Origin of the sequence: Aliamphritea ceti (assembly GCF_024347215.1) — a bacterium.
Taxonomy (GTDB): domain Bacteria; phylum Pseudomonadota; class Gammaproteobacteria; order Pseudomonadales; family Balneatricaceae; genus Amphritea; species Amphritea ceti.
On sequence record NZ_AP025282.1, the window covers coordinates 4,149,047 to 4,206,717 of the forward strand.

Genomic DNA, 57,671 nt, shown 5'->3' on the forward strand with positions numbered 1-57,671 from the left:
TCAGACCTTCTGGATAACGCTGATAAGCGCGACCAGCTTCAGAAAATCATGCGTGAAGCCCGTAATGTAACCCCTGAGCGGGCGATTCAGATTTTCATTGTCGAAGCCGAATGGCTGGACTTGCATGATCATAAAGATGCCGCAATTAACCTGCTGGACGAAGCACTGCAACGTTACAATGACGATATTGCCCTGTTATATGCCCGGGCAATGATGATGTCTCCGCAGGATTTCAAACTAATGGAGCAGGACCTTCGCAAAGTACTGGAGCTTGACCCAAATAACAGCATGGCTATGAATGCTCTGGGTTATACGCTTACCTTATATACCGACCGTTATGTCGAAGCACTGGAACTGATCAGACAAGCCCTTGAAATCACACCTGACGATGCCGCCGTGCTGGACAGTATGGGATGGATTCTTTACAAGCTGGACAGAAATGATGAAGCTCTGCCCTTCCTGGAACGTGCATACGAAATGTTCCCTGATGCCGAAGTCGCCGGACATCTGATTCAGGTTTATTTCGCTCAGGGCCAGGTAACAGAAGCCATGAAATTACTGGAAAAAAGCCAGACGGATCATCCCGATAATCTGTTCATTCTCGAAGCAGCTGAAGCCATCGGTAAAACCGCTGCTAACTGAACATTGCTCTAACTGTTATAAGCCTGAGTAAATACTCAGGCTTTTTTATTGATGTCCAAGCTAAGTTAACGAGATATACGCCCATGCTGTTGCGCTCACTTTTTACTGCCTTACTTGCACTTACCCTGACGGCCTGTTCATCGCTGACACCTGAGCCCGAACCCGCACCTGACACAAACATCAGCTGGCAAGATCATTTAGAAACTCTGCAAGCGATTAACGCCTGGCAAGTAACCGGTAAAGCCGGTATCCGTGACAGCAAAACCCGGCACAGTGCCAGTCTGGCATGGCAGCAGCAACAGGAATTTTTCAATATTGAACTCACAGGCCCTTTAGGCCAGGGCGGCGCCCGAATCACAGGCAGTCCAAGGGGCATTGAGATTCTCGCTGCCGGTGAAGATCCGATATTCTCAACATCGCCGGAACAATTGATGCAAGAACGCCTAGGCTGGCGCTTCCCTCTGAATAACTTACCTTTCTGGATTAAAGGCCAGCCGGCTCCTGACAGCCCTTATACTCCGGTAATAGATACCAACAGGCTTAAATCTCTGCAACAAAATAACTGGCAGATTAACTACTTACGCTACACCTCCCAGGACGGTATCAGCCTGCCCAGCAAAATCGTACTTAATCAGGGGAATTTACGGATTACCCTTATAGCTAAAGAGTGGCAGATCCGGCCTCGATAAGCCCCGGTTTTGCATTGACTTTACAGCACGCTTCCTAGAAAATGTGCGCCGTTATTCAGGCCTGGTTCCTGTAAGGGTAATGTTGGGATATCGCCAAGCGGTAAGGCAACGGGTTTTGATCTCGTCATGCGGAGGTTCGAATCCTCCTATCCCAGCCATCCTTTGAGATTAATCTCAGGATGGTGAGAGCATTTCTCTGGCTAAATACAACCAACACTTCTACCTGCCTTAAAAGTCGGGTTGGGGTGTTTTTTGTGTTACGCCTGCTTACAGTGACACAGCGCCCCGTTGATTAGCAGCATAAGCTTCTGATTTGAAACAGGCAATAATGAGAGATTTCTGCAGCTGCAACACTCAACTGAGCAGCCTGCCGGGCCAAAACAACCATGAATGAATCTCTGTTAACCACTACAGCATCCGAGAAGGTAACCACCGTGCCTAAAATGATGGTCTTCACTGGCAACGCCAACCGCGAACTTGCCGAGAAAGTCGTTGAACGCCTAGATATCCCTATGGGCGAAGCTATAGTCACCAAGTTTAGTGACGGTGAAGTAAACGTCGAAATCAATGAAAACGCGCGCGGCAAAGACGTTTTCATTCTGCAGTCGACTTGCGCACCAACCAACGACAATCTGATGGAACTGATTGTCATGGCTGACGCTTTACGCCGTGGTTCAGCGACACGTATCACTGCAGTTATCCCGTATTACGGTTATGCCCGCCAGGATCGTCGCCCACGTTCTGCCCGTGTAGCAATCAGCGCAAAAGTTGTTGCTGATATGCTGGCTGGCGTTGGTATCGACCGCGTACTGACAGTAGATTTGCACGCTGACCAGATCCAGGGATTCTTCGATATCCCTGTTGATAACGTTTACGGTTCTCCGGTTCTGCTGGATGAAATCGCCCGTCAGGATTACGAAAACCCACTGGTTGTATCTCCGGATGTCGGTGGTGTGGTTCGTGCACGTGCTGTAGCAAAACAACTGAACTGCGATCTGGCGATCATCGACAAGCGTCGTGAAAAAGCCAACGAAGCTCAGGTCATGAACATCATCGGTGACGTAAAAGGTCGTACCTGCATACTGGTAGACGACATGTGCGACACCGCCGGCACGCTTTGTAAAGCAGCCAGCGCATTGAAACAAAACGGCGCAGCTAAGGTTGTTGCTTATGCAACTCACCCAGTGCTTTCCGGCCCGGCTATCGACAACATCAACAACTCCGAACTGGATGAGTTGGTCGTAACAGATACTATTCCACTGTCACCTGCTGGTGAGAAGTGTGATCGCATTCGTCAGTTAACACTGGCGCCAATGCTGGCAGAAGCGGTACGCCGTGTCTGCAATGAAGAATCTATCAGTGCTATGTTCCGTTAAGAGCACCTTAAATGCTCCGTGAGGAGCATCTAAACGGTTTTCTTAAGAACTACACAGATAAACACCCCTTCCATCAGGAAGGAACTTAGCCAACTGGCTTAACTGACTGCAAGACCTGGTCGCAAGGATTTTGCAGTTGTACTTTTTAAAGGTATTAAAATGACTGATTTCGTAATCAAAGCTGAAGCCCGTACAGACGAAGGGAAAGGTGCGAGCCGCCGCCTGCGTCACGCTGGCATGATCCCTGCCGTTGTATACGGTGGTGCTAAAAACAAGAAGCCTGCTTCTATCACTCTGGAAAACCGCGCTCTGATTAAGCAGATCGAAGATCCTTCTTTCTTCTCCTCTATCCTGACTCTGGATATCGATGGTAAAGAAGAAAAAGTAATCGTTCGTGACTTCCAGCGTCATCCAGCACGTAACTCTGTAATGCACGTTGATTTCCAGCGCATCACTAAGTCCAACAAGATCCAGATTCAGGTTCCTCTGAGCTTCACTGGTTTCGCTAAGTCTCCTGCAGGCAAGGCTTCCGGTAAATTTGCTGTTCAGCAGAACACTGTTCAGGTTCTGTGTCTTGCAGACAAACTGCCAGAGTCTCTGGAAGTTGATATGTCCGCTGTTGAAATGGGCCAGATCCTGCACCTGTCTGACATCACTATGCCTGCTGGCGTTGAGATTGTTCAGCTGCGTCGCGGTTCCGACCACGATCAGAGTATTGCTCAGACTTACTCACCACGTGGCGCAAAAGCAGCTAGCTAATTTAGCCTGCTAAAGGTATCGGCATGAAAGATCGGATACAGTTAATTGTTGGCCTGGGTAACCCCGGACAACAGTATGAACAAACCCGTCATAATGCCGGTACCGATTTTGTCGCTCAGCTCGCTGAGCGACAAATGACCCCTCTTAAGACCGAGAGTAAGTTTTACGGTCTGTATGGGAAAACGACATTGAACCAACAACCGGTTCACCTGTTAATCCCAAACACCTTTATGAACCTCAGCGGACAGGCAGTTAGCGCACTGGCTAATTTCTATAAGATTCCCGTTGAAGGCATTCTGGTTGCCCATGATGAACTCGACCTCCCTCCCGGTGTAGCCAAGCTTAAACAAGGTGGTGGACACGGTGGTCATAACGGTCTGCGAGATATCATCAGCAAACTGGGTAACAACAAAAATTTCTATCGTTTACGCTTAGGTATCGGCCATCCCGGCAGCGCCAGCCAGGTCAGCGGGTTCGTGCTCAAAAAAGCACCTTCCAGCGAACGTGACCTGACTCAGGCCGCCAGTGATGAAGCCCTGCGAGTTCTTGAACAGGCTTGTGGTGGCGACTGGTTGAAAGCGATGAACACCTTGCACTCATTCAAAGCATAAATCTTTAACTACAGGATACTGTCATGGGTTTCAAATGCGGCATTGTTGGCCTGCCTAACGTCGGCAAATCGACACTATTTAATGCTCTAACGAAAGCCGGTATTGGTGCTGAGAACTTCCCGTTCTGTACCATCGAGCCGAATGCTGGCGTAGTGCCAATGCCAGACCCACGCTTAGATGCCCTGGCAGCTATTGTTAAGCCAGAACGCGTAATGGCGACCACCATGGAATTCGTCGATATCGCTGGCCTTGTAGCTGGCGCATCCAAAGGTGAAGGCCTGGGTAACAAATTCCTGCACAACATCCGCGAAACCGATGCTATCGCACACGTCGTTCGCTGCTTTGAAGATGAAAACGTTATCCACGTTGCAAACAAAATTGATCCACTGGCTGATATTGAAATCATCAATACTGAGCTGGCATTAGCTGACCTGGAATCTGTAGAGAAACAACTACAGCGTGTTCAGAAGCTGGCAAAAGGCGGCGACAAAGAAGCCGTTAAAGCGAAAGCTCTGCTGGAAAAACTCTTGCCGCACCTTGATGAAGGCCATCCGGTTCGTGCTATGGAGCTGAGCGAAGATGAGCAGGTAACATTAAAGACCTTCCATCTGCTGACGACTAAACCAACCATGTACATTGCAAATGTTGACGAAGAAGGCTTCGAAAACAATCCACACCTGGATGCTGTACGCGAACTGGCTAAATCTGAAAACGCTGAAATCGTTGCTATCTGTAACAAGATGGAAGCAGAAATCTCCGAGCTGGATGACGAGGAACGGCTGGAATTCCTGCAGGAAATGGGCATGGAAGAACCAGGCCTGGACCGTGTTATCCGCGCGGGTTACGAATTACTTGGCCTGCAAACTTACTTCACCGCCGGTGTTAAAGAAGTACGTGCCTGGACTGTAAAAATTGGCGCAACAGCACCGGAAGGCGCGGGCGTTATCCACACAGATTTCCAAAGAGGCTTCATCAAGGCTGAAGTTGTTAGCTACGACCACTACATCGAACATAACGGTGAACAAGGCGCGAAAGATGCTGGCAAATTACGCATAGAAGGAAAAAGCTACATCATGCAAGATGGTGACGTGGTTCACTACCGCTTCAACGTCTGAAGACTTTCTGAGAAAAAGCCCTGCGCATTATCTGCCCAGGGCTTTTTTTACGTCTGAATATCCTGATAGGCACTTGCTTTAATGCTTGCGAGCCATTAAATTTCAGCCATGCCTGATGGCATCCATGTTCGCGGAAAGGGCTGCGCCCAAGCTTCACACATCCATGATTAATCCGAGATCAGCTTTGATCCAGCCTGTTATGCGGACGCAGGAATGATGCTATTTCGGAGCAATTATGTCTAAAGAACGCACGCCAGTTAAATCAAGCCAGCAGTTAACGCCCCCCGCTGCTCCCCGCAATATTTTTCACGGCAAACTCAATCTTGAGCAACAAAAGAAACGTGCTAAAGAACTGCTCAAAAAAATTCGTGATGAAGACCCCGAAGCCATTCATCGTTTCAATCAGCACCCCCGCTCAGATCAGCTATTAGATTCAATTCAACTCGGTCACTGCCAACTGATTATCGCCAGAGAAAACGGCTTTAATAGCTGGCCAGCGATGAAAACGCACATTGAGAGCCTGCAACTTAACTCCCACACACCGGATAGTAACGACACCTTACATATCCGTTGCGGACACGACATTCAGCATGGCCTTAAACTGGCAGGCTTCTGCGGTGAGTACCTGGCTTTTTTTGATCCGTTTTGTCAGGGCCCCGTCCGAGACCTACCGCTTGAACAACTCATCAGATTACGCAGCCAGTTCGCAGCAGAAACTTACTCACTGGACATTGCCGACACCACTGCACAAGCTGAGAACGCTTATGCCCCCTTACAGGCTTATCAGTCTTCACCTGATACACAAAAATGGCAAAGAATAGCTCTCTGGTTTGAACACGACAGCTATGACCAGCTTATTCTCGCATTTTTGCTGAGCTTTTTTTCACGCCACGCCCCCAACGCACCTCTGGAGCTGATCTGCGTCGATCAGATACCCGGAGTTCAGGACTTTATTGGCCTCGGACAATTATCTCCTGAGCTATTCCACTATCTTTGGGATAACCAACGCAAACCTGTCTCTCAGGCTCAGCTAACCCTGGGGGAAACTGTCTGGCAAGCGCTCTGCGCCGAAACCTCAGCTCCATTACAGCAATTATCTGCCTCAGGCACTCCGGCAATACCTTTAATGGCAAAAGCCCTGCAACGCCACCTTGCTGAGCTTCCAGACACACGAACCGGTCTGAGCTTAACCGAAACCCTTGCTCTGCAGTTACTCGACGACACAGGCCCGATAACTGTCGGTAAACTCTTCGGTGTTTACATGCGGGAACGGGAACCTCTGCCCTGGTTAGGTGATTTAATGTTCTGGGCTATTATCAGAACACTGATTGACGCCCGACAACCACTGATCAAGATTATTTCTGAAAACGCTGAATGGCCACGACAGGAAATCTGTATAACTGATATCGGCCAGCAAGTACTCAGCGGCAAACTTAATTACCTCAGCCTGATGAAATCCCCCCGATGGGTGGGAGGAATATGCATCCCGGCAGCGACTCAAAGTAACCTCTGATCAGCTTCCTAAACGGTGACAAATCAACACAAACTTTTCTCATAGAAATTTGTGATTTTTGGCCTCTAATCAGTTGACAGACATATGAAAAAAGAGAATAATTCGCGACCTCGATAAGTGCTAAGGCAATATAGCTCAGCTGGTTAGAGCATCGCATTCATAATGCGAGGGTCGCAGGTTCGAGTCCCGCTATTGCCACCATGCCCCTATCGTATCTGCTGGGATATCGCCAAGCGGTAAGGCAACGGGTTTTGATCTCGTCATGCGGAGGTTCGAATCCTCCTATCCCAGCCATTAATTCTGAAAAGAATTAATATGGCAATATAGCTCAGCTGGTTAGAGCATCGCATTCATAATGCGAGGGTCGCAGGTTCGAGTCCCGCTATTGCCACCATGTTTATGTAGTTGGGATATCGCCAAGCGGTAAGGCAACGGGTTTTGATCTCGTCATGCGGAGGTTCGAATCCTCCTATCCCAGCCATAAACGTGTTTAAGATCGGTGTTGGGATATCGCCAAGCGGTAAGGCAACGGGTTTTGATCTCGTCATGCGGAGGTTCGAATCCTCCTATCCCAGCCATCTTTTCTTACCTACCTTTTATTACCATACTTATTACTATCTACTGATACATGCTATTGGCAACCTAAGTGCGCCTGTTAATACAATGATGTTTCTTTCATAATTAAACGTAAAAAATACGCCAGAAAAATAACTGATATTTCTGCAATCACGACTTACCTGCCTGCAATCTATCAGCTCACCCGCAACACAGATCACTATACACCGCAGCCTCTTCATACTGCCCTTCATCATTTTCCCGATACTACTTTATAAAATTCCTTTTAAGAGCTCCTTTTAAGAGCTCTTCATATTTCTCTGCCGGACTTACTCTCCAAACCCGACTTTATATTCGAAACAAACATAGACATATTCAAACAGGCAATCTTTTTAGACGCTGCAAAAAAATGGAAATTTATTCATAAACCAACAGCTCATTGATGACTTTGTTAATCGGCCATTCAAACGCTATATATCATTATTGTAACTGCCCGTTCGGGACCTGCTGTATATATCTTCGAACAACACCTGTCTGAAATTGTGAAAACATCATGGATTTCAGTTATTAAACAGAAAAGCCACTGACAGGCAAAAACAAACGGGCTACACTTGCTTCTTAAGAAGATAAAAAATAACAAGAAGTCCACTTAAAAACGTATAACTGTGCCCAAAATATGAAGATTGAAAGCAGCCTACCGGAAGCTACAATACGCCTTGCCATGAACGGCGACCGGCAACGATCACGGCAAAACGTTTATATTCTGTTTGTTGGTCTGAATGAACAGGAAATATCTCCTCTTCTGGCAATACTTAAACAAGTCAGACTAGTACCCCGCAGTAAAAATATTCATAACCCACGCCAATTTGCCAGAGCACTGAGCGAACGCTCCTGGGATCTGATCATCAGTCAGCAAACGGCAAAAGACATCAGTGCGAAACATGTCCAACAGATGGTACAGCGGCTGGACAAAGATATTCCTATTATCCAGCTAGTTGCTAACAACACCCGTCAGGCCAATATTCTGGGCATTCGTGACGGCATGGCAGCAGTTGCTTCTCTGGGTGAAACGGAACTCCTTTTATTACAAATTCATCAGCAGTTACAGCATCTTGATAGCCGCAAGCAGGTCCGGCAGTTAGAAGCCCTGCTCGCTGAAGCAGAAAAAAACAATCAGCGCCTGGCAGATAATTCCCGTTCAGCGATCATCTACCTCAATCTGGTAATGGCGCCTATTTTCAGTAACGAGTCATGTCATGAACTGCTGGCAATTGACGATGCAAATATTCTGCAGCGCCATGGTCTTCTGAGTTTTATCGCACCCGATCATCACAATGAATTTAATAACTTATTGTCTGGCTTACAGCACCGTGCCGGTGAAGGTGATGCCATTGAGCTAATAGCACGACGTAGCGATGGCACTCAGTTTAAAACTCTGGTTGAAGTTAAACACAGCCGCTTCAGAAATCAGGACTGCATTCAGTTAGTTTTCAAACCTGACGAGTACGGTGAAACAGAATCACTGGAAAACATCGATACCGCTACCCGGCTGCGCGATAAGCACTATCTGCTTGATAAACTCGAAATGACGGCACAACGGGCGTTACTGGGTGGTGCTGACGCAAACTTACTCTATATACGTCTGGATAACTTCCAGGATCTGCAGGATGCCTTGCAGCAAGGCTCAGATATCATGATGGCTGAGCTGGCAACACTGTTTCGTGACAAAGTCAGCCAGACACATACCTGCTCTCGACTGGAACGAGATGTATTTGCCATTCTTTACCAGGATGCAAACCTGGATAAAACCATGCGTATCGCTGAACTGATTCGCCAGGCCATTATAAAAGAAGGCAGAGACGTTGCCGGTACCGGACTGAACATTCAGTGCAGCATTGGTATTACCGGCATTAATGACAATGCTCCTCACTATCTAGAACTGATTGACCGAGCGGAAGAAGCGGCCAATGCAGCTCTTGCAGCAAACAAAAACGGCATCAGTTTTTATCAGGCACCGGCCAAAGTTGCAGAAGACAATTCAGATGATGCGGTTGAGCTTATCCGCGACGCTATGGTCGAAGACAGCTTCAGTCTGCACTTTCAGCCCATCGTCTGTTTACGTGCACATAAAGGCATTGGTAACTATGAAGTACTGTTGCGACTGCAAGATGAAGATCATGCTGACGGCATTTCTCCCAGCGACTTCATTGCCAGCCTCGACAGTTCTACAACCAGTGTACGGCTCGATAAATGGGTCATCGAGCATAGCCTGAGAAAAATCAAGGAAGGTCTGAAAAATGACCTTACATCCCGACTGTTTATTAATCTGACAACCAGCAGCTTACAGTCACCACAGATGCTCAGCTGGTTCAGACAAACTCTTGATCAGGAAAACATCCCGGCGAAACTTATCTGCCTGCAAATCAGTGAAACTGATCTACAGGAAAATCAGGCGGCTGCAACTAAGTTCATTACCGGTGTACGTAAACTAGGCTGCAAAATTTGCGTCAAGCATTTCGGTAAATCTGATGACTCTGAAAAGCTCTGCGCTAAAACTAAGCCCGATCTGGTCAAGCTGGATCAGAATTATCTGACAGATATTAATCTCGAAGGTAAAACCAACCCTGCCTTTACCGACCGGATTAAGCGGCTGAACAGCGATAAAATTGCCTGTATTGCGCCAATGGTTGAAGATACCCGTATGCTAAGCCGACTCTGGCAAGCCGGTGTCCCTTTTATTCAGGGCTATTATCTGCAACCCCCGAAACCGGAAATGTCTTACGACTTCTTTGATTGATCACATAACTCTACAAACTGATTCTACGGATACAAAAAAGGCTGATTACATATGTAATCAGCCTTTTTAAAAATTCTGCTCAGTCAGTCTTATTTAGCAGACATTCGTTCCTGAAGCGTGTCCCGGTCACGGAAACCGATCAGATACAAAATGCCATCTAAGCCTAATGTAGAAATCGCCTGCTTGGCACTCTGCCGCACCAGAGGCTTGGCCCGAAATGCAATTCCCAGACCGGCAATAGACAGCATAGGCAAGTCATTTGCACCATCACCAACAGCAATGGTCTGTTCCAGGCTCACACCTTCTTTCCCGGCGATTTCCCGCAGCAGCTGCGCCTTACGCTGACCGTCGACAACAGTGCCTACAACATTACCGGTAACTTTACCGTCGACAATTTCCAATTCATTAGCATGCACATAATCAAAGCCCATTTTCTGTTGTAAGAAACGGCCAAAATAATTAAAACCACCAGACAAAATAGCCGTTTTGAAACCCAGCGCTTTCAGGTTGGCAACTAACTCTTCAACACCTTCAGTCAGTGGTAAGCGAGCTGCAACTTGCTCCAGTACAGATTCATCCAGCCCTTTCAGCAGAGCCATACGACGTGCGAAGCTTTCAGTAAAATCAATCTCGCCACGCATTGCGGATTCAGTAATGGCAATAACCTGCTCACCAACACCGGCTTCTTTTGCCAGCTCATCAATAACTTCCGCTTCAATCAGCGTTGAATCCATATCAAACACAACCAGGCGACGATTACGGCGGTAGATGTCGTCTTTCTGAATCGCAATATCGATATCCATCTCTTTTGCCAAGCCAAGGAATGCTGTTCGCAGCTCTTCAGTGTCACCTGGCATCCCCCGTACAGAAAACTCTACACAGGCGCGAGTTTTCGCAGCCGGATCAGCATCCAGAGCAACCCGACCGGAAAGCCGGCTGATATTATCTATATTTAAGCCATGATCGGCCGCCACACGGGACAGCTCTGCAATATGCTCAGCACTGATCTTACGGGCCAGCAAAGTAATGATATGCCGGGTTTTACCCTGTTCCTCAACCCACTGAGAATATGCTGCATCATCCACTGGATCAAAGCTAACCTGTACACCCAGCTCATGGGCTTTGAATAAAACATCCCGCAACAACGGTGATGATTCAGCTCCAGCCGGAACACCAATCAGAATCCCCAGCGACAGAGAATCATGAATAACAGCCTGACCAATATCTAAAATATCTACTGCATATTCAGCAAGCATGGCAGTAATAGATGAAGTGACACCGGGCTTATCTACCCCGGTAATTTTCAGTAACAGAATTTCACTGACAGACTTGGTGTTCACGGTATTCTCACTTCTCATCAAACGGCCGGGCACGGCCAGAGGTAATTCAGTTATTCCAAAAATCTATCCGGAATCACTGTAAGAAGCGGCGATTATAGCAGATGTCGCTTTCAAGATAATAGCTGTCGCATTAAAGCGAAGACTCAACCTTTATCTGCTAAGGACTCAGCTGTAAATTCAACCCTGCAACGCACACCAGCTGCCAGTGCCTGGCCTTCATTATCCAACTCAACTGTCACTGCAAAAGTATTACTGGCAGCATCAATTACCGGATCAAGAATCTTAACTTCTCCCGGAAAACCATCACCCTGGCCATCGGCGAACAGAATAACTGGCATGCCTTTACTGACCTGCCCATAGTACTGAGCCTCAATAACCACCTCAGCATGTAACGGGTTCAGACTGACCACCTTCAGAAACGGCATATCATCAACAAATTCACCTGGCTCTTTAAGACGTTCAACAACCACTCCGGCAAAAGGGCTACGCGTTTCCCGCTGTTTCAGACGTACCTGTGCTTCCTTCGCCAAAAACTGCGCTAACCGCTGCTCAGTTAACATTTCATCCTGTTCATGATCAGAAATAAGGTTCTTGCGGTACAGTTCTTCATTACGCTTAACCTTACGGCGGGCAAAATCCAGCTTAGCCCGGGCAGTATCCAGCGCGGCTTTTTCCACTGAAGAATTCAGCGTCATCAGCACCTGGCCTTTTTTTATTACATCTCCACGTTGCACCTTCAGCTGACGTACAACACCAGGAACTTCACTGCTTAGCTCAGCTTCCAGACTAGGTTCAAGCAAGCAGCTCAGTTGCCCCTGATCCAACGTACTTACTTCTGCCTGTACATTCACAGTCAGCCCCAGCAAGGTTGCTAATACAGTACTTTGTAAGAAGAAGCTTCTAGCCATCTTGATTAAACCCGTTGATTGGTAAATGAAAGTAACTCTCGCTGCTGCTCATCATTCTTTAGCAATGATTTACGCAGTTGTTCATGCTCTTTTTCGAGCCGTCGCTGACAATAACGAATAACTGATAACGCCAACTTGCTTTTCAATCCATTTGGTAATGGCAAACGCTGTACATAACACAATACTTTATACCAGCCACTGCTAAGCACATTGTCTTCCAGTGACAGCATAAACTCATAGCTTCCCTTGTCTCCCTGCCGGGCACAGCGGCCACGCAGCTGACGGTCTACCCGGGAAGAATCATGTAACCCAGTGATAATAACATGTAACCCGCCCTGCTCTTCGACAGCTGCGTCGAGTTTAATATCTGTTCCCCGTCCAGCCATACTGGTGGCAATAGTAATTTGTCCCTGACGGCCTGCAGCAGCAACAATTTCTGCTTCTTCTGCATCCTGACGGGCATTCAATACCTGATGCTCAATCCCCATAGCTTGCAAGATCTCACTAAGATATTCAGAAGCTGCCAGCGACTGAGTACCTATCAGTACCGGACGCCCCTGCGACTGCAATGTCATCGCCCGCTCAGCGACTGCATGCCACTTAGTTGCGTCATCCGGATACACCAACTGTCGCAGTAACTTACGTTGCGAATATTTATGCGTCGGTATATTCACAACCGGCAACTCGTATACCCGCCACAGTTCAGCAGTGACTTCTTCAGCCGTGCCAGTCATACCGGAAACATGATGGTAATGCCGAAAAAAATTCTGAAAACTGATACTGGCAAGTGTTTCCCGCGGCGCACTCAAATCGCAGCCTTCTTTTATTTCGATAAGCTGATGTAAACCCCTTTCCCAGGTACGGTCAGGCATCATCCGGCCAGTATGCTCATCAATAATCACAACCCTGCCATCATCAATCAGGTAGTGCTTATCTCGCTCAAACAAATGCCAGGCTGTCAGCGCCTGACGCAGCAACTCCAGCCGACGCACCCGCCCCTTCCAGAGAGGACCCATTTCCCGGGTAATATACAATGCGCGCTGCTCACCTGCGGTAGTCATTTCTATCTGACGTTGTTGTCTCAGAATCAGGTAGTCTTCGCCTTCCTCCAACTCAGGTAATAACGCCATTGCCTGAGCATACACATGCTGCTGCGCTTCCTGGGGCACTTCTTCACCTGAAATAATCAACGGCGTCCGAGCTTCGTCAAGAAGTACACCGTCCGCCTCATCAACAACTGCAAAATGCAGTCCACGTAGCATTAACTGTTGTAACGAAGCCTGCTCAGCCGCTCTATAGCCCGGCTGAAGCCTTAACGCATGCAGATGCAGCGGATGCCCTCTTCCTGCCAGTAAAATACTGTCTTTAAGGTAATCAAAAGCCAGTTCATTATTGGTGCAATACACCAGATCACAGGCATACTGACGCTGGCGGTCAGCCACAGATAACCCCTGAACAATAACGCCAACACTCAGACCTAACCGGGTATATACCGGAGTCATCAGTTCAGCATCACGGGACGTCAGATAATCATTCACGGTTACCAGATGTACCGGAATACCGGCTAAAGCTGCAGCGGCAACCGGCAAAGTAGCTGTTAAGGTTTTACCTTCACCAGTCTGCATCTGACCAATATTACCGTGTAGTATCGCCAGGCCGCCAAGTAGCTGCACATCAAAGTGCCACATACCTAATTCACGACCTGCCACTTCACGGATCAGTGCAAAACTTTTTATCAGTAAAACAGTTGCCAGCCCGTTATGCCGTAACGCGTGCCGCAATTCATCAATATGCATATCAAGCTGTGCATCTGACATAGCAGACAATACTGTTGCACGGCGCTTAATCCGCCACAACAACGGCTTATACAACCAGCGGGATGCCCGCAAAGGTCTGCTGATAAAAGCCGTCAGATTGCGCCACCAGCGCACCATCAGTTGTTGGCGTTGCAGATCTCGCTGTGGCCTCTCCAATGTATTAGCAGGTAAGCGCTGCGGCCGTTTATACATCAAACTGCCTCAGGAATACCCGGCGGATATCCCGATACCAACGCCAGAAGATAGGTTCAGGATCATGCTCAAATAATACATAGACACGTTCATCAAAACGCTGTTTAAGCGCACCTGGCACATCAAGCTCTATACGGAAGTAACTTTGATAACTTTGTAACTCGGTCGTACGTTGCGGATCTAATACAATTTGTCCACCGCCTTCGGTACTCAGCACGGCACTGGGTAACTGCTGAGTCGAAGCTGGTACCTGACGCAGTACCTTTCCCGTATAAAGCGTATCCTGATGAGAAACAAAGCGCAGCTCGACACCTCTGGTCTGATGACGTACCCGGTCAATATCGTCTTCAGAAATCATCACTGTTAATGGCAGATTCTTATAATCCACCACGAAGCCAATCATCTCACCACGCTGTACAAACCGACCTTCAACTCCCTGTGAGTTCGGGACAATAAACTCACCGGCAATATTACTGTGCAAAGTCAGTGATACCAGTCTCTCCCTGGCACGCTCAAACTCCTGCTCAATAAAACGTAATTCCTGTAACAGGATGTCTGAGCCACTGCGGTCACGCACACTGGCCTGATACCGAATGCGCGCTTCATTTACCTGGGCTGCCAATACTTTTGCTTCAGCTGCTAAATCAGGTGCACGCATCTCCAACAACAATTCCCCGGCAGATACAGCCTGACCGGAAGGCACCTGAAGCTGATCAATAAAACCAGCCACTGACGCTCTTACAAACGCTTCCTGAGGAACGTAAAGAATCCCCTGAACATGGGTCTTATAAGGAACAGGCACCGCTAGCAGCAAGACGAGCAGCCCACCCAGAACAACTCCTGTAATACTCACAATCCGGGCACGCTTGCGGCGTAACTGAGGATCAGACATAGGCTTGGTTACCAATTTAGTTATAGGTAAGAATAAACTCGTCCATACCGACCAGATCGCCAGTAGTACACCAATAAAAAAGTACTGAGAAGCAACAAATACCGAAATAGCCACCATCACAAATAATCGATAGATATAAGCTGCTACGGCATAACCTGCTAACCAGGCTGATTCAGACTTACTCTGCGCAGCTGACTTCAGGCCCTTAACTGCAAAAACATAGCGTTTCATCAGATAGCCGACCTGGGTATTGCCCCGGCTGGCCAGATTAGGAATTTCCAGGTAATCCGCCAGTACATAATATGCATCGAAACGCAGCAGTGGATTACCGTTGAACAATAAGGTTGAGAAGCCACCAATAAGCATCACATTGAACGCCAGCGCCCGCACTACACCCGGCTCTGCACTTACCCAGATAATCATGGCAATTGCCGACATCAGCAATTCACCAAGAATGCCTACGCCCCCAACCAACATTCGTTGATATTTATTACGAAAAGAAGAGGCTGCTGAAGCATCTACGTAAGGTACAGGGAACAACACTAATAGCATCACACCCATTTCATGGACTTCACCGCCCCAGCGTTTTACCGCATAAGCATGACCAAGCTCATGTACCAGTTTTACCACCGGATACACCAGCGCCATCAGTAACAGATTTTCCAGCGCCAGCAGTCGGTCACTGAGGTTATCTGTCAGTGCTTCCCAGTTCAGTACTGCCAGTGCGCAACCTAAAGCAACAATAAATAACCAGAGAAAAGCACCAACTCCAGAATACATGAAGCGCACGAAAGGCATAGTTGCAGCCAGAAAGGCTTCAGGATCAAGTAGAGGAATACGAATACTTAAAGGTGATTTCAGCTGCTGCATAAACTTACTGCGCACCTGTTCCTGCCGGCGTCGTTGAAGCTGTTCTATATCCGGTAAGGCATCAGTCTGGATAACATTGGCTTTATTCAACTGAGCCACCAGCTGAATCACTTCATCCTGCGTTGGCAGATCATCCCCCAGGCGCTCACAAGACGCATCCCAGATCTGTTGCAAAGTACGCCGCCCATCCATCAAACCGATCAACTGATATGCTTGTGGGGTAAAACGTTGAAACTGACCGGTGGCGTGATCTTGCAGCACATACCAGATCTTATTTCGATATACATGCCGGTGAATACTCGCATGCTTACGCAAGCGCACCCGCAAAGAGGCAACCTTATACCATGAACTGCTGAACAGAGAGGCCGACATCCGTAGCTACCTCAGCCCCACCAGGCCCAAAGCCTGAGACGCAGCCATTCAAGGGTTTCCCGTGACCAGATATCAATCAGCTTACGCTCATCAATGCTGACTTTAGCAATCCCTTCCATACCCGGCTGTAACTTATCTGCCCCAGATAACAACTCCCCTTCCACTATAAAGTAGGTAGCGCCGTCTCTTGCTTCTGTCAGCGGTGTAATCTTACTCAGGGTAAATTCAAAAGGCGTTTCCGGTAAGGCGGAAAGGTGCAAGGTTCCACTCTGTTCCAACGCAACATCAGCAATCCGGCTTTCTTTAACTAACATATGAATGCGATAACTGTTCAGAGGCGATACTGCCAGTAGCTCCTCGCCTTTGGTAACGGCACTGCCTAATCGCTGACTAAGGTCACCACTCACCACTAAACCATCGAAAGGTGCGGTTAACTCTGCCCGTGTTAACTGGCTGGCAACCAGTTCAAGCTGGGCATCAACCTGACTCTGCTGAGCAGTAATAATGTTAATTTTGGCACGGTCTCTTACTGCCAGCGCTTCCTGATACTGACGATTCAGTTTGGCTTTTTCACTTAACCATTTCAGCCGTTCCAGACGTAGATCCCGGTCATCCAGATGAATCAGGACCTGTCCTGCCTGAACTTCATCACCTGCCCTTGCTGTTGCTGACTCAATATAACCGTCATAAGGTGCAACAACTGCCCGCTGAATAGCACTATTGATGCGTGCTTCGGCAGATAAACGATAAGGGCCTGTCGCGGTATATAAAAAATAGCTTAGTGCCAGAAAGCCAATAAAGAACAGCTTTCGACCAAGAAATCCAGGGCCCAGTAAGCGGCCTAACTGACGACTCGCCGAGTCTGTGCACTTACGCCACAAAGGCCTGTCGTTTAAGCGTTTGTCTTCCAGTGCTGGCATCACCAGGCTGGCAATGCTCTGACAAAGTTCCGCCTGTTCATCACTGAAAGGCACATCCGGATTACCTTCCAATATCAGCGCACCGTAAGCTTCACCCTTAAGATAAAGCGGAATTGATAGCACACAAGCATCACCTTGCTGCTCGGACAGTTTGCTATGCGCTAATACCACCTCGGTTGCTGTCACATCCTGTTGGGGAAAACGAATCATCTGGCCCTGATCAAGCGACTCATCCATCACTTGCTCAATACAACGCACCAGATTCATCCGTTTACCGAACTGAGTGCTGTGTGACAAATGCTTCAGACGGGAACGGTTATGCTTGTATTCCCCCAGGCTTACCCGGTCACAATTAAACAATACTGCCAACTCAGTCACTAAACGTACTGCAGCACTGGGATAATCAGGCTCCGCCATTACCCGGGCCAAAATATCTACCCGCTCAGCAATACCGTGCTGATCCTGACTTATCTGCTGCAGGCGATGCTGATAATCCACCACCTCAATCCCGGCAACACTCCACTGTAATACAGCAAGAGCATGGTGCAGATCCTGCTCACGGTTTACGCCCACAGCCATGGCTATCAGCGCAATCATTTCGCTGTTGGTATCTCTCAGCGGATATACCAGTGCAAATACTTCACTCTGTTCCTGACTACCCAGACTCGCCACCTGAGGCTGGTCACTGTCGACCTGCTCCATCGCAATATCTATCAGCTGATAGAAGTATTGCGAATTGTTTTCCAGCGTCGCAGCCTGTACCAGCGTCCCCTGCACAGGTACAAGAATCAGTGCTGACTGCAAGCCATCGATCAGATGGTCCTGACCTGCAAGCCAGTCACCGTAATACTCTTCCTGCGCAGAATTTATCTGCCCCTGACTGGCGCTGTCTAACGCCATTAAACCTAATTCAGTCGGGTTGAGCTGCTCGTTCATAAATACAGTATTACTCTGCTAAAACCGGATGGACCTTAAGAAACAAAAGGCAAAGCGCTCTCACGCTTTGCCTTTGTAGATTACCCTGTGCCACAGGGCGAGACCAGTAATGATCACACAGGCTGAGACGTCTTACTCCTGTTCCCAGTTATCACGTTTACGCTTCTTTTGCTCAGATGACTTGCCGGCTTTCATCACAGCCCAGCCACCAAAGCCTGCCAGAGCCGTTTCAAGGTTGATGCCCGAAGACTCTTTACCAGTAGGAGAATCATTTGCTTCAGCTGAAGTAGCTTCTTGAGGTTGCTCTACTTTTTCATCCTCAGAAACAGCTTCTGCTTCCACCCCGGCTTCTTCAACCGGCTCACAGAAACCATCTTCATTTTCAACACAGACTTCTTCCTGTTCTTCACCATCTGTTAAAGCTTCACCTTCAACAGGAATGCCAGCGGCAGTCGGGGCAGTTGGCAATACGATATCCACGCCCGGACCAGCTGCAGAACCACCCTGAGCCAGCGCCAATAAACGTCCCAGAGCTTCTTCAGCCTCACCACTAAACTCAGTTGCGATAACTGTTCGGCTTCGAGCCACTTCACCCAAATCAGACTGATCAAACACCTGTTGAGCAAAACTGGTAAACAGACCAAACTGAGCCATTCGTATCAGGTCAAGATTACCCTGTGCCAGCGAAATAACAAAAGTGGCCTGCTCCCCAGATGGATTTTCCTCAAAAGTAAAGCGACCGTATTCACCGACGAATACATCTTCAGTAAAGCTGGCATAGAAAGTATCGCCACCAAAGTGCCCTTGCAGACGATCCAGACCGGTACCGCCCAATAAGGTATCGTCACCGCCGGTAAACAGATCTATTGCCTCAAATACAAGGTTTCCGGCTGTACGGGTAACCTGACTGCCATCACCACCAATAATGTCATCGCCAGCAGCACCGTCGATCCGGTCAGCACCAAAGCCGCCAAACTGGATATCCCGGTCGGAACCGCCGGTAATATCATCATCACCACCAATAGACGTATCACCGGTTCGAGCAACCTGATACCGGCCAGTCGTATCACTTTCAATACGACCATCATCACCGATAATTACTGTCTAGCCGGAATCGTTAGTGACGATATCATCACCCACACCTGCAATCAGTTGATCTTCGCCGCTGCCCAGGCTGATAGTATCGTTACCACCGGTCGTGTTAACGGTATCAGTGCTAAACACTTCACTTCGAATGCCGTTAAGCAGATTTACCTGACCGTTATCACCGATAACCGTGTCATCGCCGGCACCGGTTGTCAGCGTGTCGCCGGCATAACCACCCAGAACAATATCGTTACCTGCACCGGAGCTGATGGTATCAACATCACCTAATTGTGGATCGGTTGTGAACGCTGATGTCAGTGCCCCAGCTGATGAATAGTTAAGGGTACCGTTATCGCCGATAATATTATCGTTACCAGCTCCGGTAGTGACTGTATCTTTACCAACGCCCGCAATCACCTGATTATTACCGCCAGACAGGGTAATAGTGTCATTACCACCGGTAGCATTGGTTGTATCCGTGCTATCGATACTTGTCACTATACCTGCTGCCAGCTCGATGCGGCCGTTATCACCAACCACCCAATCATTGCCAGTGCCAGCAGTAATTTCATCATTACCGAAACCTGCGAGAATCAGGTTATCGCCATTACCCGCATCAATAATGTCTCTGTCACCCAGGTTATGTTCCCGGGTTTCTGCGGATACCAGAATACCTTTGTCGGTATAAGTCAGTATGCCGTTATCACCAATGATGTCGTCATTGTTATCACCACCGGTAAGCGTATCCATACCCAGGCCACCCAGAATGCTGTCATAACCTTCGCCACCATCTATGGTGTCGTTGCCGGTTGCGTGAGCAGTACCTGTTACTGTTGTGAATACCTGTGCACTGTTACGTAAATCAACCGTACCGAAATCACCCAGGATAATATCGTTACCCGCCTGGCCCAGTACCTGATCATCTCCTGCACCGGCCAGAATAATATCGCTACCTTCGTTGCCTTCTATTTCGTCACGCTTACCGGTATTGGTATTCAGGCTGGCAACCAGAACCGCATAATTCGCTGCCAATGTTACCTTACCAAGGTCACCAATCAGAATGTCATTATCAGCACCGGTCAGAGCAGCATTACCCGCGCCGTTTCCGCCATATAGTTTGTCTGCGTCAGCACCACCAATAAGAATATCGTTGCCGCCGTTACCGTACACAGTATCAGCACCGCCAACTGCAGCATCCAGTGTAATGATGCTGTCCAGAGTAGATATATCGGTGTCACCATCGGTGTAATCCAGCTTGCCGCTATCGCCCAGCAGGATGTCATTGTCAGCGCCACCATCAATGCGGTCTGCACCAAAGCCACCGATGATGATGTCATTACCAGCGTTACCACGCAGAATGTCATTCCCACCTTTATCCCGGTTGGTATTGGTAATACTGACAACCGCACCAGTGGTCAGTATGCGGTTAGTACCGCTTACCTGAACCACTTCGCCTTTATCACCGAAGATAATATCCTTACCTTCACCGCCATCAACCGTATCTTTACCGGCGATCAGAGTGTCAGCTGTTTCTGGATTATCTGTCGATGTATTCGCAGTGTTCACGACTTCGAGCACTTGTGTAGACAGGTTCAGACGTGTGCTGATATCCAGGTTAAAGCCTGCATCACCATAAATATGGTCATGACCGCCAAGACCTTTGATGATGTCATCACCGGAGCCACCAGCAATATGATCACCAAAGTTACTGCCCGTCAGCGTATCGTTACCCTGGCCGCCATAAATGACAACCGACCCACCGGCACCGCTGGCATCAATAATATCGTTGCCCGGTGTAGTAAATTCACGTCCCTTAGCTGTTTTTTGCAGAGACGTCGCATTGTAAGAAGAGCCATCCTGTACAGAATCACCCAGCAGAATCAGCGCACCGTCAGCATCGCTACCGGTCACTTTAATCGTATCGTTACCGCCGCCGCCGTGAATCACAGTAATGGCACCTTTTGCGGTACCCGTTACTGTAAAGGTGTCATTACCTGTACCCAATAAAGTATCAATCACTTCTATATCGCGATATTCGATACCTTTACCCGCAGGCATGCCTAATCCAGTGATAGTGGTGGCCGTCAAAACACCGGTATCATTCTGAATGCTGCCATCATTGAAGACATTCAGAGTATCAGTCTGCTGAGTTTCATCCAGACTGATATTTACGATTGATAACTCACCATCAGTTTCTGTTGGCAACATGACAGCTTTGGACAGATCACGTGCCTTACCATCCGGTACACCGCCTTCGATAATCAGCTTACCGCGAATATCAGTCAGGGTATGCGGCTGCAATGGTGGATTCTGTACCGGCTGGCTGTTGGCATCAGGTACATAGGCAGGATTAACCGCCAGTTGAATTGTAATTGGCTTATTCCAGTCGCCATCGGTAATACCGAAAGTAACTGTATTATCCGTACTGTTAAAACGTGGGTCGGTACTGCTGAACAGCGTCTGACCATCGTTTAATAGATTAACGGTAACCGCCGAGGTTGGCTGTTTACTAAGCACCAGGGTGTAGTCATCGCCCTTTGTATCACTTACTAAGGTCGCACCACCGCTCTGGGTAACAACAACCGAGCCACTGTCGTTATCGACTACATCGATAGTGACATCCGCATTCGCAACGCTGTTGTAAGCAGAACTCACCAGGTCACTGTTAGCACTTAATGTCACACCGGCACGGTAAAGGTTTTCCACATCAGCGTCATCAGTCGCCAGTACAGTGAAGCTCTTCGTAGTATTCCAGTCAGCATGGTTAAAGGTCAGTGTGTTGCCACTCAAATTAAGCTGGCTGCTCTGCCCGGTTGGTATCACTTCATTTAAATTCACTGTGACGGTTTCACCAACCGCCGGACGGGTTGCCAGGCGAACATTGAATGTTTCAGCGGTGCTGCCTTCAACAACTTTAGGGTCGACAATACTGGTAACAATAATGTCGGCCTGATCGTTATCATTCACCTGCACTTCAATGTTGTTGATATCCAGATTATCAAAATCCGGGTTATCACTGCGCACACTGTGGCTAATAACATAATCCCGCTCACCTTCTGCGCCAGCATCATCAACTGCTTTCACATAAATGGTCGTTGTATCCGCCCAGTTCACGCCTGTTTCGTAAGTCACCACCAGAGATTCGTAGAAATTCACATTATCGGTCGATACCAGAATACTGTCGGCTGCATTACCAGTATCGTCTTTATCGCTACTGGATGCTCTGGCTGCGGAAACTGTTACATATGCCACAGTCGCTAAAGTCGGCTCTGCGACACTCAGAGATAATTCATAGTTATCTTGCAAGCCATCTTCATCAACCAGTACCTGGCCATCAACGCTATCAATCGCGACAGCACCGTTACTGCTGTTAGCAACGTTCAGAGAGACACCGTTAACGAAAATGCCGTTATACGCCGGGTCATTACTGAAAACACTGTGGTTAACAAAGCTGCTTCGACCTTCAACAGAGTAAGACACAATCGGTTGAGTAACATCACTGGCAACATTAAAAGTATCAGCCCCCAGGCCACCGATAATAGTCGTTTCAACATCCGGATTGGTGCTCAGAATGTAGAAGGTATCATCGCCTTCAAGACCATCTACTTCGGCAATTTCTACACCTTCATAACCGATATTCAAACCGGCACCAAAAATGCCATTTTCGGTAATCATGAAGTTATCGTCAGCTTCCGTACCCAGAACAACTACAGTATCTGTACCGCTACCACCGTCAATCTTCAGCGGTGAGTTAATGCTGTACTGGATGTCATCAGCACCCTCGCCACCAAAGAGTTCAACATCACCGCCACCGGCGGTCAGGCTGCTGCCCTTCTTCAGGAAGGCACGGACGATGAAGCTGTCATCACCGGCTTCGCCATAGAGCTTGGTAATCGCTTTGTTTGAATAAACCTTGATCTGATCTTTACCGTCACCACCGTAAACAACCATTGGCAGGCTGTTACCCTTACTCAGGAAACCCAGTGTGGTTTCAGTTGTTTCTATGTCATCACCCAGAGCGACAGTACCTACGCTGGCCTTACGGTCCAGACCAAATAACTGACCTATCTGGAAGTTATCATCACCGGCACCACCATCCAGCGTTGTGATAGAGCTGTTATCATCACTGAAGAAACTATCTTTACCGGCATGGCCATTAAGGGTAAGTCGGGCGTTGATGTTACGGTCATAGTTAACCCGCTCTACCTTATTCACATAACCGCCGGCACCATCGTCATGCATTGCAGCTACAAAGTTTGCCCGCAGCAGGAAGGTATCGTCTTGCGCTGTACCGTTGATGGTCAGAGTATCAGCGCCATCTGCCTCGGTACCTGTATCCGTCACATCAATGACATAATCAGCGTTATTGCCAGTGCGGTTGATGATGTAAGTATCAGTACCACCTTCACCATCAAGCACCAGCTTATCTGCACGGCTGTGCAATGCATTCACTGTCAGAGTATCGTTGCCTGTGCCACCTTTAACAGTGACATCACCATCTATCTGCTGCACGTCAATCAGTACCTGATCATTTCCGGCAGCCGTGTTAATACTGATGGTCTGAGCTTGCAGGGTGCCGGTTAAGTTAACCTGATCATCATCACCATTGCCGTTGATAACAATTCCCTGAGCCGCTTTCAGCGTGCCCTGAATATTTACCTGTGCACCTTCGGCATCCTGATTACCAGTAGTGCCTTTATCGATTTGAATAACAATATTGGTGGCCGCATCCAGAACAGCACCACTCTGTACAGTTAAACCGTCACCGGAATCTACATTAATAGCACCGGTGTTCGAGGTCAGGGTAATACCTGAATTCACCGTAATATTATCGTTAGCAGAATTATCTGCAGAACTCAGGTTAATGTCGCCTGCAGCAGTTATATTCTCAGTAACCGTCAGCGGGCTCTGGGTAACCAGGTTTACGCTACCGCCGGCCAGTAAACCATTAGGTAAACCACTAACAACACCACCAACCGCAAGGGCTCCCGTGTTTACTATATAGGTGCTACCGGTCGTGGACTGTCCCTGAATGTTACCGACCTGAGTCGTCAGAGCGTTAGTAGAGGTACCAATGTCTTTTGCTGCAAACAGGAAGGTCTTACCGCCCACAACATTATCGCCACCACTGTTATCGTTGAGAATACGGCCACCTGGTGCCGCAATAAAGGCGATTGCAGCAGCACCGGTCGCTACCTGCTTCAGATACAGATCCCCCACAGCTTCTACAATATGACTATTGTTATAACTGCTTATTGTCAGGTTATCGCCCGCTTTAGAACCACTGTCGATTTCAAGATCATCGGCAATTGCGCCGACCGTATCAAAACGTGAAATAAGCGTTAAGCTGGCACCAACGACGTCTGCGGTTTCCGCAGCAACATCATCAACAGCATCAATAATAGCTAGATGCGCCTGCAGGGTTACATCGCCCAGTGTCGCTTCAACGTGGTCAACATTCATATTGCCGATGGTTTCATTCAGACCAATGTCATTACGGGCAGTTGCGGTAATCGTACCACCGGTCAGGTCGATATCCAGTAAATCACCGGCCTCACCAATACCGCCAGCCAATGCTGTCAGAACAATATTCTGAGCCCGGATGTTCTCGTAATCATGATTCAGACCATCAACAATCGAGCCACTTGCTGCATTCAGATCAACCCGGCCACTACTGGAATAAATAGTCGCCACATTAATATCTGAATTTACTTCTGTAATATAAATATCCTGACGAGCCCGGGCTGTCAGCGTCGCATTCGTACCCAAATCGATGGTCATTCGATCTGCACTGCTACCAATTGCACCGCTACCGGCTTCCAGAATCAGACTGGATGTTGCACTAACCGCTGGCGCAGCAGCTGAAGAAGAAGCATCCACCAACGATTCTTTACTCTTAACCCGAACGTTATCACCGGAGATATTCGCCAGATTCAGCGTCTTTTCAGATCCCAGATACAAATTACGGCCAGCGGTCAGATCCAGCGACTGAGTGGTCAGTACGTCAATATCTTCACGCTGATCAATTACTACTGTGGTTAGTGAACCAGTGCGATAGTGACTGCTGTTCAAAGCAATCGCACCAGTCGCCATACTGGCGTCTACTTTATCCAGATCTATCACCTGACCGGCGACACGTTGCACCTGATAGAAGTCACTACCGGCCTGCACATAGCTATCTTTAATCAGCCCCAGTGCACTCCAACTCTGGCCGTTGGTATTGATCAGCGTAGTTAGACTTGGTGTGCTACTGATCGCAGCAACATCGAGTGTCACAGCATTTTCAGGTGTCATGGTTGTACTGGTGAACGTCAGAGTTGTCGCTGTAACCGAAGCCACTTCGTAAAAGCTGCCTTCATCGTTAGCGTTGGCACTGACACCTGCCAGCCGGATCTGCATACCTGCTACAAAACCATCGCTTACCCAGCTACCGCTGTTGCGTACTAAGCCGTCACCACCCGCCTGATCGACAACATTGACGGTTAGATTGCTGCGCTCACTCAGCAGGAAGTAAACATCGTTGCGCTCTGCTGATGCCAGGTTAACCCGCTCATCGGCGGTGTAATTGCCATCAAGAGCAATTTCGACACTGCCATTTGCAGAACCAATATCCAGCTTAGTCGTAACAGTAATCGTACCGGAAGCATCAATATTGGCTTCTTCAATGCTCGCCTGCGTATTGGTAACAGGCTTCAACAAGCTGCCACTGATCAGATTCAACAGTTCATTTTCGGTCCAGGTATGTACGCTGGCTGTCAGGTCAGCCCGTTCCTGGGTCGTCAAAGTGTAACTGTAAGCATCATCATAGGCCTGAGCACCGTATTTCTGATGCAAGGCATGATATTCAGCCGTACGCTTGTTATTCAACGTTTGGATAGCGTTATCAACAAAGGTTGCCAGCGCAGTTCCGCTCAGGCCGTCAGCAGTGCCTTGCTGGGTATAGACGGTACGATAATAAGTATCTTCATTAGCAGACAATTCCGGCGTCTGGGTTATATCGTAAACACCCTTAAACTCACCATTACGAATCGCCCAATATTCGCCATACTCACGATCTCGCGCATTTGTATAACTGTCCAACACATCATCAAGTTTATCCTGCGCAGACGCACTGCCTGTGATAAGACCCATACTCTGCCACAAGCCCGTACTCAATTCGGCATAAGTACGTTCATCACGCACGGCTGTGGTATTTGCATCAATCAAAGAACCATGAGCAACGTTAATACTGACATTACCGCCTGTTGTCGTGATCTCTTTCAGGCGCAGATTGCCATCAGACTCACTGATAAAGACATCGTTAATTGCGTTAATTGCAACATAGTCTTTGTTATCCACACCGCTATCAATTGCCAGCGCTTGTGCAGAGTTACCCACATGCGCTTCAGAACTGATGTTGATAATGCCGCCCCGCACTACACCGCTGGTACCGGAAGCCGCTTCAATACCACCAACCGCTGACAGGAATACCTTACCGCCGGTATCTTGGCCAATATCGCGAGTAGAGGCTGATGTAATATCTTTAATTACCAGTGGGCCATCGGTCTCAACCAGGTTAATCCGACCGCCGTCAGTGCGAGCTTCAATACTCGCACCACTTACATTGCTTAAATTAGTGCGTAGCGCTGTTGAAGCAGCATCAAAGCTGCCATCGACATTCACCGCTGGCGCATAGCCGATCTCACTCGCTTTCAGATAAATATTCTTGCCACCCACTTTGCTGAAGGTGGTGCCGTAAATACCAGCATTGGTCACTATTCGGGTGGTACCGAAATCGTTATTGATATTACCCTGAACAATGACATCGCCGCCGTTGTTAGAGGTCACGTTGACGGCACCGGCATTCTTTCCGGTGAATTTAATATCAATACCGTAGTCAGCTTTTACCGAATGTATCGAAACATCACGGACCTTACTTTCTTTCACAAACTGAGCGTAATAGGTTTTCTTGCCGTACCAGGTACTGGTTGTCCACTTCTTCACCAGCGAAGACTCACTGGATAACACTGTATGTTCAGTGTCGTAACCATACAGAAGCTCACCGGTAACCGGATCTGTATAAGCATTATCGTAATCAGCAGCGGCTGCTGCAGGAACATATTCAAAATACGCGCCTTCGCCACGTAACTGAGGTGTACCCACTTTTTCCACCGGGCCATTAAAGCTCACTGTAGCGGGGTCGCTGGCGAAAGCATCTATGCCTAACCAGGCTGAGGTACCTTCAGTTTTGTAGGTACGCTCAAAGCTTTCCTGGCCCATCGCCCAGGAATAACGCCAGCCAGCTTTAGGATCGTACGTCATGTTATTACTGCCCGCGGTAGTACTGCTGTCAGTAATAATCCGTACACCATTGGCGTCTTTCTTATAAATAGTTTCCTGTGGGTTAGCGCTGGTACCTTTCGCCTTATCGCGAATGATCAGGGTACCTTCACCCCGCTGCGAAGCATCCAGCCCCAGAATTTTCACATCAAGGCTAGTATTGTTCACCACATTAATTTCGCCATAACCACCCAGCAGTTCAATCTGCGAGTTGCTATTGGTATTAAGAATATGGCCTTCCAGCTTGATATAGCCGCCCGTAACACGCATGTCACCAACCACAATCTGGTCATTCGCAACATCGTAAAAGACAGAGAAGTCTTCGTTCCCGGTATTCAGTCGAACCAGACCAGAAGCACCGGATGCACGCAAACCAGCAATGGTATTTTCCATCGCGGCATCAACGGTTAACGTAAAGGTTTCTTTACCGCTCTGGATCTTACCGTTGATATTGATGTATTCAGCATCAATGGAAATGTTATCCGCATAAATACTCGGCCCGGTAACAGCCCGGTCTACCTGACCATCCACAACAGCATTAGAAGCCTGTCCTAAACCATTATTGCCAATGGCTGCATTCCATTTAGCGTATTCAGCGCCATCCGTTGAATACGTTGAACCTGGTGGCAGGCTAACTACTAACGTGCCTTTGGTTGCAATTGTCTGGTTCTTAACATCAACATTCGCCTGAATATTAATGTTACCCCGGCCAAGCACATCAGTGCCGCCAGCCGGTGTTGTGCCACTCAGGCTCTTGATCGTCAAATCACCGGAACGGTTGGTAATGTCACCGTTCACCGTAATTGCTGGCCAGGTCAGTACAGGCGCACTACCTGGGAAACGAATAGCCGCTTCAGCCATCGCCAGATCAAGATCAACATCATTGATAATATTGATACTTGGATCAGCACCGGAGGCTGTACCCTGACGCTCACCGTTTAGATAAGTACCGCCATTTTCCTGCGGTATAGTGATTTTATTCACAACCAAAGAAGCAGTTGTATGGTTAATAATATTAACCGAGGCATCGCCCGGTGCAGTTACTGTGCCCTGATTGGTAAACGTACCAGAACGTACATCTACCCGACCTGCTTCGGCATATATATCATTAACACTAATAACCGGTGTTAATACCTGGTTTTGTACAAACACCCCCGGACGTACTTCTTCCAGCAATCCTTCTGACAACAGTAACTGTTGCAGACGAGTTATTTCAGACTTATAAAATGCTTCTATATCACTGTCAGTCGCTAAACCATCATTGAATATACTCAGTTGTTCTTCGGCTTTCTGAAGATCATCAAACAAACTGGAGTTCAGTGCAGAAATACTGGTGCTGAACGTCACACCTTCTGTCGCGGTATAGCTATCAACACCACCAGCATTATTCAGGCTATTAAATTCAATCGACTGATTGCGGCGAATACCTGTTTCCAAGGTACCTTTATTAAGTACGGTACCCGTTGCGCCACTGGTAACATCACCACCCAGATCAGCGGTACCGCCCAGCGCAGATGCCCAGTTAACCGTTTTGGTTTGAGCGTTCATATCCGCAAAGCCAAAACGTTCGGCATGCAGGTTCATTTGTCGTGCAGTTTTCACATGCGCGCCAGTTTCAACGGTAATGGTATTCGTTTGTTGTAAGTTAGCTTTCGCTGTAGCGTCTTCAACCGGAATAACACTGGCAGCAAAGCTGTCGAGCATGGCATGCACTTTATAATCATCACGATTAAAGTTGGTATCAGTACCGGCTGAAATGTTCATATTGCCCACAGCTGTCAGCGTGGCATTTTGATCCACGAGCACAACGTTTTCAGGGGTAATGTTCACATCTGTGGTGCCAACGGCTACCGTCACCAGGCCACCGGAGTCTGTCTCTACTTCACCGACAATCACACCAGTTCCGCGAGCCGCCAACTGAATATCGCCAGAGCTGGTCAAAGTAGCCGACTGACCAATGCGTACCTTAGCCAGGTTTTCAGTATCTTTAATTTTTACCGTCGCCGAAGTTACACCCAATGCACCGGCAGCATTCAAGCCTACTTTGTCGTGAATCTGAAGATCATTCAGCGCATTAAGAGCAATACCGTCAGTTGCGGTAACACTGTCTGCTATTAGCGTTGCATTGTTTGCAACATCTACCTGAGTATTAAAATCTATTGTCGTGATACTGGTCGCACCAGCACCCGCCGCAAGGCCAGCACCAACAGCACGAATATTACCGCCAGAAGGTTTAACTTCCTTCTTGGCACGGTTAATAGCATCTGCATTAATGTCTTTAGCACGAATCACAACGTCATCAGTCGATGACTGGTTGTCACCCAACGCCACTAAGACATCTGAGGTAATAGTGTGATCAACTTTAGCGCCCGCACCGGACAATAAGCCGCCAGCAGCAGCGATCAGCTGTGAATCAAACTTAGCGATATGCTCTGCTTTTGCATCCAGTACACCTGTACCACCCAGAACACCCAGGGTGATATCACTCTCATCTGTAACCGTAACTTTGGTGGTACCAGTACTGGTTGTACTGGCACCTACGCCAGCACCTGCCAGCACACCACCACTACCAGCAACCGCTTTTGCATAATTATCATCTTTGCCGATAGCCGCCAGTGTCAGATTATGGCCATTGAAAGTGACCTTAGCGAAATCTACCGTGGTATTAATATAAGTTTCCAGATCCGCCAATACGACACCCGCCGCAATCAGGCCCGCAGATAAGCCGTAAGCTTCTGTGCGCTGCTTAGAATTAGACAATGCTTTAATGGTCGCATCACCAACCACCGTCAATGCTGAATTTTTAACTTCGGCATTAATATTACCGTTCACTTTACTGTCTACATCAACACCCGCGCCGGCTAAGCCCACACCCAGTGCAACAGCTGTCGCAACACCTGTGGTGGTTACGTCATCATTGGCATCCGCCTGTACTGTCAGAGCGCCATTACTGGTCAGCGTAGAACTGAGGATATCGCTGTCCATATTTACATCCACCAGGTTACTGATTTTGGATGCAGCAATAGATGCAGTAAAACCAACAGGCGCAAACGTACCAGACAGAGAAGCAGCCCCCGCCGTCGCCTTAATCACTGACTTACTGTAAGACTTAACCGTGATACCCGCAGCTGTTATCTGGCTGCTATTAGCAATATAACTGTCGATATCACCGTATACTTTGTTATTCACACTGACGCCGGAGCCCGACAGACTCAGGCCACCACTGCCAGCGGCAATCGCCATACTGCCGGCACCCACGCCAGCAGTAATATTCATGGTTGCTTTGGCATCAGTGGTCAAACTGCCACTGGCATAGATCTGACTGTTATTCACATAACTGCGAACTGTCAGACGGTCACCGCTGGTGCCGATATTGTTATAGGCAAACGCAGCACCTACCGATATACCTGCGCCACCACCGGCACCGCCAGCCACTGCAGCTGATACTGCCGCAACAGTTGCCTCAGCAGATGAGGTATTGCTGGCATTAACATCAACCTGACCGACTTTACTGGCACTGGTCCCCAGCTTACTGCTGTTAATGTAAGCAGCCGTCATACCGGTTACTTCATTGTTTGCTTCAGCACCGGCGCCACTCAGGCTGATACCACCACCGGCACCACCGGCAGCAGCTACCGAAGCAGCAACAGAAACAGCCTTAATCGTATTATTTGTAACCGCATTCAGACTCACGGCTCCGCCGCTAATCTGATTAACCTGATTAATATAAGAGCGGGTATCGTTATCAACCGTATTACGTGCCAGCGCCACACCTACACTGCCGGAAATACCACCACCTGCACCGAAGCCAGCAGCAAGAGATGCAGCACCGGCATCCGCTGTGATCTTAGAAGTATTAGTGCTGCTCAGCGTGATACTGCCGGCACTGATAGTTTTAGCACTGGCGCTGCTGTTATCCAGATACGTATCTACATCACCATAAACTTTATTGGTGGTATTAACGCCTGAACCAGAAAGTGAGATACCGCCACCGGCACCGCCAGTACCTGCCATTGCACCAGCACCTACACCGGCATCAATGGTCATATTGCTATTAGCCGTCAGCTTCAGGCTACCAGTCATGGTAACACCACTATTTTTAACAAATGCACGGGTTGCCGTTCTGTTAGAACTGCTGCCAATTGTATTTTTTGCAATTGCAGCACCCAGTGCCAGACCAACACCGCCCCCAGCACCACCGGCACCTGACAACGACGCCGAAGCAACGGTAGATGTAATCGTAGATGTATTAGAGGCACTGATATCGACTTTAGCAGCTGAATTCACCTGGCTGGTTTCAATATAGGCTTCAGTATTGCCGTATATATCATTACTGGCAGAAGCACCCGCACCACTAATACTGACACCGCCACCCGCACCGCCAGAAAGTGAAGATGTCGCTGCAAAAGCAGTTGCCTTAATAGTATTTGCTGATGTCGCTGTCAGCGTCAGATTGCCGCTGCTGTTATAAGAAGACACACCTTTCAGATATGCACTGGTATCCACATCAATCGTATTACTGGCTAACGAAACACCAATCGTCAGGGAAACACCACCACCGGCTCCACCTGCCAGCGCCAGGGAAACAGATCCGGCCGTTGCCGTGATCTTAGAAGTATTACTGCTTGTGATACTCAGACTACCTACCGACAACAACTTCGTTGACGCGCCAGAGTTATCCACATAGCTGCTAATAGCTCCGTAAACCTTGTTCGTCGTACTTACCCCGGAACCCGCTGCGGAAATACCACCGCCAGCACCGCCAGCAACACCCATACTACCTGCGCCAACACCCGCGGTAATGGTCATATTGCCGGTTGCATTAAGGCTTGCTGCACCGGTTGCAGTAACAGCTGTATTCTTTAAGTATGCCTGCACTGCCAGGCGATCAGCACTCGTACCGATATTATTCTGGGATACCGCAGCACCTATAGCACCACTAATACCACCACCGGCTCCACCAGACCCGCCGATAGCAACACCCGCTACTGTGGCTGTAATCTTAGAAGTATTACTTGCATCCAGCGCAACGTCTCCGGCACTGACAACAGTGCTGCCATCCATATAAGCAGCGGTTTCACCAGTGATCGTGTTATTAGCATCAGCACCGGCACCCGCCAAACTGACACCACCACCTGCTCCGCCAGCCAATGCCAGAGTTGCTGCAACAGAAGTTGCCTGAATAGTGTTATCCGTCGTGGCATTCAGCGCGAGCTTACCAGTACCCGTACCAATATTATCTGCATTACGGATATACGCTTTGGTATTGTTATCGATCGTGTTTTTGGCCAGCGCTACACCTATCGTAACGGTTCCACCGCCACCTGCACCAAAACTGCCTCCTAATGAAGCTGAACCGGCTGTCGCTGTAATCTTAGATGTATTGGTAGCCGATAATGTCAGACTCGCAGCACGGATAGATTTAGTCGTGCTACCCGTGTTATCGATGTAGCTGATCACATCTGCGTACAAGGTGTTAATCGTGTTTACGCCGGAACCTGCACCGGATAAGCCACCACCAGCACCACCGGCGATAGCCATACCGCCAGCCCCCACACCGGCTGTAATCGTCAGATTACCTGTAGCCGTCAAATTCAGTGAACCGCTGGCATTAACTTTACTGTCATTAATATAGGCCTGAACACTCAGACGGTCGCCGCTCGTGCCCAGATCATTAGCAGACACGGCCGCACCGATAGACAAGCCACCGCCGCCGCCAGCACCGCCGGAACCCGAAACAGTCACTACTGCAACAGTGGCTGTAATCGTCGATGTGTTGACTGCATCTGCCGAAACTGCACCGGCACTGACCACATCAGCACCATCCAGATAGGCGAACGTATCACCCTTAATAACATTGTTAGCATCAGCACCTGCACCGGTAATACTAATACCGCCACCAGAGCCAACCGCAAAACCAACCGATGCCGCGACAGAAACCGCTTTAATAGTGTTGTTAGTCGTGGCATTCAGGTCCAAAGCACCGCTACCCAGTGCAACACTGGCATTCGCCACATAAGCACGGGTATCGTTATCAACGGTATTACGCGCCAGCGCGACACCGATCGTTCCGGAAAGACCGCCACCAGAACCAAAGCCAGCAGCGAGAGAAGCAGCGCCGGCATCAGCCGTGATTTTAGATGTATTGGTTGCGGTTAACGTCAGCGCACTGGCTTTAATTTGTTTGGTAGGGTCAGTTACGTTGTTCACATAACTATTTACGCTGGCATAAATTTTATTCGTGCTATTAACGCCGGAGCCCGAACCGGCCAATCCACCGCCACTGCCACCGGCAATCGCCAATGAACCGGCACCAACACCCGCATTAATCGTCAGGTTTGCTGTCGAAGTCAGTGTCACAGCAGCACTGGAATCAACGGCAGAATCCTCGATAGCAGCATTAACAGTCAAACGGCTGCCAGAACTGCCTATGTTATTCTCAGCAAGCGCAGCACCGATCGACAAACCTAAGCCACCACCATTACCGCCACCGGCAGCCAGCGCTACCGCCGCTACGGTTGCATCACTGGTTGAAGTATTAGTGGCAGTTACTGACATTGCTGCATCAGTCGCTACAGTGCTGTTTCGTACAACAGCCGCCGTTGAACCTTTTATTGTGTTACTCGCCTGTGCACCGCCACCACTGACAGAAATCGAGCCAGATGTGCTGTAACTCAGCGCCAGTGAAGCTGCAACGGAAGTGGCGGTAATTGTCGCCTGAGCATCCGCCAGTAAATTAACGCTGCCGATCTTACGGCTTTGTGAGCCAAGAGATACGCCTTCCACCAGGGCTGTCGTATTAACGGTAATATCATTTTCGGCCAGAGAAACGCCAATACTCAGTGCACCGGCACCGGAAGTTGACGAATAGCTACCGGAAATCGCTGCACCGACGACTGCTGATGTAATGCTTGAACGGTCTTTAGCCGTTACATTTAAAGAGTCCGCCAGAATGGATTTACCAGCAACATTGGCGGTTGTACCTGAGGTAATATCAACTTTGACCGTATTTTTGGTCGATGCGCCGACACCGGTTAACGCACCGGCTGCACCGGCCTGAGATTTGGCAATCCCTACAGAAGCCGCAACAACAACAGATGTAACATTCTGCGTACTCTCAGCTTTGGTATCTACCGCACCACTAATAGTCACATCTGAGTTATGTACCAGTGCCCGGACAACATTAGCATTACCGCTATTGTTTGGATCACCACCTACTTTGTTTTCTGCCAGCGCGACACCTACACCGCCGGAAATCCCAGTACCGGTTGTCGAACCTGCATACGCAACACTCGCTGATACGACAGTCGCAGTAATATTGCCGGTAGCGGTGGCATTCAGATAAGTGCCAATCGCTGCAGTTGATTTGGTGTTGGTCGTTGAAGTCTGATTAACAGTAGAGCCATCAATCAGCGCTTCTGTGTCGCCGTACACTTCATTAGTAATATCTGCACCGGCACCACTCAGGCTAACAGTCGTGGTCGAACCACTTTGCAGACCAACAGAAGCAGCAACCACTACACCGACAATATCGGTGTTATTTTTAGCGTTAATCTCCAGCCGGGACTCAGCAAGATCATGAGTAGGTAAAGTAATAGTACTGTTATTGCTCACCTTCGCCCGGGTATTCATCCTCACCAGGTTCTTGCCGATTGCAGCACCAACTGCAACGCCAACCTTAGTGTCAAAATCTGGCGTGGTTTCTTTACTGACACCTGCACCTAAAGCAATAGAAACAATATCCGCATTACCGGTCGCCTGATGACGAATCTTGCCAGTCTGCGTGGTCAGCGTTGTATTACTGATAAGGGCATCAATATTACTGTTGATGTTATTTTCAGCGTAAGTAACGCCGACAGCGCCATTACCTGCATAAGCAACACCCAGCGCAACAGCATAGATTTCTGACTCATCGGTCGCATCAATCTTAACCGCCAGACCGTCACCGTCTTTACCGGAAACAATCAGGCTGTTGATATCATTCAGATAAGCACCAACGTTTGCCGTAACATTGTTAATAGATACGTTGCCTGACAGGGCAATACTGCTACCGGTACCCACTGACGTTTCTGCCAAACCGGACAGTGCAGCTGAAATAGATGTAGTAATAACTGTGCTGCTGTTTTTAGCATCTACTACCAGTTCTTGCAGGGTAAAGGTGGTAACGTCAGACGCACCGGCACTGACATTGAAAGTTGCGTCATTACGCAGGCCAATACCTGCCGCCGCCAAAGCGAACTTCTGCGCAGAAGACTGAGCAAAAGCAATTGGGAAAGCATATACACCGCTACGTTCATTCGCTTTCAGAGTCAGTTTATCTGCATCGAACTGATTGTAGCTAAGTAAACCTGAAGTAGTTGTACTGTTGACCTTATTAAAGATAAAGGCCCCGGATACGCTGATACCGTAAGAGCTATTTTCAACTGGTGGTTCCTCACCACCGGACGGTGCAACTTTACCTGTTGCCCAGGATGCACTTACAGCAGTACCGATAATAAAACCATCGCTGCCGGCTTCTACACGGGCATCACCGTCAACCGTAATATTGCCAGCCGGCGTCACAGCATTTCCTTCTGTACCGACCAGCGCTTTAGTTACCTTGGTAATATCATTTACCGCAGCAGACGCACCGACACCAATAGCACCACCGGCAGCACTGGCACCTGCAGCAACAATGAGATCTGCACGGTTATCAGCAGTAACCGTCAGACGCTCAACGGTGCCCGGGCTCGCCAGCCGCGTTCCGATATTGGCAGTCACACCAGATTCAACTTGTGCGATAGACGTAGTATTCAGCGTGGTCTGCATATATAGACCAGCAATACCTAAGGTGCCTTTACCAGCACCGGATGCATAGCCTGAGTTAATCGCAAACGCATGGGTATTGGATTTAACTGATAGTTTATCCGCGTAAACTTGCGCGCCGTTTTCAATAACAGCCTGGCTACTAGTGGTAACTTTATTCAAATAAACACTGGCACCGACACCGTTCAGGCTGTCAGCAGAACCGTTAAACTGGTAATACTGTTTAAGACCGGGATAAGTCGAAGAGGTCGCAGTTTTATTACCCACCCAGTCAACCGACTTATTCACAGTATCAGCATTAAGACTCAGATCACGGTCACCGCTGGCCATCGGTGTTGCCAGTAAAGTCGCGGCATCAGCAAAAGCCTTTGCTTCTGTACTGCTATCGAAACTGTTCTCTAACGCAGTCCGCTGGTTAATCTGCACATTGCCTTTTACCCGGGCATCAGCAGACTGAGTTGAATCCATAAGTGAGAAGTTTAACGCCAGTGATACTTTAGCGCCTGCTGCAGTGGATTTAATCGAGTTATCCAGCAGATAAATATCTGAAGCACCACCTAATAACTGACTTGGGATACTGGTGAACTGATCGCCCAGTAACTCCCAGTTATTAGCATCGCTGAAATCAGTGCTATCCAGCCGCATTGTCGTTGTATCTGCACCCAGATACTTATACACAGCACCAAACAACCCAATCTCTGGCTCTTCTTCTGCCAGCGATTGCTGCCAGCTGTAATTACTGTCATCCAGACGAATCAAATCGCCGGTGTTAATTGTGTAATCAGTATTAATCTGGCCGGTGCTGATCAGTGCAGGTTTAACGTACTTAAAGGTCGTATCGGTGCTGATAATGCCAGTCAGGTTCTGCGCTTTGGCATCAACATTAATCTTGCCTAACGCATCTATCTTAGTATTGCCCTGCACATGGGCTTTAGCATCGTTATTCAGATCCGCGATAGCAACTGACACCGCGCCACCAAAAGGTACCTGTTGGAAGCCTGTACCGCCAGTGCTACTGCCGACTGCTCCGGCAACCTGGGACAACTGAGACGGACTGCTGGAAGTGGACTCAACTGAAGTCAGTAAACGGCTATCGGCCGTTGCTGTCTGATTCAGTGAACCGCCTAACTGAAGATCACTGCTGACACCATCCAAACCAATCAGTGATTTAACCCGGTTAGTATCATCTGCATACACCAGCGCTATACCGGCGGTAAACTTGGTAGGCGCTAAGCGGTTTTTATTCGTTAACAACGTGCTAACTATCGGCAAACCGCCAACAGCTGTAGCACCACCTTTAGCTTTCAGAGATTCTTTATATTTATCTATAACACTAGGTACACGATCTACAACCGCATGCGCTAAAGTTCCCCAGTTACCATCAACCCGGCCCTGCGCCTGTGACGCATCAACACTGATATTATCCGCAATCAGAGACTTACCAGCTAAGGTTGCATTGGTATCACTGTTTTCAATATGTACTGCTACACTGGCCGCCAGCTTACCGTCGTTGCCGGCGTCACTTTCAGCACCAACATAACTGAAGTCAAAGCTACTCGCTTTCACATTCAGATTGCCACCGGCAACAATATTGGCAGATCCGGAAACCTCAACATCCGTTGTAGATTCCAATAAACCAACAGCTACACTGGCAGCAAAGCCGCCGGCACTTGCACCGATATTGAATAATGGTTTAGCAACCACTTTCAGATAATTATCTGACTGACCGGAGATATCCACATTTCCAGCCGCTAAAACAGTACCGTCCATCTGTACATCAGCGGTGGATTTTAAACTGCCGATTGCAACAGACAGCGCAAGAGAAATAGGTTCAGATACTACCCGGGCAATAGAACGGGCTTTAATAGTGACATTGTCACCTTCCAGCACAGCTCCGGAAGCAATACTGACTTTTGTATCTACTTCCGAACGGGAATAACCGAAGAACAAACTTTGCTGCTCAAGATCATTCTTCAGATTTCCTATATCAAAATATGACGTATCGACAGTACCGCCGCCACCTGAAACAGTAACATCCGGATTCGACTCAGCACGGGCCTGAATATCAATATCCTTACCCTGAATAACCGCATTAGCATTAACGGTAACGGTTGCGCTGACTTTATCGAAATTATAGAAACCCAGACCTTTGATTTCATTGCGTGAATCAGATGCATATAGGGTGATATCACCACTGTTAGCCAGGCTGTTACCCTGTGCCGATATTGTCACACCGCTGGCAACAACTATATGTCGGGCTTCCAGGGTAATATTGCCAGCTTTACCGCTAGCGTTATCAGTTTTCAGATCAGCACTAACAGTAATAGTGCCGCTGCCGGTGCGGAATTTAACCGACTGACCAACAACTAAAACATTATTACTGATCGTCAGGTCACCATTACTTTCGCTAACGAAGGTGTAGTTACTGCCAGTAATGTTGGCCCAGTTAAAATCTGAGGTACCAAAAACACCTGTACCACCGTAAAACACAACATCATTACTGGTCGCAGCATCGTTGACGGTGACATCTACCGCCTGTGTGCGGCTGCCAATGTCTATACGTAACTCATTGGTACCGGTACCACCGGTGAGGCTGGCTGTGGTATTCGCCGCATCAAGGGTCTGGGTCAGACTGGCAGCACTGCCATCAAGGGCAGTAGCGCCAGTAGCCGCTGTAAGCTCTGCTGCTTCAACGCTGGTCAAAGTAACACTGGTATCAGTCTGTCCTGTGCCTTTCCAGGTCAGGGAGCTATCTGCCAGCACCAGTTCCGTATGTGTTGCATTGGTTGCAGCAACGATAGTATCAGTACCGATACCGCCGCTTACGGAAGTATCTCCCATACCAATAATGAAGCGGTCCTTACCTTTAGAGCCGATATAGCTATCATTGCCGCCATTACCTTTCTGGCTGGTCAGTTGCAGCGATGCCAATAAGCTCAGGCTCAAACCGCTGACAACAGAACCGCTGACACTGCCCGGCGTCAATCCCAGAATACTGAGAATACTCTGATCAGTACCGGCAACGGCCAGGTTGCTCAGGCCGGCAAGATCAACCGCGCCATTCTGCTGATTAAAGCTTGCAGTCAACGCGCCACTGGAACGTGAGTCTGCTGCATTAATAAGTGCAATCAGCTCTTCCAGCGTTGAGGCCGTAGTGACATCCACATCAACGATAGTGTCGCTACCGTCATCCAGTGTGAAGCGCAGGGTATGTTCAGTCAGCGCATCCCAGCCAGTGACATGATTAAGATCAGTACTGGCGGATACACCGTGGAAATCGCTGGCATCAAAGGTGTCATTCAGGTTGGCACCGATTAAATCTGCAGATTCAATGCCTTGCAGGCTGATCAGTGCACTGTTGATGGCTAACTGGTGGTTCGACAGAGTAAAGCTGTGAGCCGTACCTGTGTTACTGCTCAGATCAGCAATCAGCGTATCTTCACCGCTGCCAGCATCAATCTGATCATTACTGCTGCCAGTCACATAAATTGTGTCGTTGCCAGCACCGGAAGCAATAGTGTTGGTTCCCTGCGCGCCTTTTATAATATCGCTGCCGCCAAAGGTACTGATAACGGCATTACCGGCAAAAGCACTTAAATCAACATTGTCCGCTGTCGCACTACCGGTAACGGAAATAGTATCCGCCGCGGTAAAGCCAACTAAGGTATCACTGATTGCAGCACCCTGACGGGCAATGGCTGCAGTCACGCCATTATTTGCAGATACACTCGTGGCAACAGCCTGACCGGCGTAAAGACCATTAAAATCTATCTGCCACTGACTGCCACTCTGACTAATACTCAGTTGGCCGTAATTAAGATTCAGAGTTTTTTCAATCGCTCGGGTAACATCCCGAGCTGTACTGCCCCAGGCAATCTCATCACTGGTATGAGTGCCGTTGGCATCGATAATCGTTAGTACATAGCCAGTACCGGTGGTTACCACCGGAATATCCAGCGTCCACTGTTCCGTCGTACCCTGCGCCAGATCCAGCGCATAATTAGCACCGGAAACACTGATATTTGCTCTGCCAGAAAAGCTCTCACTGAGAGTGTCTGCACCCGCACCGGCTGTAATTGTGTCAGCCCCACCATTACCCGTAAGGGTATCGCCATGGTCAGATGCGTAAAGCATATCCGCCAGATCAGTACCTTCAAGGGTAATGCTGAAGGCATCAGCACCACGGGCATCAAGGGTTTTACCGACGGTATCACCACTCGCAGATAACGCCCGCAGATAAACAGACTCAACACCTGTCAGTGTATCTTCACCATCAGTGCCTACCCGCAGTTTATTGGTCGTTAACCGGAAGTCTGCAGCGCGAACTTCAATAACTTCGTCACTGCCTGCACCGCCGGTCAATTGGTCAGTACCTAAACCGCCGATCAGTACATCATCGCCGCTGCCGCCCAACAAAGTATCATCGCCGGCACCACCATCCAGATGCACTGTTACATCGGCAGCAGAAAAATCAAAATAGTTATCCCCGGAACCACCCTGAGCAGCCAGTAAATCAACATTGATGGCTGACATACTCTGGCCATCAGCCGTAAAAGCTGAACCATCCCAGGCACCGCTTGCATAGGTAAAGTCAGAACCTGCTTTATCAACACTGACCTTAATATCCTGCCCGGTAACGCCAGTTTCCTGGTACATAACGCTGTCGTAGCCGCTATTACCATCAACGCTGTCGCCCATTCCAGTCACAAACAGGTTGTTGTTAGTGTCGCCTTTAAAGGTATCCGCCTGAGCAGAGCCGATCAGAACATTAACGCCGGTAACACCATCAAAACCGGTAGCTGTTTCGGCTTCTAAATCGACATTGGTTGCACTGCCATACTGGGAATAATCCAGATAATCACTGCCGCTACCACCCAGATCGTCAAAGCCACTGAACTCAACCGACGTCGTTGTTTTACCTTTTAGAATGCTACCTGAAACGGTTTCCATGGTGCTGAGAATACCCGCACCATCGGCATTAATTCCCCAGTTGTAGGTATTGTTAATCGCGGAAAGTGTATGTGAAGAATCACTGGCATTAGTAGCGCTGAGTTTTTCAGTATTGAGGAATTCAACAATACCGTTAGTCCCCATAGTACCGGTGTTGTCACCGCTAACCTGCCAGTCACTGGTTTTAACTGTATTACCAGCTTTTACTTCATCGGTACCGCCCTGACCATCGAACTGTATCGCAAACTGACGTTCACCAAGATCAAGAAAAGACTTATCAACGGTCAGGGTATCGTTACCGGCTGACCCGGTAACTGTAATAATGCTGTTCGCAGCAATATCAGCGATCTTACGCTCACCCAGTACTGCATTGTTACCACCGGCACTGCTATCGATCAGCTGAATAAACTGTTCAGACGCAGCATTACTGACCACCTGTAAGGTGACTTCAGATGATGCGGCCAGTGCCGCTAGGGGATCAGCAGACAACAATAAACGGGGCTCAAGCTGCTCTAGCTTAAAGGTATTAATCTGCTCATCAGTAGTCGGGCGCAATGCCTTAGAAACTTCATTGAACAGCTTATTCAACCGAGGAATTCGACTTGCATCCGACTTGCCTTTCTTTCCGGCATTACGGTTTTTCTTGTCGTTCTGGTTGTAATTAGCCATAGCCTTGAACCCAGTTTCAGGCCCATTGAACAGAGCCTTTGTTTATCGTTATAAACGCCTTCTCCGTGGCAATTAACACGCACTCCGCGTGTTAAAAAATTGTTAAGTGTGCATACTCCGGCACACCCTCACATGAGTTAAAAACTCAGTGCTGTACGTCTGCTTCAGCAGTATCCGTATCGTCCGCAACAGTCGCCTGCTGTGGCATGTTTTGCAGAACCTTATTCAGGTTACGCATCGAATGCAGGTGCAGATAAATCAGTTCCAGACCATCATTAGCCATTAACGCAGCCAGCTCTTCCTGAGGAATCGCTTTAAGCTTTTCACGGCTGATTACTTTAAAGCCTGTCAGCGTGCGTTCTTCACCAGATGGCAAAGTGAATTTAGCGCCCATATCTTCGAATACATCCAGTTCATTCAGCTTCTTACAGAATGTCTGCGTACGCTGATAATGGCTTTGATAATCCTGAAGGAAATCAACAACCTTAGTCAGATACTGAGTCTGCTCGCCGTCGGCATCAAACAACCGCTCACCGCGACCTTCCTGATTACAGCCTTCGTAATTCTCATCCAGACATAGTGTCAGCGTGCTGCCATCATCGGTGCTGGCAAAAACAAATGGATAACGGCGAATAAATGCAGGCACATAGTTCGCATCCCAGCTACCGTCTTCCGCTACGTAAAGGTTCTCATCTTCACGAACCCCCATAACAACTACTGGTAAAATCTCATCGTCAGCACCGGCAAATACGATGCTGTAGTCATCAGCTGCACTTGGAAACTCAACAGCCATCAAAGGAACAGAGTTAACTTGCTTAGCAAAGCTATAGTTATTGCCAGCTTTAATAGACCAATCAACATGGCGCTGTTTGTTTACTGCTTCTACCTGTCCGTAAATCAATAATTGCGTTGCCACTTGTATTTCCTCTTTCTTTATCCGCTATAAAAAGCAGCGGCTATAAAAACTTATGTTGCTTCCGGTACCTGTTCGGTGGCACCGAAATACAATGTAAAAAATACCTGCCCATCCCGACCGGTACCCGCAGACACATGGCCCAATACTTTATCGCCATGAGTTTGCAAAAACATTTCCAGTGACTGGCTATCTAGCTGCTGTAATTGCCAGGTATCACGAATAAGATCAGCCCACTGCATCACAGTCTGTTCAAGATCATATAAATTCAGATCGAACGACTGTCTAATACTGCCCTGTTCTTCGACTTCCAACATTAGCAACTGCTTGGCCGGCAATATTTTAAGTGCCTGCTGCAGATAACCCTTTGCCAACTGGCTTGCCTCTTTCTGATCCACAGGAAAACAGCCAACTATTGTCTGCTCTAATACCTCTTCAGACTGTTCAGGCCGGCATACATACTGGCTATTAACCGGCGTTAATTCAGCTCCCCACTTCAGCGCATCATAAACCATGATGCGATTCCGGGAGTCATACTTAAGACCAGTGTAAAATGCACTTGTGCTCTCCAGATAAAGCTTCAATACTGGCTTCGCTGAAGACTCAAAACCAAAATGAACCACATCTGCAGCTGGCAAACCTGCGTCATACCAGCTCCATAAATCTGCAGGTACATTTTTAAGCACCTCTGCAGGCAATAACTCCTTCAACCCCAGAGACACAAATGCATCCTTATGGATGCTAATTAAAAAACGTTCTGTTAACGCGCAACCTGGTACCAGCTTGCACGAAGTTTCATAACCGAATGGTTCTCCGCTGGCAGCATATGCCGCTTTAAACGCAGCGGCCTGCTCGGCAATCTGCATTAAGCTTCAGCGCCCGGCTGTCGATACATGCCCTGCAAAGTTGAGACATTGCGAATCCAGATCCCTTTTCGTACCGCTGCCGGCATCTCTGCTACCGCTTCTTTTGCTGCTGCAACTGTTTTGAAAGGTGACGTTATCAGGACGAAAACAATTTGCCCCGAGTCCCGCTCTGTACGGTAATACGCTGCCTGACTGTCAAGGCCGTGTTTACGAATAAAACGCTGAATGGCAACTTCGTTACCACCTTTCGCTAGCTGCACCACAAAAGCATCAGCCGGCAACTGATTTAGCCAGCCGTCTGCCTGCATGTCCTGCTCAGTATCAACAGGTGTATTCGAAAAAGAAGAGGAGGTAGTTAAAGATGCCGGTGCAGTATCTGTGGTCACAGATACTGATGTCGCTGGCTTTACATTTGCCAGCTGCTGATCATCAGACTCTGCACTGCTGTTAACATCCTGAAAAACAACACTGCGTACCCGAACGTCAGCCTGCAGGTTATTGGCTGCAAATGACTCTGCCTGCCGCACTGGCGCATTCAGCGCAGCAGCATTTTCAGCAGCCATCATCGCATCAACATCCGTGGTAACGTCAGCCCCTTGTAACTCAGCATTGATCTGCTCCAGATCCTGAACATTCAAAGTACCGGCTGCCCGTTTGAGGCGCAGAGTATTTAACAGATATTCATAGCGTGCAGCAGAAAAATCACTGCGGGCAATAAACAGATCGCGCTCAGCATCCAGTACACTGACACTGGAGATCAATCCTGATTCAAAAGATGTCCGTTTTGCATCCACCGCCAGTTCATAAGCATCAACCGAACGCTGTAATGCATTTACTTTAGTGATAGCCCCGGCAACACCGCTGAAAGCAGCACGGGTTTCACGGCCAGCCTTGCGCCATTCCTGCTCAAGCTCATCCTTGGCTTTATTATGCAGGTTGATCGTTTCCCGTACCTTGGAAGAAACTGCACCACCGGAATAAATAGGCAAGGTGAATTTAAGCAGGATATCCTGAGTATCTACTTCACTGCCACCACCAAACAAAGACCCCTGGGTTTCCCGGGTTTGCTGAGTAACAACCAGATCCAGCGTAGGATAATGACCACCTTTTTGGCGCCGCACTTCCTGCCAGGCAACCGCCAATGCATTTTGCTTGGCCAGTAACATCGGATTCTGACGCTGAGCACTTTCAACCCAGGCATCAACCATCATCGGCTCAGGGCTTACGAGCTCTAACACATCACCCAATGAAACCAGAGATTCAGGCAATGTACCTGTCAGTTCCTGCAGCCCCTGAATGGCATCACGTAAATCATTACTGATTTCAACTTCCCGGGCCTGCGCTTGCATATAACGCGCCTGCGAATCCAGCAGATCCGTCATCCGCGCCAGACCTTCTGCACGCTGGTTCTGTACCAGTTCGTAATGTTTTTCCAGTGCTGTTACTTCGGCTCTGATCGCCAGATAGCTATCGCGTTCTTTCAAAGCTGTAAAATAAGCTTCCGCGACGCGCATGACTAAGTCCTGACGAACGTCTTCCAGCTCGGCAGCAACCCGCTTTACGTCTTCTTTGGATTTTTTAAAGTTGGCCCAGTTCGCAAAACTATAAACAGACTGAGTAATCGACAGACTCATTTCATCTGTAGGATAAGAAGTACTGCCCTGACTAAACACCTGATTATCAGAGCTGACAATATCCTGAGTGGTATCCGTGCGACTAATATCAAACTTAACGTTGGGTAGCAGTAAAGCCCGGGCCTGTTCGTAGACTTCCCTGGAAGCTTCATGCTGATGAAACCCTGCCTGATAGACAGGATCATTCTCACGCGCCTGCTGATAAACATCCAGCAAGTTTTCTGCATGAGCAGATACTGGCAGAACCGCCAGCCATAAAAAATTAGCGCCCACGCGCGAGCAAAGCTCTTTCAGCTTAGCCATGCACCATATCCCCCGATATTTTTAGAATTCTATTCTGGTGCTGCAGTCATTCAATAATCAGCAATAAAACACAACTAGCAAGTCTTGATTTCCCTATCTTGCTGAAAACATTTGCTTTCTTTGCAGCTAATTAAACATTGCTGTTAATACTAGCACACTTATTCCCCTGACTCTTCCCTGAACGCCCTTTTCAAAATAGGTACTTCAAATACATAAATAGTTATTCCGCCACACCAGACAACCTGAAAATTACTCAACTTGACCATCCGCGACCATTGCCGGAAACGACCATGAATAGATTTGACAACGGATCAAAAAATCGCCAAAGTTATTTTTAATTAAATGACCAATCAATAAAAATCTAAAGCCTTCGGCCACCGCAGCTTTATTCCGCGAAACCGACTGCTAACAGGGTGCACAGACTATGCAACACGCCTTATACATTCATGGCCGCTACCAGGACGCTACGTCCGGTGAAACCTTTATTACCCGTAACCCGGCAACTGGCGAAGCGATCGGCGAAGTCCACCAAGCGTCTCTGGCGGACGTAGATGCAGCAGTAGAAAGCGCTAAAAAAGGCTTTGCTGAATGGTCAGCTATGTCCGGTGCTGACCGCGGCCGTATCATGATGAAAGCCGTTGCTATTCTGCGTGAACGTAACGATGAACTGGCAGCACTGGAAGTACTGGATACAGGTAAACCTATGCAGGAAGCTAACTGTGTAGATATTGCCACCGGTGCTGATGTTGTTGAATTCTTTGCCGGCCTGGCAGCAACCATTCATGGTCAGCAGCAAGACCTGGGCGGCAATAACTTCTTCTATAGCCGCCGCGAGCCACTGGGTGTATGCGCTGGTATTGGTGCCTGGAACTACCCTATCCAGATCGCAATGTGGAAGTCAGGCCCTTGCCTGGCTGCCGGTAACGCGCTGGTGTTCAAGCCTTCTGAAGAAACCCCGCTTTCTGTTCTTAAACTGGCTGAAATTTATTCTGAAGCTGGCATGCCGGATGGCGTATTTAACGTTGTTCAGGGTGACTACCGCGTAGGTCAGGCCTTGTCCCGCCATCCTGAAATTGAAAAAGTATCATTCACTGGCGAATGCGGCACAGGTAAGAAAGTAATGGCTGACGCAGCCGGCACTTTGAAAGACGTGACGATGGAACTGGGTGGTAAATCACCACTTGTAGTGTTTGGTGATGCCGATCTGAAAAACGCCGTTTCCGGTGCCATGCTGGCAAACTTCTACACTCAGGGTGAAGTCTGCACTAACGGTACCCGGGTATTTGTTCACGACAGCATTTATGACGAATTTGTCTCACAGGTTGCTGAACGTACTGGTCGTATGATCATCGGTGATCCTACCGATCTGGATACTCAGGTAGGCGCTTTAATTTCAGAAAAGCACATGTTCAAAGTACTCGAATATATTGAAGCTGCAAAAGAAGCAGGTGCTCGCCTGGTATGCGGCGGCAACCGTGTCACTGAAAATGGTCTGGATAAAGGCTATTTCGTAGCACCTACCGTCTTCGCTGACTGTACTGATGAGATGCCAAACGTTAAAGACGAGATCTTTGGCCCGGTAATGTCCATCCTGCGCTTCAGCGATGAAGAAGAAGTTATCCGCCGCGCTAACGATACAGAATTCGGCCTTGCAGCTGGCGTATTCACTAAAGACTTCTCTCGCGCTCACCGCGTCATTGCCCGCTTACAGGCAGGTATCTGCTGGATCAACAACTGGGGTGCGTCTCCTGCTGAAATGCCAGTTGGCGGTTATAAGCAATCAGGTATCGGTCGTGAAAACGGTATCGATACTCTGAATAACTACACCCAGGTGAAGAGCGTCTTTGTAGAGCTGGGCGACATCGACTGCCCATATAGCTGAGGTTAACTGATGAGCAATACTGAATTTGATTACATCGTTGTTGGTGCCGGCTCTGCCGGTTGCGTACTGGCCAATCGCCTGACAGAAGACAGCAACAATAAAGTTCTGCTGTTAGAAGCTGGCGGCAGCGACAAGAGTATTTTCATCCAGATGCCGACAGCTCTGTCGTATCCGATGAATACCGAAAAATACGCATGGCAGTTCCATACCGATAAAGAACCGCATCTGGATAACCGCGAAATGCACTGCCCACGTGGCAAAGTACTAGGAGGCGGTTCTTCTATTAATGGCATGGTATACGTGCGTGGTCACGCCTGTGACTATGACGAATGGGAAGAGCACGGCGCAAAGGGCTGGGGATATCAGCAATGTGTGCCGTATTTCAAAAAAGCCGAAACCTGGTACAAAGGTGAAGATGCCTACCGCGGTGGCAACGGCCCTGTTGGCACCTGTAACGGTAACGAAATGAAGCTTAATCCACTTTACCAGGCATTTATTGATGCCGGTGAAGAGGCGGGTTACCCAACGACGGATGATTACAACGGTTACCGTCAGGAAGGCTTTGGCCCGATGCATATGACTGTTGATGGCGGCGTACGCGCATCAACATCGAATGCACATTTACGTCCGGCTCTGAAGCGCCCTAACCTGACACTGATCAGCGGTGTTCTGACCCGTAAAGTTCTGCTCGACGGCAAAACAGCAACAGGTATCGAATACCAGCAAGGCGGCAGCATTAAAACAGCAACTGCCCGTAAAGAAGTCATTCTCAGCGCTGGCTCTATTGGCTCACCGCAACTGCTGCAACTGTCTGGTATTGGCCCGGCAAAAGTACTGCAGGATGCAGGTGTAGACGTTGTTCAGGATTTACCTGGGGTCGGTGAAAACCTGCAGGATCACCTGGAAGTATATTTCCAGTATCACTGCAAGCAGCCAATCTCACTGAACAGCAAACTAGGCCTGATCAGCAAAGGTATGATTGGTACCCGCTGGATTCTGTTCAAAGACGGTTTAGGCGCTACTAACCATTTTGAATCCTGTGCATTTATTCGCTCCCGCGAAGGTCTGAAGTGGCCAAATATTCAGTATCACTTCCTGCCAGCGGCAATGCGTTACGACGGTCAGGCAGCATTTGCCGGGCACGGTTTCCAGGTGCACGTTGGACCAAACAAGCCGGAAAGCCGCGGCAAGGTCTGGATCACCAGTAATGATCCTGCAGCTAAGCCACGCATTATCTTTAACTACATTGGCACTGAACAGGACAAGCAGGACTGGCGCGATACTATTCGCCTGAGCCGTGAAATTCTCAACCAGCCAGCAATGGATGAATTCCGTGGCGAAGAGATTCAGCCTGGCCTGAATATCACATCAGACGAAGACATTGACCGTTGGGTACGCGAAAACGTTGAGAGCGCTTACCACCCTTCCTGTACCTGTAAATTAGGTGCCGACAATGACCCAATGGCCGTACTGGACAACCAGTGCAAGGTCCGGGGAATAGAAGCATTACGCGTTGTTGATTCGTCCATCTTCCCAACCATTCCAAACGGCAACCTGAATGCTCCAAGCATCATGGTGGCAGAAAAAGCTGCCGACATGATTCTGGGTAAGCAGGCCCTGGCGGACGCCAATGTCGACGTATGGATCGACGAACAATGGCAGGAACGCCAACGCATAGGCGCACCAAAACGAAAGATCTGAGCCAGACCTTACCCCTGGCGGATAACAGCCTGATACAGAGCCATTATCTCCAGGGGCAAATTGTTTTCGATACCTTTGACACTCGGGCAGTCTGCCACTGGCTTCAGGCTAAGAGCTTTAGACAACTCTGCACAGAGCCTAAAAAAAACAAGGTATAGCCCACATTGCCCACCATCAGATGGCAATAGAAAAGTTCAAAACGACTGGTTTAACGAATAGTGCACTAAACACCCTCACCGTCTTTCCAGAGGTGTGCACAACGGGTTTGATTTGCGAGAGCGTTCGCTATTAATAGCGACATTTTGCTCATGGACGAGCCTTTTTCGGTCCTTAATCCACCGATCCGTATCCAGCTTAAGCATGAACTTATCGAAAACCGCCCTGCATGACAGACAATGAATCCAAAAGCAGGCTCAGAGAACCTGCCTTTTTCGTATGCCGGTAAATCACCTAAAATCGGTAAAATCTGAATAGCATCAGCACGCTATAGTCCGTACTATTCTGTTTGTGGTAATCAACGCACACATAAGCACTTACCATGCCTCACGATTATGGCCAGCTAAGCAGACTTAATCGCTCAAACAAATCTTATCTAAAGCTAAACCAACGTAGCCAATCAGATTATGCTGAAGATTCCATCTGTGATTTGCCACAACGCCATACTTCGCAGCTATGGGCAGATTTTTCTGCAACCCAGCAGCCGTGCAGGATTCCTGTTCGTCCTGGCCATTGCAGTTAACTCCCTGAGCCAGGCAATTATTGCCCTGGCAGCCATTCTGACAAGCCTTTTAACTGCCCGGCTACTGAAAGTAACCGCAACGGATATTAGTCAGGGGCTATACGGTTTCAATGCAGCCCTGCTGGCACTGGCAATCAGCAACACTTTAGCCGTCACGCTAGCCTCACTGCTTCTGATTATTGCCGGCAGCGCCCTAACTATTTTGCTGTTACAGCAGTTTCAGCAGCGCAGCGCTTTGCCGCCATTTACAGCCCCTTATATTCTCACCGGCTGGGTAATCTTGCTGATTGCCGGCGGGTTACAGCTCAGTTTACCTCCCCTGCCAACCGGCACTGAGATTGATCAGTTCTATACAGCAGTTGCCAGAGGCATCGGTCAGGTAGTCTTTCAGGATAATGCCCTGAGTGGCATTTTGTGTCTGGCTGGGCTGCTCTGTTATTCCCGGCTGGCAGCAATGTGGACTCTGATTGCCAGCGCCACAGGCGTATTCATCGCAGGTATACTCGGCTTCCCAGAGCATCTGATCAATAATGGCAGCTACAGCTACAATGCAGTACTGGCCGGCATAGCACTGGCGGCGCACTTTCCCCGCCGGTTTATACTGCCACTGCTGGGCATAGGTATCAGCATATTACTAATGCGAGGATTTCAACTGGCGGAGGTACCGGCTTTTACAGCACCTTTCGTACTGGCCAGCTGGCTGATTATTGCTGTGACATCACGTATAAAGCAGCGAAGAGGTTAGCACTCAACAGTATCAGCCAGGCTGAAGTTATTCTTGCCGGCCTGCTTGACCTGATACATCGCCTGATCCGCCTGACAAAATAACTCTTTAGCATCTGCTGCATAATCCGGGAATACAGATATCCCAATACTGACACCGACACTCAGCATAAGATCAGCACCACATTCACTGACAACATGAAAGGGCTCAGCAAATATCTGTAAAATCTCTTCGGCAATAATCACTGCTACATCTTCAGTGCTGACTTGTTCCAGTAAAATAATAAACTCATCGCCACCAATCCGGCCTACAGTATCTGAACCTCTAACAATGCGCGACAGCCGCTCAGCAATTACTTTCAACAACTCATCCCCGGTCAAATGGCCATGGGTGTCATTTATCGCTTTAAAGCCATCCAGATCGAGAAACATAAGCGCAAAACGCTGATTATTTTTCCGGGCAAATTCCACTCCACTATCTATCCGCTGCCGACATAAACGCACCCCGGGCAAATTGGTCAACGCATCATAGTTTGCTAATTTTTTCAGCTCGTCCTTCGCCAGCTCAGCTTCCTGCAATGCATTATGCAGAGCGGTCACATCATATTCGGATACTAATAACAGGAACTCACCGGTCAGCGGATGCCGGCTACTGCGAATATCAACGGTATGCCTTTGCACTCCCTGCTGAGTCACCATCAAATGGGTTCGCTTGCAGTCTTCGCCATCACGCCCTTTTTGCAATCGCTCCCGGGCTTCCTGCGGATCGGAAAAACGGCTCTCAAATAAAGATATATCTTCCGGTAAATTATCCCGTCGCTCATATCCGTATAAATTCGCAGATGCCGGATTCTCAAACAATAAATCACCATCGAGTGTGTAACTCGTCACTGCTACTGAGGCATACCTGGTTGCTTCAGCAAACAGTAGTTGCTCGGCCTCTCCCAGCTGGTGTTCTTCCAACACAAAACCAATAATCGCCCGATGCCGTTGCGGCCCCACCAACGCAGCTTTATGGCGAATAAGAACGGTTGTAGCTTCGCCGTTCGGATAGGTTGTCCAGGGATCGGAGGTCATCCCCTCCTGAGATGCTTTTTCGAAAATACCACGAATCCGGTTACGGGCACCGTCGGTATCAGAAGAAAGATCTTTATCGACAAGTTGCTGAAAATGCTTCAGCCCCCAGTATTCAACAGCCCGCAAATTACCCCACCAAAAGCCGTAGGCATCAACATCAAACACCCACACAGGGTCCGGCATTACATCGAATGCATTAAGCTGCTCAACGGTTTCAAAAACGGGCAGATGGGCAAAATCTTCTTCTGTGCTCACGCGCTTCTCCGACCAGAAAACTGTTTCTGTTAGCCGTATAGCATTATTCCTGTGAGATCCTTTTCAACCATTGCTAATAACGCTGCTGGCCTGATGCTGCTTGCCTCAGGTAAACCAAACCTGAGGCGTCTTTTCAGACTACGCCAAGATACCTGTGACACAAGTTTTCAAAACGCTATTCATCTACTCGACCAACCATTTCGGGTATAGTTGCTACGGCAACAAGCTATCTTTCAGTGCTAAAGCACAAAGGCATCAATATCAGTCAGACCTTGTTGAGCGAAAATACACAAAAAAACCGGCACTCCGGCCGGTTGAAAAAGCCACTCAAGAGTGACTCGCAAGGTAAAACTCACTTTGTAGCTAAATACTGCACTGCGCTGTTCTGCGTTATAACCCAATTCTTTTAACGTGATACTGACCAATGCAACGGTAGAGTTGAGATCAATTTACCCTGGATCAATAAGCCTATAGTCTGGCTAGCCTGAAAACCGGTAGCCGGCACAGTACCAGAGCCCAACAACACAGCGTTGAACAATAAATATTCAGGCGTTTTCATATTTCACGTATTTACTGTTATTGATAGAAATGACTGGCGGACAGCCACAAATCTGCCCGCCTTCCCAGGGCCATGTTTTTAAGACGCTTTATCCGCAATGCGCGGGAAACGTGCTTTAGCTTCCAGATCATCCAGATCGACGTTATTGCGCATGTACATGGTGCTGGAATCAAAAATAGGCTGATGATCCCACTCAGGCACCTTGCCCAGCTTATGCGCCTGAGCTACCAAACGACGGCGTCGCTGACTGATAATCACATCACGGGTAATTGCGTCGCTGTCCCAGCGCTCAGCCGCTTCAGCACGAAGCTCTGCTAACAGCTCTGCGTGCTCTTCCAGTTCAGCAAGGTTGATACGCTCCTGAGGATCATTCTTCAGATTAAACAGTTGATCAGGGTCCGGCTGCGAACAGATATACTTGTAATCACCACGACGAATCATGAACATCGGCGCGATTACACCTTCTCCCATATATTCACCAATGACTTCATCGTGTGCCTCCCCCTCTCCGGTAAGATGTGGCATCAGGCTACGACCATCAATCGGCATGGCATAATCCGGTGCTTTTCCTCCATTCGCCAGTTCAGCAAACGTCGGCAGTAAATCCATCGTCGATACAGACTCAAATACACGCCCAGCCTGAAAACGCTTCGGTGCATATACCAGCATAGGTACCCGGGCAGACCATTCAAAGTAACTCATTTTGTACCAGAGCCCACGCTCACCCAGCATGTCACCGTGATCACCTGAGAACACAACGATAGTGTCGTCAGCCATACCTGAGTCTTCCAATGCTTTAAGCAAGGCACCGACCTGATCATCTATATAACTACAGGCGCCATAATACGCACGACGTGCATTACGTACTTGCTGATCAGTTATGTTTTCACGGTTCATCTGATAAACGTGCAACAGGCGTTTTGAATGCGGATCCTGCTCATCGTCAGCCAGCTCAAAAGATGGCAGTTCAATCTCTTCATCACTGTAACGGTTCCAGTATTCCTCTGGAATCGCGTATGGATCATGGGGATGCGTCATAGATACCGTCAGGCAGAAAGGCCGTTCACCGGTATTACGGGCGCGATCAAACAGATAACGCTTGGCATGAAAAACAACCTCATCATCAAAATCCAGCTGATTAGTACGCACCGTAGGGCCAGCCTGGGTAACTGACGACATATTGTGATACCAGGTCGGACGGCTCTCGAAATCTTCCCAGTCAGGGAACCAGCCATAATCCGCTGGGTAAATATCTGTTGTCAGACGCTCTTCAAAACCATGTAACTGATCTGGACCACAAAAGTGCATCTTGCCGGATAATGCCGTTTGATAACCTGAATTGCGCAGGTAATGCGCAAAGGTCGGAATATCCGCCGGAAACTCTGCGGCGTTATCGTAAGCGCCGATTTTGCTCGGCAGTTGACCGGTCATCAGTACATAGCGGCTTGGGGCGCATAAAGGGCTATTACAATAAGCCGATTCAAATACCACTCCACCGGCAGCCAGTTTATCCAGATTTGGGGTTTTAGCCGTCTTCCCACCATAAGCTTTCAGCACTGGCGCAGCCATCTGGTCCGCCATGATGAATAGAATATTGGGTTGCTTCGCTGCATTACTCATAACATTTTCCTAACTTGTTTTATGAACGACTCCAGACCGGTAAGCCCGGAGTCGTTGCTCATCTTGGATATCAATTTAAGACTTAGGACTCTGCAGCCCGGGCCTCCTCCAACTTAGTTGAAGGCACACCCTCTTTTTCCCGTAAGCCGTCGCGGTAAATTGCTTTAAGCAGTGATACCGCCATCAGAACCATCACTAATGAGAAAGGCAGTGCACCAATAACCATTGCGGTTCTGATGGCTCCTAAGCCACCAACCAGCAACAAAGCAACCACAACAGCACCTAAAGCTACACCCCAGAAAATAATATGTGGCCGGGCTTTTGGCCCCTCATCTCCGGCAGCATTGATAGTGTTCACGATCAGCACAGCGGAATCCGCAGACGTCACCAGATACGTCATAAGCAGTATTACGATAACCACTGCCATCATCCAGCCAAGGGTATCCCCCAGAATCACCTGTACCATTGCAAAGATTTTATCGCCATCAGGCACTCCGAAAATCGCGCCATTAGCAACGCCAGACAACTCAAGATCGATCGCAGTACCACCGGAAAAAGAGAACCAGACAAAGCACATAAGAGCCGGAACAATTAACGCCCCAAGCACAAACTCACGCACGGTACGGCCCCTGGATATACGGGCTAAGAACAATCCTACAAAAGGTGCGAACGCTACCCACCAGGCCCAGTAGAAAACAGACCATGCTCCCTGCCAACCGGCCAGCTTATCGGCTGTGCCTTCTTGCCCATCTGAGTGATAAACAGTCAGCATCATCTCCGGCAACGCCAGGATGTATTCCCAGGTACCAACAAACAAAGCTTCCATACCAAACCAGGTTGAGCCGAACAACATCAGGAACGCCAGTAAAAAGATAGACAGCCCCATATTTAGGTTAGATAACCATTTGATGCCTTTCCCTACTCCAGATAAAGCAGACAAAGTCGAGGCCCCCATAATCACTATGACAGCGACGATGATACCCATCGTGGAAGCATTACCATCAGCATCCACTAGCCACTCACCAATGCCGATACGGCTCATACCTGCCACAAACTGCTCCACCCCAAAACCTAAGGTCTGAGCAACACCAAGAATAGTTGCGATAACAGCGACAATATCGACAATATTCCCCAATGGGCCTGATAACGCCTTACCGAACAGGGGCGTCAGCGAAGAACGAATTGTCAGCGGTAAACCGCGGCGATAAGAGAAATACGCTAATGCCAGTCCCGCTATGGCATAAGAAGCCCAGGCAGAAAAGCCCCAGTGAAGGTAAGACCACTTGAATGCATTCAGGTAGTTAGCCTGTGTAGCGCCATCTACAATCCCCTGAATAACATCGGGATTATTTTTAAAATGATAAACAGGTTCAGCCACAGCCCAGGTCAGCATCCCGACCCCGATACCCGCACCAAACATCATTGAGAACCAGGAAAAATTAGAAAACTCAGGAGTGTCAGCTTGCTGGCCCAACTTGAGCCGTCCGGCAGCAGGCCAGGCCGCTAAGGCAAAACACACACAGATAAATGAAGCCATGGCATATATATACCAGGTGCCAAAGTTTTCCAGAATGAAGCTATTCAGCGTACCCAGTACAGCCGCGGCCTGGTCAGGAAAAGCGATCGCCCAAAGCACCAGACTGCCGACAGCCAGCTTTGAAGTTACGGTTATGTTTATATTAAAACCTGAATAAAAGCCTTTATCCTCGGTCTTAATAGGCAAACTCGTTAATGGGGGTTTAATACTCATAGACTGCTCTTGTTTTGTTGTTTTTATTTTACGTGCCTGTAAGAAACGCTCCATTTTTAGCCTGGAGAATGCAGCCCTTACGCCTTCTGAGAAACATTGCTCAGCTTCTGGAAAGTGACAATACAACTCTGCTAACTACGGAAAAAAATGGATTCACGCCTTTCAGTTAACATTAGTATTTATTATATTTATCTAAGCTGTAAACCAGCTTAAAACTAATCATAAAAGTAAGTTGAACTTATGTTACTAAGAGACAGACTACCCTCACCTCAAAGCTTATTAGTATTTGAAGCTGCCGCCCGGCACCTGAGCTTTACTGCAGCCGCCAGGGAACTGAGTTCAACCCAGTCGGCAGTAAGCCAGTTAATGCGCGGTCTTGAGACACAACTGCAATTACAGCTTTTCAGAAGAATTTATCGGGGAGTGGAATTAACAGAAGATGGAGAGCAGCTGTTTGAGGTCTGCCAGAAAGGCTTTAACAATATCGCTGACCGTATTGAAAAGTTGCAGAACGCTAAGCAACATCCGCATATAAATGTCGCGACTGATTTCGCATTTGCCGCTTACTGGCTACTCCCCCGATTACCGGCATTTCGCGAATTACATCCCGACACTGAAGTTCGCATCATTACTTCTCAGGGGAGCCACGAAGTCAGCAGCCAGGATGCCGATGTCGCTATCCGCTTTGCCAGCCAGCCAAACGGTGAAAATCTGCCACTGTTTGCCGAACAGGTATTTCCTGTATGTAGCCCCGGCTTTTTAGCAAAACATGGCCCGGTCACCAGCCACAAGAAACTGGCTAGCCTGCCGCTACTAAAACTCGGTGCGGACGCCGGTGAAGGTTGGATGGATTGGCCAGGATTATTTAACGGTCGCCGCAGCCAGGTGCAGCCGGGAGAACCGGTACTGACATTCAACAATTACACGCTGTTGATTCAGGCGGCAATCGCCGGACAAGGAATGGGAATTGGCTGGGGGACGCTAGTAGACGAACTGATCGACAGCAAAATTTTAGTTGGCCTGAAAGACTTCAGCCTGAATACCAAGAGTGGCTACTTCATCAGCGCGCCACAGACACCGCGTCAGCCAGAAGTCAGTCATCAGTTTATAGAATGGTTACAGCAGGCTTAGCCTGCTCAAGAATACTTTTTTAATATGTCAGCCGGCAATTGCCGTTCAAGATAATCAGTAATAATGCGTTGCGCCAGATCGCCATCAATACCTGAAGGTGCCAGTGCTCCCCGAAGCCAGATACCGTCAATCAGTGCCGCTATGCTTTGCGCAACAAACACCGCCTGCTCATTTGGCAGAACTCTTTTCAGCTCAACTTTAAGATGCGTCAGCAGACGTTGCTCATTAACCCGTTGCAAACGGTAAAGAGACGGTTCATGCATTGCCTGCGACCAGAATGCCAGCCAGGTTTTAACCACTTTAGAATCCAGCTGACGCTGGTCAAAGTTACCACCAACAATCGCCTTTACCCGGGCGATAACATCATCAGTATCCGTTTCATCGA

The 57,671-nt window shown here is 48.5% G+C and carries 27 protein-coding genes and 6 tRNA genes (2 of these 33 running past the window's edge); 18 read left to right on the forward strand and 15 right to left on the reverse strand.

Going from position 1 to position 57,671, the window contains the following annotated elements; genetic code table 11:
• From OCU49_RS19045 to OCU49_RS19110, 14 genes are all read left to right on the forward strand, one after another.
• Positions 1–642 carry the end of a tetratricopeptide repeat protein gene (locus tag OCU49_RS19045; RefSeq protein ID WP_261842132.1) on the forward strand. It extends 1,158 nt beyond the left edge of the window, so only the last 642 of its 1,800 coding nucleotides appear in the window; the start codon falls outside the window, past its left edge; it ends in the stop codon at positions 640–642.
• A gap of 83 nt (positions 643–725) precedes the next feature.
• Complete coding sequence (gene lolB / locus OCU49_RS19050) at positions 726–1,331, forward strand: lipoprotein insertase outer membrane protein LolB (RefSeq protein WP_261842133.1); 606 nt, start codon at positions 726–728, stop codon at positions 1,329–1,331.
• 83 nt (positions 1,332–1,414) lie between these two features.
• A tRNA-Gln gene (locus OCU49_RS19055) sits at positions 1,415–1,489 on the forward strand.
• Positions 1,490–1,765: 276 nt separating this feature from the next.
• On the forward strand, positions 1,766–2,707 hold the full coding sequence (locus OCU49_RS19060; protein WP_261845264.1) for a ribose-phosphate pyrophosphokinase: 942 nt from the start codon (positions 1,766–1,768) through the stop codon (positions 2,705–2,707).
• Between the two features lie 159 nt (positions 2,708–2,866).
• Positions 2,867–3,466: a 50S ribosomal protein L25/general stress protein Ctc gene (locus tag OCU49_RS19065; protein WP_261842134.1), complete on the forward strand. Its 600-nt coding sequence runs from the start codon at positions 2,867–2,869 to the stop codon at positions 3,464–3,466.
• A gap of 23 nt (positions 3,467–3,489) precedes the next feature.
• Entirely contained in the window at positions 3,490–4,077 is a 588-nt protein-coding gene (gene pth, locus OCU49_RS19070) for an aminoacyl-tRNA hydrolase (RefSeq protein ID WP_261842135.1), read from the forward strand.
• A 23-nt stretch (positions 4,078–4,100) separates the two neighbouring features.
• On the forward strand, positions 4,101–5,192 hold the full coding sequence (gene ychF / locus OCU49_RS19075) for a redox-regulated ATPase YchF (RefSeq protein ID WP_261842136.1): 1,092 nt from the start codon (positions 4,101–4,103) through the stop codon (positions 5,190–5,192).
• A 235-nt stretch (positions 5,193–5,427) separates the two neighbouring features.
• Complete coding sequence (locus OCU49_RS19080; protein WP_261842137.1) at positions 5,428–6,705, forward strand: DUF1835 domain-containing protein; 1,278 nt, start codon at positions 5,428–5,430, stop codon at positions 6,703–6,705.
• A 124-nt stretch (positions 6,706–6,829) separates the two neighbouring features.
• Positions 6,830–6,906 (forward strand) — tRNA-Met (locus OCU49_RS19085).
• Between the two features lie 18 nt (positions 6,907–6,924).
• Positions 6,925–6,999: transfer RNA gene (locus tag OCU49_RS19090), tRNA-Gln, on the forward strand.
• A 23-nt stretch (positions 7,000–7,022) separates the two neighbouring features.
• A tRNA-Met gene (locus OCU49_RS19095) sits at positions 7,023–7,099 on the forward strand.
• A gap of 12 nt (positions 7,100–7,111) precedes the next feature.
• A tRNA-Gln gene (locus OCU49_RS19100) sits at positions 7,112–7,186 on the forward strand.
• A 22-nt stretch (positions 7,187–7,208) separates the two neighbouring features.
• Positions 7,209–7,283 (forward strand) — tRNA-Gln (locus OCU49_RS19105).
• A gap of 653 nt (positions 7,284–7,936) precedes the next feature.
• Positions 7,937–10,057, forward strand: a complete 2,121-nt coding sequence (locus OCU49_RS19110) for an EAL domain-containing protein (protein ID WP_261842138.1) — start codon at positions 7,937–7,939, stop codon at positions 10,055–10,057.
• Positions 10,058–10,146: 89 nt separating this feature from the next.
• Here OCU49_RS19110 and serB read toward each other — a convergent pair whose 3' ends face one another.
• From serB to OCU49_RS19165, 11 genes are all read right to left on the reverse strand, one after another.
• A complete protein-coding gene (serB, locus tag OCU49_RS19115; protein ID WP_261842139.1) occupies positions 10,147–11,415 on the reverse strand; it encodes a phosphoserine phosphatase SerB in 1,269 nt (422 codons plus the stop codon).
• 125 nt (positions 11,416–11,540) lie between these two features.
• Positions 11,541–12,305, reverse strand: a complete 765-nt coding sequence (locus tag OCU49_RS19120; protein WP_261842140.1) for an efflux RND transporter periplasmic adaptor subunit — start codon at positions 12,303–12,305, stop codon at positions 11,541–11,543.
• 5 nt (positions 12,306–12,310) lie between these two features.
• On the reverse strand, positions 12,311–14,314 hold the full coding sequence (locus tag OCU49_RS19125) for a preprotein translocase subunit SecA (RefSeq protein WP_261842141.1): 2,004 nt from the start codon (positions 14,312–14,314) through the stop codon (positions 12,311–12,313).
• Positions 14,307–16,448 carry an efflux RND transporter periplasmic adaptor subunit gene (locus OCU49_RS19130; protein ID WP_261842142.1) on the reverse strand — a complete coding sequence of 714 codons (2,142 nt, stop codon included), beginning with the start codon at positions 16,446–16,448 and terminating at the stop codon, positions 14,307–14,309. Before OCU49_RS19130 ends, OCU49_RS19125 begins: the two co-directional genes overlap by 8 nt.
• A gap of 11 nt (positions 16,449–16,459) precedes the next feature.
• On the reverse strand, positions 16,460–18,304 hold the full coding sequence (locus OCU49_RS19135) for a GAF domain-containing protein (protein WP_261842143.1): 1,845 nt from the start codon (positions 18,302–18,304) through the stop codon (positions 16,460–16,462).
• Positions 18,305–18,436: 132 nt separating this feature from the next.
• Positions 18,437–19,138, reverse strand: a complete 702-nt coding sequence (locus OCU49_RS19140) for a hypothetical protein (protein WP_261842144.1) — start codon at positions 19,136–19,138, stop codon at positions 18,437–18,439.
• Between the two features lie 29 nt (positions 19,139–19,167).
• The gene (locus OCU49_RS19145; protein ID WP_261842145.1) at positions 19,168–19,392 is read right to left on the reverse strand and encodes a hypothetical protein; all 225 of its coding nucleotides are present in this window, start codon (positions 19,390–19,392) and stop codon (positions 19,168–19,170) included.
• A gap of 16 nt (positions 19,393–19,408) precedes the next feature.
• Positions 19,409–42,133: an LEPR-XLL domain-containing protein gene (locus tag OCU49_RS19150; RefSeq protein ID WP_261842146.1), complete on the reverse strand. Its 22,725-nt coding sequence runs from the start codon at positions 42,131–42,133 to the stop codon at positions 19,409–19,411.
• Positions 42,134–42,278: 145 nt separating this feature from the next.
• Positions 42,279–43,049, reverse strand: a complete 771-nt coding sequence (locus OCU49_RS19155; RefSeq protein WP_261842147.1) for a SapC family protein — start codon at positions 43,047–43,049, stop codon at positions 42,279–42,281.
• 50 nt (positions 43,050–43,099) lie between these two features.
• Positions 43,100–43,912, reverse strand: coding sequence for a hypothetical protein (locus tag OCU49_RS19160; RefSeq protein WP_261842148.1), 813 nt, complete (start codon positions 43,910–43,912; stop codon positions 43,100–43,102).
• On the reverse strand, positions 43,912–45,849 hold the full coding sequence (locus tag OCU49_RS19165) for a TolC family outer membrane protein (RefSeq protein ID WP_261842149.1): 1,938 nt from the start codon (positions 45,847–45,849) through the stop codon (positions 43,912–43,914). The genes OCU49_RS19160 and OCU49_RS19165 overlap by 1 nt, the downstream gene beginning before the upstream one ends.
• Before the next feature lie 424 nt (positions 45,850–46,273).
• Between OCU49_RS19165 and betB the strand changes: the two genes are divergently transcribed.
• The 3 genes from betB (at position 46,274) to OCU49_RS19185 (ending at position 50,916) form a co-directional block, all read left to right on the forward strand.
• On the forward strand, positions 46,274–47,731 hold the full coding sequence (gene betB, locus OCU49_RS19170; RefSeq protein WP_261842150.1) for a betaine-aldehyde dehydrogenase: 1,458 nt from the start codon (positions 46,274–46,276) through the stop codon (positions 47,729–47,731).
• Positions 47,732–47,740: 9 nt separating this feature from the next.
• Complete coding sequence (betA, locus tag OCU49_RS19175) at positions 47,741–49,432, forward strand: choline dehydrogenase (RefSeq protein ID WP_261842151.1); 1,692 nt, start codon at positions 47,741–47,743, stop codon at positions 49,430–49,432.
• 623 nt (positions 49,433–50,055) lie between these two features.
• A complete protein-coding gene (locus OCU49_RS19185) occupies positions 50,056–50,916 on the forward strand; it encodes an urea transporter (protein WP_261842152.1) in 861 nt (286 codons plus the stop codon).
• Here OCU49_RS19185 and OCU49_RS19190 read toward each other — a convergent pair.
• The 3 genes from OCU49_RS19190 to OCU49_RS19200 all read right to left on the reverse strand — a co-directional run bounded on the left by OCU49_RS19190 (position 50,913) and on the right by OCU49_RS19200 (position 56,155).
• Complete coding sequence (locus OCU49_RS19190; protein ID WP_261842153.1) at positions 50,913–52,226, reverse strand: sensor domain-containing diguanylate cyclase; 1,314 nt, start codon at positions 52,224–52,226, stop codon at positions 50,913–50,915. The two genes, OCU49_RS19185 and OCU49_RS19190, sit on opposite strands and share 4 nt — an antisense overlap.
• A gap of 637 nt (positions 52,227–52,863) precedes the next feature.
• The gene (gene betC / locus OCU49_RS19195; RefSeq protein ID WP_261842154.1) at positions 52,864–54,405 is read right to left on the reverse strand and encodes a choline-sulfatase; all 1,542 of its coding nucleotides are present in this window, start codon (positions 54,403–54,405) and stop codon (positions 52,864–52,866) included.
• 82 nt (positions 54,406–54,487) lie between these two features.
• Positions 54,488–56,155 carry a BCCT family transporter gene (locus OCU49_RS19200; protein ID WP_261842155.1) on the reverse strand — a complete coding sequence of 556 codons (1,668 nt, stop codon included), beginning with the start codon at positions 56,153–56,155 and terminating at the stop codon, positions 54,488–54,490.
• Positions 56,156–56,395: 240 nt separating this feature from the next.
• Between OCU49_RS19200 and OCU49_RS19205 the strand changes: the two genes are divergently transcribed.
• The gene (locus tag OCU49_RS19205; RefSeq protein WP_261842156.1) at positions 56,396–57,286 is read left to right on the forward strand and encodes a LysR substrate-binding domain-containing protein; all 891 of its coding nucleotides are present in this window, start codon (positions 56,396–56,398) and stop codon (positions 57,284–57,286) included.
• Between the two features lie 5 nt (positions 57,287–57,291).
• On the opposite strand, the gene betI is transcribed toward OCU49_RS19205, so the two are convergent.
• Positions 57,292–57,671, reverse strand: the 3' portion of a protein-coding gene (gene betI, locus OCU49_RS19210; protein ID WP_261842157.1) for a transcriptional regulator BetI. The gene runs 226 nt beyond the window's last position; 380 of the gene's 606 nt are visible here — the last part of the coding sequence; its start codon lies beyond the right edge, outside the window; it ends in the stop codon at positions 57,292–57,294.

Excerpts from the sequence above, each read along its gene's own strand:
- lolB (WP_261842133.1), top strand. The coding sequence starts at position 726 with ATGCTGTTGCGCTCACTTTTTACTGCCTTACTTGCACTTACCCTGACG.
- OCU49_RS19065 (WP_261842134.1), top strand. The coding sequence starts at position 2,867 with ATGACTGATTTCGTAATCAAAGCTGAAGCCCGTACAGACGAAGGGAAA.
- pth (WP_261842135.1), top strand. The coding sequence starts at position 3,490 with ATGAAAGATCGGATACAGTTAATTGTTGGCCTGGGTAACCCCGGACAA.
- ychF (WP_261842136.1), top strand. The coding sequence starts at position 4,101 with ATGGGTTTCAAATGCGGCATTGTTGGCCTGCCTAACGTCGGCAAATCG.
- OCU49_RS19080 (WP_261842137.1), top strand. The coding sequence starts at position 5,428 with ATGTCTAAAGAACGCACGCCAGTTAAATCAAGCCAGCAGTTAACGCCC.
- OCU49_RS19110 (WP_261842138.1), top strand. The coding sequence starts at position 7,937 with ATGAAGATTGAAAGCAGCCTACCGGAAGCTACAATACGCCTTGCCATG.
- serB (WP_261842139.1), bottom strand. The coding sequence starts at position 11,415 with ATGAGAAGTGAGAATACCGTGAACACCAAGTCTGTCAGTGAAATTCTG.
- OCU49_RS19120 (WP_261842140.1), bottom strand. The coding sequence starts at position 12,305 with ATGGCTAGAAGCTTCTTCTTACAAAGTACTGTATTAGCAACCTTGCTG.
- OCU49_RS19125 (WP_261842141.1), bottom strand. The coding sequence starts at position 14,314 with ATGTATAAACGGCCGCAGCGCTTACCTGCTAATACATTGGAGAGGCCA.
- OCU49_RS19130 (WP_261842142.1), bottom strand. The coding sequence starts at position 16,448 with ATGTCGGCCTCTCTGTTCAGCAGTTCATGGTATAAGGTTGCCTCTTTG.
- OCU49_RS19135 (WP_261842143.1), bottom strand. The coding sequence starts at position 18,304 with ATGAACGAGCAGCTCAACCCGACTGAATTAGGTTTAATGGCGTTAGAC.
- OCU49_RS19145 (WP_261842145.1), bottom strand. The coding sequence starts at position 19,392 with ATGATGGTCGTATTGAAAGTGATACGACTGGCCGGTATCAGGTTGCTC.
- OCU49_RS19150 (WP_261842146.1), bottom strand. The coding sequence starts at position 42,133 with ATGGCTAATTACAACCAGAACGACAAGAAAAACCGTAATGCCGGAAAG.
- OCU49_RS19160 (WP_261842148.1), bottom strand. The coding sequence starts at position 43,912 with ATGCAGATTGCCGAGCAGGCCGCTGCGTTTAAAGCGGCATATGCTGCC.
- OCU49_RS19165 (WP_261842149.1), bottom strand. The coding sequence starts at position 45,849 with ATGGCTAAGCTGAAAGAGCTTTGCTCGCGCGTGGGCGCTAATTTTTTA.
- betB (WP_261842150.1), top strand. The coding sequence starts at position 46,274 with ATGCAACACGCCTTATACATTCATGGCCGCTACCAGGACGCTACGTCC.
- betA (WP_261842151.1), top strand. The coding sequence starts at position 47,741 with ATGAGCAATACTGAATTTGATTACATCGTTGTTGGTGCCGGCTCTGCC.
- OCU49_RS19185 (WP_261842152.1), top strand. The coding sequence starts at position 50,056 with ATGCTGAAGATTCCATCTGTGATTTGCCACAACGCCATACTTCGCAGC.
- betC (WP_261842154.1), bottom strand. The coding sequence starts at position 54,405 with ATGAGTAATGCAGCGAAGCAACCCAATATTCTATTCATCATGGCGGAC.
- OCU49_RS19200 (WP_261842155.1), bottom strand. The coding sequence starts at position 56,155 with ATGAGTATTAAACCCCCATTAACGAGTTTGCCTATTAAGACCGAGGAT.
- OCU49_RS19205 (WP_261842156.1), top strand. The coding sequence starts at position 56,396 with ATGTTACTAAGAGACAGACTACCCTCACCTCAAAGCTTATTAGTATTT.